The organism is Marilutibacter maris, from assembly GCF_003233695.1.
Classification (GTDB): domain Bacteria; phylum Pseudomonadota; class Gammaproteobacteria; order Xanthomonadales; family Xanthomonadaceae; genus Marilutibacter; species Marilutibacter maris.
This window is the reverse complement of record NZ_CP029843.1, coordinates 1419643-1477313: the sequence shown is the minus strand read 5'-3', so window position 1 is coordinate 1477313 and position 57671 is coordinate 1419643. Positions and strand designations below refer to the sequence as shown.

Below are 57671 nucleotides of genomic sequence, written 5' to 3'. Positions count from 1 at the left end.
TTTCCCATGTCAAAATCGAAGAAGACGGGCTCCACTCGCAACAGGAACGTGAGGTGGAGCGCCCTTGCCATCGCCACCGCCATCGTGGTCGCCCCCGCGGCCTATTCCGGCGGCAAGTTGAATGGCTTCAAGCCGCCGAGTTCGGCCGCGGCGGCCACCGCGACCGCCCGGGCGGCCAGCGAATCGGTGGACCGTTTCATCGTCACCTATCGCCAGGATCCGACCCTGCGGGCATCCACCACCGCCGCATCCCGCGTCCAGGGGTTGGCCACCGCCGCCCGTGACGCCGGCATCGGCATCGAGCCGCTGCGCACGCTGGCGACCGGGGACGCGGTGATCCGCACCGATCGCAAGCTCGACCGTGCGGCCAGCAAGGCGCTGATGATCGCGCTGATGAAGGACCCGAACGTGCTGACGGTCGAGCCCGACCGCAAGCTGACCCGCCAGTTCGTGCCCAACGACCCCGCCTACCCCCAGCAGTGGCACTACCAGTCCGGCAACGGCGGCATCAACGCCGAGGGCGCCTGGGACCTGAGCACCGGCGACGGCGTGGTGGTCGCGGTTCTGGACACCGGCAGCACCCCCCACGTCGACCTGGCCGGCAGCTACGTCGCCGGCTACGACTTCATCGACGACCTCGACACCGCCGTCGACGGCGACGGCCGCGACGCCGACCCGAACGATCCGGGCGACTGGCACAGCGGCGAGTGCAACATCTTCGGCATTCCCGAGGACAGCAGCTGGCACGGCACCCACGTCGCCGGCACCATCGCCGCGGCCACCGACAACGGCATCGGCGTGGCCGGCGTCGCCCACGGTGCCAAGGTGCAGCCGGTGCGCGTGCTCGGCAAGTGCGGCGGCTACATCTCCGACATCGCCGACGCGATCACCTGGGCTTCCGGCGGCACCGTTTCCGGCGTGCCCGACAACGCCACTCCGGCCGAGGTCATCAACCTCAGCCTCGGCGGCGGCGGCGCCTGTTCGGCGGCGATGCAGAGCGCGATCGACGGCGCGGTCGGCCGCGGCACGTCCGTGGTCGTCGCGGCCGGCAACAGCAGCTCCGACGCGTCGGGCTTCACCCCGGCCAACTGCGACAACGTGATCGCGGTGGCGGCCACCGGCCCGGACTACCAGTTCGCCAGCGGCTACTCGAACTTCGGCGACACCGTCGACGTCGCCGCGCCGGGCGGCACCGGCGCCACGCCGGCCGAGGACAACATCCTGTCGACCCTCAACAGCGGTGCGACCACCCAGGAGGACGACGTCTACGCCTGGTATGCCGGCACCTCGATGGCGGCACCGCACGTGGCCGGCACCGTCGCGCTGATGCAGGCGGCGGCACCGATGCCCAAGACCCCGGCCGAGATCGAGGAGATCCTGGTCAACACCGCCTATGCCGCCACCGGCTTCCCGGTCGGCTGCAGCTACAGCAAGAGCTGCGGTTCGGGCGTGATCGACGCCCAGTACGCGGTCTCGGTCGCTTCCGGCGCCGAGCCGCTGCCCGACGCTCCGCCGCCGCCGCCGCCGCCGCCGCCGGCCACCCCGCTGGAGAACGGCGTCACCGTGACCGACATCGAGGTCGAGGCCGACGGCACCGTGCGTTACGAGCTGCAGGTGCCCAACGGCGCTTCCAACCTGCTGTTCGCGATGTACGGCGGCACCGGCGATGCCGACATCTACGTGCGTCACGGCGACGAGCCGACCGATACGGCCTACGACTGCCGCCCGTTCTCGGCCGGCAACAACGAGACCTGCTTCTTCCCGGCGCCGGAAGGCGGCACCTGGTACGTGACGATCAAGGGCTTCAGCAATGCCGCCGGCATCTCGCTGTACCCCAGCTTCGTCGATGCCGGCTGGCCGCGTGCGCTGGAGGCCGAGGCCGCCCAGCTCAACAACCACCGCACCCGCGTGCACCTGCAGTGGACCCACGGCGCCAAGTACGTGGACATCTACCGCAACGGCGCGATCCTGAAGACCGTGCGCAATCGCAGGCTCAGCACCACGGACACCTTCCGGATCATCGGCAGCGGCACGATGAGCTACAAGGTCTGCAACAACGGCACCCAGGAATGCTCCGACCCGGTGTCGATCGACTACGCCTCGCAGAAGCGCAGGTCGAAGCAGTAAGCCGTTCGCGGCACATGCATCGGGGGCCCCGTCCGGGGCTCCCGATCCCGGCGGCCGCTCCCCCGCGGCCGCCTTCCACCGCCACCGACACGGAAACCGCGAATGTCCGCAAGCACGTCCCGCTTTTCTCTCCCCGGCACCCCCTCCCCATTCCACCGGCGACCGGCGCGATGGCTGGCGCTGGTCCCGCTGGCGCTGGCGCTGGCCAGCGGCTGCAGCCGCGAAGCCGCCCCCGTCGCCAACGCGCAGGATGACCCGATGAGCGACGCGGTGTCCGCCGCCGCGCCCGCCGAAGCCGCCTTCGACAGTCGCCTGAGCATCGTCGACAACAACGGCATGCTGCGCTTCGACGGCACCGTCGACAGCGACGCCGCGCGCAAGACCATCACTGAGGCGATCGGCGCCGCCTATGCCTCCGACCGGGTCAGCGGCGGGGTCACCGTCGATGGCAACGCCCGTCCGGCGCCCTGGCTGCACGGCCTGGCGCCGTTCCTGGCCGGGTTCAAGGCGCCTGGCGCGGCGATCAGCTTCCGGGCCGACACGATCGAGCTTTCCGGCCAGGTTTCCGCCGATCAGCGCGGCCGGCTCGAAACCCTGGCCCGCACCCACTTTCCCGGCCTGAGGCTGAGCGGCCTGTTCGCCGGCCAGGACGGCGACGCCGACCCCGCCATTGCCGCGCTGGCGGCCCTGCACCCGCAATCGCCGGCCCACGGCGTCGAATCGGCGCTGAACAAGATGGCGATCGGCTTCGAACAGGGCAGCGCCAAGATCGCCCCGGCCAGCCTCGCGGTGATCGCCCAGGCCGGCCAGACGCTGGCGTCGATGCCGGCCGACCGCCGGGTCGAGATCGCCGGCCACGCCGCGGCCAGCGGCGACCCCGACGCCGACGCATTGCTGTCGCGCCGGCGCGCCGAGGCGGTGAAGGTCCAGCTGATCGTCAATGGCGTCAACCCGGGCATGATCGAGACCCTCGCCAGCGATGGCGGTGCCGCGACCGGCACGCAGGCGGACCAGGTGACATTCAGGGTGCTGAACTGAGCACTCCGGCGCCGCGACACCGGCCGTGCGCCGGTCGGCCGCGGCCGCTTCCCTGCTGACACCGTGCTGGCAGCAGCCGGCCCGCTCTGGCGTGGCCGGTATTTGCCCCCATATCGGGCAACCGATACGCTCGTCGGCTTACCGCCGCGAGCCGCCCCCGTAGTACGGCGGCGAGCCCCCCACGACCAGCGCAGGGCCCCCACCCCACATGGACACCATCCGCATCCGCGGCGCGCGGACGCACAATCTCAAGAACATCGATCTCGACCTGCCGCGCGACAAGCTGATCGTGATCACCGGCCTGTCGGGTTCGGGCAAGTCCTCGCTCGCGTTCGACACCGTCTACGCCGAGGGCCAGCGCCGCTACGTCGAGTCGCTGTCGGCCTATGCGCGGCAGTTCCTGTCGGTGATGGAGAAGCCCGACGTCGACCATATCGAGGGCCTGTCGCCGGCGATCTCGATCGAACAGAAGTCGACCTCGCACAACCCGCGCTCGACCGTCGGCACGATCACCGAGATCTACGACTACCTGCGCCTGCTGTACGCGCGCGTCGGCACCCCGCGCTGCCCCGACCACCACTACCCGCTGGAGGCGCAGACCGTCAGCCAGATGGTCGACCAGGTGATCGCGCTGTCCGCCAGGCCCGACACCGCCGAGCAACGCTACATGCTGCTGGCTCCGGTGATCCGCGAGCGCAAGGGCGAGCACGCCCAGGTGTTCGAACAGCTGCGCGCGCAGGGCTACGTGCGCGTGCGCGTCGACGGCGAGGTCCACGAGATCGACGCGGTGCCGACCCTGGCGCTGCGGCAGAAGCACACCATCGAGGCGGTGGTCGACCGCTTCCGTCCGCGCGAGGACATGAAGCAGCGCCTGGCCGAGTCGTTCGAGACCGCGCTCAAGCTCGGCGACGGCATGGCCTCGGTGATGTCGCTGGACCAGGCCGACGCAGAACCGCTGCTGTTCTCCTCGCGCTACAGCTGCCCGGTCTGCGACTACGCGCTGCCCGAGCTGGAGCCGCGGCTGTTCTCGTTCAACTCGCCGGTCGGCGCCTGCCAGCACTGCGACGGCCTCGGCGTGGCGCAGTTCTTCGACCCGGGGCGGGTGGTGGTGCACCCCGAACTGGCGCTGTCCGCCGGCGCGGTGCGCGGCTGGGACCGCCGCAACGCCTACTACTTCCAGATGATCCAGTCGCTGGCGCGGCACTACGACTTCGACGTCGACACGCCGTGGCAGGCCCTGTCCGAGGACGTGCGCCAGGCGGTGCTGTACGGCAGCGGCGAGGAACAGATCACCTTCACCTACCTGACCGACGGCGGCAGCCGCAACCAGCGCAAGCACCGCTTCGAGGGCATCATTCCCAACCTCGAGCGCCGCTACCGCGAGACCGAGTCGGCGGCGGTGCGCGAGGAGCTGTCCAAGTACATCAGCGAGCGCCCCTGCCCCGAGTGCGGTGGCGCCCGCCTCAACCGCGCCGCCCGCAACGTGTTCGTCGACGAACGGCCACTGCCGGACATCGTGGTGATGCCGGTCGACGAGGCGCTGGCCTTCTTCCAGGCGATGCGCCTGCCGGGCTGGCGAGGCGAGATCGCGGTCAAGATCGTCAAGGAGATCGCCGACCGCCTGCGCTTCCTGGTCGATGTCGGCCTCGACTATCTGACCCTGGAGCGCAAGGCCGACTCGCTGTCCGGCGGCGAGGCCCAGCGCATCCGCCTGGCCAGCCAGATCGGCGCCGGCCTGGTCGGGGTGATGTACGTGCTCGACGAACCCTCCATCGGCCTGCACCAGCGCGACAACGAGCGCCTGCTCGGCACCCTGACCCGACTGCGCGACCTCGGCAACACGGTGATCGTGGTCGAGCACGACGAAGACGCGATCCGCCTGGCCGACCATGTCGTCGACATCGGTCCCGGCGCCGGCGTGCATGGCGGCGAAGTGGTCGCCCAGGGACAACTCGATGACGTGCTCAAGGCGCCACGTTCGCTGACCGGCCAGTACCTGAGCGGACGCAAGCGGATCGAAGTGCCGAGCAAGCGCACCAGACCCAATCCCAAGGCGACCCTGCACCTGCGCGGCGCGCGCGGCAACAACCTCAAGAACGTCGATCTGGACATCCCGGCCGGGCTGCTGACCTGCGTCACCGGCGTGTCCGGCTCCGGCAAGTCGACCCTGATCAACGACACCCTGTACGTGATCGCCGCCAACGAGCTCAACGGCGCCTCGCAGACCGCCGCGCCGTACGCCTCGGTCGACAACATCGACCTGTTCGACAAGGTCGTCGACATCGACCAGTCGCCGATCGGCCGCACCCCGCGCTCCAATCCGGCCACCTACACCGGCCTGTTCACCCCGCTGCGCGAACTGTTCGCGCAGGTGCCGGAGTCGCGGGCGCGCGGCTACGCGGCCGGACGCTTCAGCTTCAACGTCCGCGGCGGCCGCTGCGAGGCCTGCCAGGGCGACGGCCTGATCAAGGTCGAGATGCACTTCCTGCCCGACGTGTACGTGCCCTGCGACGTCTGCGGCGGCAAGCGCTACAACCGCGAGACGCTGGAGATCCTCTACAAGGGCTACTCGATCCACGACGTGCTGGAGATGACCGTCGAGGACGCGCTGGGGCTGTTCGAGAACATCCCGGCGATCGCGCGCAAGCTCGAGACCCTGGTCGACGTCGGCCTGAGCTACATCAAGCTCGGCCAGAGCGCGACCACCCTGTCCGGCGGCGAAGCCCAGCGCGTGAAGCTGTCTAAGGAACTGTCGCGGCGCGATACCGGGCGCACCCTCTACATCCTCGACGAACCGACCACCGGCCTGCATTTCCACGACATCGAGCACCTGCTGAGCGTGCTGCACCGCCTGCGCGACGACGGCAACACGGTGGTGGTGATCGAGCACAACCTCGACGTGATCAAGACCGCCGACTGGATCGTCGACCTCGGCCCCGAGGGCGGCCATCGCGGCGGCACCATACTCGCCACCGGCACGCCCGAGGACATCGCGGCGCTGGAGCATTCGCATACCGGCCGCTTCCTCGCCCCGCTGCTGGGCAAGCCCGCGGCCAGTTCCAAGGGCGGAAAGGCGGGGGCACGCAAGACCGCGCCGCGCAAGACCGCCGCCAAGAAGAGCAAGAAAGCCAACGCATGAGCACCCAGAACAAGGCAGGCGCCGCCAGCGACGCCGACACCGGAAGCGCCGCCTCGCCCGAGGCCGGCGACAGCGCCCGCAAGCCGCGCAAGACCGCCGCGCGCAAGCGCACGACCGCGGCGAAGAAACGCCCGGCGAAGAAGAAGACCGCACCGGCACCAGCACCGGCCCAGGCCGCGGACGGCGGCGATGGCGTCGGCACGGCGGCTCCGGCCGCCGACCCGGCACCGGCGGCACCAGCCGCCACGCCGACGCCTGCGGACAGCCCCGCCGAAACGCTGTTGCTGAACACGCCGATGACCGTGCGCTGGCGCGATCTGGACGCGTTCAACCACGTCAACAATTCCAAGTACCTCAGCTACCTGGAAGAGGCCCGCCTGCGCTGGATGCTCGGCGTACCCGGCCAGGGCCTGGACGACGATGTCGCGCCGGTCGTCGCCGCCGCCCATCTGAACTACAAGCGTCCGATCGAGTGGCCGGCCGAGATCGCGATCGAGCTGTTCGTCGAACGCCTGGGCAACACCAGCGTGAGCATCGGCCACCGCATCGCCGCCGCCGCCGATCGCGACACGCTCTACTGCGACGGCTACGTGGTGATGGTCTGGATCGATCGCGAGACCGGACAGGCCGCGCCGCTGCCGGAGGCGGTCCGCGAGGCCTGCTCTCCCTGAGTCCTGCCCCGGATTTCGCCCTGGATCCGGCGCCGGCCCTGAAGCGCGCCGGCACGATGGCGGCACGACGGTGCCGCATCGGCCTATGATATCGGCAGGTCGAGAACGGAGTCCGCGATGCGTCACCCCCTGTCACTGCTGGCCGCCGCCTGCCTGCTGGCCGCCTGTTCGCCTTCCGGTCCGGCGCAGGACACCGCGCCCCGGCCTTCGGCCGATGCCGACGCACGCGGCGCCGACAACGGCCGCCCCGACGAATCCGAGGCCGCCCAGGGCACCCGCCTCACCGTCTACAGCGGCGACTACGAGGCCTTGCGCAGCGGCGTTCCCAGCGGTCCCGGCATGCCCGGCTACGCCCTGGTCGAGCGCACCCTGCGCTACAACCTGAGCGTCGGCGGCAACGACATCAGCGCGACCCGGATACCGCCGGCGATGGACGTGGAAGCCGCGGTGCTGCGTCCCGAAAGCGACGGCGTGAGCGTGGGCGGGCAGCGCTATGTCGCGCCGCTGTCGGGCACCGGCGACGTGCTGACCCGGGCGATCGGCCAGCGGATCACCGTCGAGCACACCTCCGGCGGTGCCAAGCAGACCGACAGCGGCATCCTGCTCGCGGTCGGCGATGGCCTCAGCCTGGGGCTCGCCGACGGCAGGGTGAAGGTGATCCGCGACTACGACAACTTCAGCATCATCGCCGGCAACGACACCCTGCCGCGCGAGGCCGCCCTGCACTGGGCGGTCGAGGCCGAGAAGGCCGGCGAGACCGCGTTCGCACTGAGCTATCCGATGGGCGGCATGGCCTGGCGCGCCGAGTACCGGGCGACGATTTCTCCCGGCGACGACTGCCGCCTGGCCCTGGACGGCGCCGCCCTGGTGGTCAACCGCTCCGGCGTGGCCTTCGACAGCGCGCGCCTGACCCTGGTCGCCGGCGAACCGGCCCGCACCGGCAATGCCGGCGGCGGGGCCAACCGCTACCGCATGGCCCCGCAGGCCGACATGGCGGAGATATCGGCCGCGCCGCCGGCACCGCGCCGTTCCGGCGAGTACCACGCCTACGAGCTGCCGTCGGCGAGCCGGATCGGCAACGGCGCGGTCGAGCGGCTGCCGCTGTTCGCGCCGCGCGCCGCGGTCGCATGCGAGCGCACCTACGTGGTCGGCGACGACGCGCCCGGTTGGGTTCCGCCGTCGCCGCAGCTGTCTCCCGGCTACGGCGGGCGCAGCGGCGAGCTGCCGGTCACCGCCACCGTATCGTTCGACAACAGCAGCGACGCCGGTCTCGGCCAGCCGCTGCCGGCCGGCCGGATGCGCGTGTTCGACGGCGACGACTTCCTAGGCGAATCCGCGCTCGGACATTCGCCCGAGGGACGCGAGGTACGCCTGCGGGTCGGCACCGCGTTCGACCTCAGCGCCGAGCGCAAGGCGACCTCGCTGGAGGTCGACCGCAACGGCCGCCGCATCACCGAGTCGTTCGAGCTGGTCCTCGGCAATGCCGGCGACGACGCGGTGACGATCCGCGCGATCGAATCGATGATGCGCTGGAGCGACTGGGAAATCGTCGCTTCCAGTGTACCGGTCGCGGACAAGGACGCGCAGTCGGCCGAGTTCGAGGTGCCGGTGCCGGCCAAGGGCGAGACCACGCTCACCTATACCGTCCGTTACCAGTGGCCGGAGGGCATCCGCCTGTGAGCGCGCACGATCTGGTCGAAAGCCGTCGCCACGGCGACATCGTCGAACTGCAACTGGCGCGCGCGCCGGTCAATGCCCTGAATCCGGCCCTGTGCGGCGCCCTGCATGGCGCGATCGCCGCCGCGGTCGCCTCGCAGGCGCGTGGCATCGTCCTCAGCGGCGGCCCCAAGGTGTTCTCCGCCGGCCTGGACGTGCCGCACCTGCTCTCGCTGGGCGAGGACAAGGCCGCGCTGAAGGCGGCCTGGGAAGCGTTCTTCGGCGCCGCCCGCGCCCTGGTCGAGTGCCCGGTGCCGGTGGTCGCGGCGATCGCCGGACACGCGCCGGCCGGCGGCTGCGTGCTGGCGCTGTGCTGCGATTACCGGGTGATGGCCTCGGGCCCGTACCGGATCGGCCTCAACGAGACCCGGGTCGGCCTGGTCGCGCCGGAAGGCATCCAGCGGCTGATGCGGCGGGTGGTCGGTCCGTACCGCGCCGAGCGCCTGCTGGTCGCCGGCGAGATGATCGAATCCGAACAGGCGCTGGCGTTCGGCCTGGTCGACGAGCTGGTCGGTATCGACGAGGTCGCCCAGCGCGCGCGCAGTTGGCTCGAACAACTGCTCGCGCTGCCCACGGAGGCGATGCTGCAGACGCGGGCGATCGCGCGCGCCGACATGGTCGCGGCGATGCAACCGGAGCTGATCCAGCTCGACCGCTTCATCGACGCCTGGTACGACGCCGGCACCCAGCGCGCGCTCAACGCGCTGGTCGCCAGCCTGCGCAAGTAACCGCCGGTCGGTCGGACGGGAGCGGCACCGGCCGGGACCGGGTGTTCCCACGAAGGCCCCGTCGGCCTGCGCCGCTCCTGCGGGGTGCCTGGCGCCAAGGCTCAGGCGCCGATGGCGATCGGGCGCGACGGGGCCTCGATCCAACCGCTCCAGGATCCGGTGAACAGGCGCGCGCCCGGCAGTCCGGCGTGCGCCATCGCCAGCAGGTGATGGCAGGCGCTGACGCCGGAGCCGCACATCGCGACCAGCTCCCGCGGCGCGCGGCCATCGAGCAGGCCCTCGAATTCGGCCGCCAGCTCTGCCGGCGGTTTGGACAGCCCATCGCGCAGGTTGTCGGCGAACGGCCGGTTGACCGCACCGGGGACATGGCCACCGACCCGGTCGATCGGCTCGACATCGCCACGGAAGCGTTCCGGCGCGCGCACGTCGACCAGCAAGCCGCCGGCGCGCAGGTGCGCCTGCACCTGCGGCGCGTCGAGCAACAGACCCGCGTCGAAGTCGCCCGGATACGGTGCCGCCGCGCTCGCCGTCGGCGCCGGCGGTTCGCGATCGATCGGCAGCCCCTGGGCCAACCAGTGTTGCCAGCCGCCATCGAGCACCGCGACCTTCTCGTGTCCGAGCGCGCGCAGCAGGAACCACAGCCGTGCCGCCGCCAGCGCGCCGCCGGCCGCATCGTAGACCGCGACCCGGTGCGCCGGCGTCACTCCCCAGGCCCGCAGACGCACGGCGAATTCCGCCGCACGCGGCCACGGATGACGGCCCTGCCCATGCAGCGCGGCTTCGGCGCCCGACTCCGCCGGCGCGGACAGGTCGCGATCCAGGTGCGCATAACGCGCCCCCGGAATCCGGGCCTGGCGCCAGCCCGCCTCGCCGGCCTCCGGGTCGGCCAGCTCGAAGCGGGCATCGATCACCACCAGGTCGTCGTCGCCCAGCGCGCGGGCCAGCCGTTCGGCGTCGATCCAGGCGTTCCAGGCTGCGGTCAGGGCGGGCGTCTGCATCGTCATCGACCTCGCAAGCGTGCCTGCGCGAGGCGCTCGCGCAGATTGAACAGCATCGAGGCGGTCGCGCCCCAGATGCGCTGCGCGGGGTAGCGGAATTCCAGCACCTCGCGACTGCGGCCACGATAACGCAGGATCCGACGGGTCAGATTGCCCGGGTCCATCAGGTATTCCAGCGGCACCTCGAACACCTCCTCGACCTCCGAGGGATCGGGACGCGGCACGAAGTCGCCGGACACGCTGGCCACCAGCGGGGTGACCCGGAAACCGGTGATCGTCGACAGTGGATCGAGGAAGCCCAGTGGACGTACCGCGGCGCGCTCCAGGCCGACCTCCTCGTGCGCCTCGCGCAGCGCCGCTGCGACGACGTCGACGTCGTCGGGCTCGATCCGGCCACCAGGAAAACTGACCTGGCCGCCGTGCTGGCGCAGGCCTGCATTGCGCCGGGTCAGCAGCACACCGGTGCTCTCGCCGCGCGGCACCAGCCCGACCAGGACCGCGGCCTCGGCCGGTCGCGCGCCCGGCTCCAGCAGGTCGCGGATCTCGTCGGCGTTCCAGCCGGGCCCGAGCGGCGGATCGGCCAACGGATGCAGCGCACAGGCCAGCTCCGGCCAGTCGACGGGCCAGGGCCCGGGCGCGCCGCCGCTCACCGGCGGCCCGATTCCCGCTCGGGCAGCACGGTTTCCATCATCCTCAGCCGTTCGTCATCGTTCATCTGCGACCAGCGTGCGATCTCGGCGGAAGTCCGGTGGCAGCCTTCGCAGTAACCGTTCTCATCGAGGCTGCAGACGCCGATGCAGGGGCTGAGTACGGCGCGGAAGGGGTAGTTCATCTCGGTGTTGCTCGGACCTGGACGGCAGCGGCACGGCGCATTGTCTCGCCGCACCGGGCCCGCTGCCGGGAAGCACTGCGCAATTCGCGGCCCGCGAACCGGTTGCCGGCACCGACGAGGCCGGAATGCGGCACAGCGCTGTGCCGGCGCGATCCGCCGGCCGGCTCCCGCACGGGCCCCGGAAAAAGAAGGCGGCCGCTTCGAGCGGCCGCCTGCGGTATTACTTGACGCTGACCAGCTTGATCTCGAACTGCACGGCGACGTTCGGCGGGAACGGCGTGCGCGGATCGGCGCCGTAGGCCTTCTCCGGCGGCAGGGTGACTTCCCACTTGGCGCCGGCCGGCATCTGCAGCAGGACCTCGCGCATCGCCGGCATCTCGATCTCGCTGACCTTGATCTCCGGGATGTCCTGCGCGGCGCGCGCCGGCTGCGGACGCTCGCCCCAGGCGAACGGACCGGCGACCTGCAACGCGACGGTGCTGCCCTGGGTGGGCTTGCCGCCGTTGCCGGCCTCGATCACGCGGTACTGGATACCGCCGGCCAGCGCCTGAACGCCCGGCTTGGCGCGATTCTGGGCGAGGAAGGTGTCGCTCTTGGACTTGTTGGTCGCGGCGGCGCGGTCCCAGTCGGCCTTGGCCTTCTCGGCCTGGCGCTTCTGCATGTTCTGGACCGCGGTGCGCAGCTCTTCGACCGCGACGGCCGGCTGCTGCTTCGCGTAGCCGTCCTGCAGACCCTTGATGATGGTGTTCAGGTCGACGGCTTCACCGCTCTCGATCGCATTGCGGCCCAGGTCGTAGCCCAGCGCGTAGCTCAGCTTGCCCTTCTCGGAAGACATGTCCTGGGCGGCGACGCTGCCGGCGGCCAGAACACCAGTGGCCAGGACCAGGGCGGTCGTCGCGACCGCGAGAAAACGCAACTTCATTCGGTAAAACCTCCGGTGTGTGGCACGGAACCGGGCGGGTCGTCGCAATTCGCATGACGACCGCTCAAGTACCGGTCATGGGGCCCTCGAGGCCGCACAGGGCCCGTTCGGACGCGCTAGGATACCGGCGCAACGGCTTAACCGCCACTGACGCCATCGGCTGTGACCAGACAAGGCCGATCAAGTTCCCGGCCGAATCCGGAATATTGCCCGGATCGCGTACCCGGGCCGCTTCGGCGAGGATCGGAGCACTGGCGTCCGCCACCCACTCCACATCCATACGAGACACCTGTCCATATGTCCGACTCCCCATTGCTGAGCCGCCGCGAGGGCGACGTCCTCGTGATCACCGTCAACCGACCGGACAAGCTGAACGCGCTCAATGCCGCGACCCTGGACGCGCTGGACGCGGCCTTCGCCGAGGCCGCCGGCGACGACGGAGTCCGCGCGGTGATCCTGACCGGCGCCGGCCCCAAGGCTTTCGTCGCCGGTGCCGACATCGCCGAGATGAACACCCTGAGCCCGGTCCAGGGGCGCGACTTCTCCCTGCGCGGGCAACGGATGATGCGCCGGGTCGAGAAGATGCCCAAGCCGGTGATCGCGATGATCAACGGCTTCGCGCTCGGCGGTGGCCTGGAGCTGGCGATGTGCTGCCATCTGCGCATCGCCGCCGACACCGCCAAGGTCGGGCAGCCGGAGATCAATCTCGGCCTGATTCCCGGATTCGGCGGTACCCAGCGCCTGCTGCGGCTGGCCGGTCGCGCCGCGACCCTGGAGCTGTGCATGGTCGGCGCCCCGATCGATGCGACCCGGGCGGCGGCCCTGGGCATCGTCAACCGGGTGGTCGCGGCGGCCGAACTGGAGGCCGAAACGCTGAAGCTGGCGACCCAGCTGGCCGGGGCGGCACCCCTGGCGCTGCGCGGCGTCATCGACTGCGTCAACGTCGGCGGCGAGTGCGGCATCGAGGAAGGGCTGGAGTACGAGACCGCGCAGTTCGGCCTGATGTTCTCCACCGACGACATGCGTGAGGGCACCACCGCCTTCCTGGAGCGCCGCAAGCCGGCGTTCAAGGGCTCATGAGCGGGCCCTGCCGCCTGTGCGGCTGCAAGGACGCCAGTGGCGCGAAACAGCACGCGATGCTGGACGCGCTGGCCGCCGACGACGTCGATCGCGCGATCGATCTCGGCCTGATGGCGGCAGAACCCTGCCCCTGCTGCAAGCCCACCTGCCACCTGCCCCTGGTCCAGGCCCGGGCCGCGCTCAAGCACGCTCACGACGCCCGCGACCGCTATCGCGAGCGAATGGCCCGTCTGCAGCGCCTGGCCGATGAGCGCGAGGCCGCCCGCGCGACCACGCAGGAAGCGACCGCGGTCAATCCCGACGGCGGCGACCACCTGCGCCCGGCCCTGCCCGACGCGGCGGCGGCGGCGCTGGCGCGGGCCAAGGCACGCGCCGCCGGACGCCAGCGTTGATGGCGGCTTCGTCGCGCGGACCGGCGCCGGGCAAGCCCCGCGCGACCGCCAAGGCCCCGGCGCGCAAGAAACGCGCGCGGCGCCCGTCCAGGCTCAAGCCCGACGAGGTGGTCGAACTGTTCGAGCGCTTGAAGTGGCTGAATCCGAAGCCGACCACCGAGCTGGAGTTCGGCTCGCCCTATGAACTGCTGGTCGCGGTGACGCTTTCGGCACAGGCCACCGATGTCGGGGTCAACAAGGCGACCCGGCGATTGTTTCCGGTCGCCAACACGCCACAGGCGATCGCCGCACTGGGCGTGGACGGGCTGAAGCCCTATATCTCGACCATCGGTCTCTACAACACCAAGGCCGCCAACGTGGTGGCGATGGCACAGCAACTGATCGAGCACCACGACGGCGAGGTGCCGCGCGAGCGCGCCGCGCTCGAGGCCCTGCCCGGGGTCGGCCGCAAGACCGCGAACGTGGTGCTCAACACCGCGTTCGGCGAACCGACGATGGCGGTGGACACGCACATCTTCCGGGTCTCCAACCGTACCGGCCTGGCCCCGGGCAAGACCGTGCGCGCGGTCGAGGACGCCCTGTTGCAGGTGGTGCCGGCCGCGTATCTGCAGGACGCGCACCACTGGCTGATCCTGCACGGGCGCTATGTCTGCAAGGCCCGCAAGCCCGACTGCCCGCAGTGCGCGATCCGCGACATCTGCCGCTATCCCGACAAGACCGAGGGCGCGCCGGAACACTGAAGGCGGACCGCTCCACCGCGTCCGCCCCCCCTCACGAACCGTCATCCGGACGCGACACCCGCGGCCGGATCGCATCGACGCGCGTCGCATCGCCGCCGCACCACTGTCACCCGGGCGACATCAGTCGTGCGCGCGCTCGCGCAACCATTTCGTGGCGACCCATTTCTCGCCGGCGGTGACCGGCGCGCCGCCGTGCAGACTGAGGGTCATCGGATGCGGACGGTCGTAGCTGAAGAAGACCGCGTTGCCCTTGACCGCGGCCGCCTCGAAACCGACCTCGGGAAAGGTCGTGGCGCCGCCGCCGCGCGGTGTATTGAGATACATCACCAGCGATGCGACCCGCTGCCCGCCGCGTTGCAGGATCTTCGCCGTGCCCGGACGGTCGGGATCGAAGTAGTCGTAGTGCGGTTTGTACTCGGCGCCGGGCCCGTAGCGCAGTACCTGCAGGCCTTCGCCGCGATCCACCGGCCAGTCCAGCAGTCTGGCGATGCGCGCCTCGATCCTCCGGCACAACGCGTCGGCGCCGCGCTCGAAGCTCATGCCCTGGCTGGTGCGTCCCTCGTGGACGATGTCGCCGCCGGTCTCCAGATCGACGGTCGCCGAACGCGACAGCCGCGAACGGGCGAACGCCACCATCCGCTCGCACTCCTCGTCCGACAGCAGGCCGCCGAACACGATCACCCGCGGATGGCGCACGCTGGCCAGCACCTGCACTTCGCGATCGCCGGCATCGACGACCGAAGGCCCGTTGAGTCCGATCGGCGCCGGCACCCGGCTCGGCGCGGGCAGGCCATTCTCGCGCGCGTGGGCTTCGAGGAAGCCGCGGGTGGCGGTCTCGATCGCGTCGATCGCCGCCTGCTGTTCCCAGCCGCTTTCCAGTAGCGGTTCCAGCACCGCTTCCGGCGGCTGTCCGGCGCGGACCTGGTCGAGTATCCACTGCTCCAGTTCGGCGGTGAGTTGGCTGGTTTCGGTCATGTTCCCGGACCCTGCGTGTTCGTCGAAGCGCCGGGGCGCGTGTTCTTCGTTGCGGTCGTATGTCATTGCGATTCCGTCGATGCGATCTCGCATGAGCGCGCGCAAAGCGTCGCGTTTGACGCCGCCGCCATATTCCGGATCGACGGTCGTCGAAGCACGGATCGCCGCGGGACATTCGATCCCGATTTCATCCGCGCCGCCCCCGGAACCTGCGCGGACATTCCACTTTGGTCATTTTCTATGACCGCAACGTTTCATTTTTCACATGACGTTTTTGTGGCGTTTTCGTTGGTTAAATCCACGTTATCACTGAAAAGAACCTGTCACAGGACAGGCCTATAACTTTTCGCCGACTCGTCCGCACCGCAGCGCGCCCGCAGCACGGACCAATTCGATTACGGCCGCAAACCCCGTTCTCGAAAAAGCACATCGACGGATGGTTCGGGCGCGAACACCAGGCACGGGACAACGGGCACGAGCGCGCGATCGATTCGACGCGCGAACGGACAGGGGACGGAGCGGGACCGGTCGTTGCGATCGCGACAGGACGCGTGATCGGCGAGCGGTTCTGGCCGGGCTCGAACGTGTTTGAACCAACCCAAACGATCGGAGAGCAAGAGAATGACTTCTCGCAACAACTGCAGGACCCTGCTGATGACCTTCGGCGCGGTCCTCGCACTCACCGCTTGCGGCGGCGGCGCCGACCGCGTTGCGTCGCCGGGCGAAGGCGCATTCCCGCCCCCGCCGGTGACCCCGCCGCCCCCGCCGCCGCCGGCTCCGCCGCCGCCGCCGCCGACCGGCGCGAGCTGCCCGAGCGGCACCACCGACGTGGGTGAGGTTGCGGGCATGACCAACTGCGAGCTGCCGGCCCGCATCATCGGCAACATGACGCTGCCGCAGATCGACGGCGTGGCCTACTCGCTCAACGGCCGCACCGATGTCGGCGAGGACATGGGCGGCGACGCCGCCAACCCGTATCCGAACGCGCGCCAGGGCGTGCTGACCATCGAACCGGGCGTGACCCTGTTCGGCTCCAGCGGTTCCGACTTCCTGATGGTCAACCGCGGCTCGCAGATCATGGCCGAAGGCACCGCCAGCGCGCCGATCGTGATGACCAGCCGGCAGAGCGTCGAAGGCACCACCGGCATCGACTCGATCGGCCAGTGGGGCGGCCTGGTGCTGCTCGGCCGCGCCGCCATCAGCACCTGCCCCGGCACCGCCCAGCCCGGTACCGCCACCTGCGAGGCGCAGGTCGAAGGCGCCAACGGCTTCTACGGCGGCAACGACGACGCCGACAACAGCGGCGTGCTGAAGTACGTCCGGGTGATGCATTCCGGCTTCGAAGTGCTGCCCGACGTCGAGCTCAACGGCATCACCATGGCCGGCCTGGGCAGCGGCACCGAGGTCGACTACGTGCAGGTGCACAACAGCTCCGACGACGGCATCGAATGGTTCGGCGGCAAGGTCAACGCCAAGCATCTGGTGATGACCGGCATCGACGACGACAGCTTCGACACCGACTCCGGCTACCGCGGCGCGATCCAGTTCGGCCTGATCGTCCAGCGCGACGGCGGCGGCGACCGCGTCAACGAGATGAGCTCGCAGGACCTGCCGTACCGCTCCAATCCGGTCATCGCCAACGTGACCTACGTCAGCAAGGGTCACGACAATGTCGTGGTGCTCAACCAGGGCACCCTGGTGAACTACTACAACGCGGTCTTCACCGGCGGCAATCCGGCGTGCATCGAGTTCCAGTCGGCCACCACCGAGGGCACGTTCGACTCGACCTACGTGTCCTGCGACACCCCGTTCGCCGGCGGCGCTTCCGGCGCCGAAGCCACCGCGTTCAACGCCGGCACCAACAACTCGACCGGCGCGTCGAGCCTGAGCGGCACCTTCATCAACGGCGCCAACGAGTCCGCGGTGCCGGCCTTCGCCGGCCTTTCGACGGTCAATCCGTTCTTCGAGGACGTCGACTACATCGGCGCGGTCAAGGACTCGGCCGATACCTGGTGGGAAGGCTGGACCTGCGGCCTGACCAGCAGCGATCCCTGCTGATGGCCAGACCCGTGGCCGCAGGGGGCGGTCGCGGGTGGAGCGGGGCCAAAAGTCCGTGGCCCCGCCCCCTCTCCGATGCCGCGGCGAAACCGCGGCATCGGCTTATCGGACGTACAGGACCCTAAGAAAGGCTGCCACTCATGAAGCTCAATATCGCCCGTACGGGCCCTCATACCGGGATCTTCCTGGCGATCACGGCCCTGCTCGCGCCGCACGGCGCGCTGGCCCAGGACGCCGGAACCGAACCGTCCGCCAATCCGCCCGCAGCCACCGAGCAGGCCACCGAGCTCGATGCGATCGAGGTGCGCGGCGAGTTCATTCCGCAGCCGATGCTGACCAGCTCGGCGGTGATGACCCACGTGTCCAAGGAAGACCTGGAGCGCCAGGGCGACAGCACCGTGGCCGATGCCCTGGTCCGGGTCGCCGGCCTGAGCGTCAACCAGGGCAAGTACGTGTACGTGCGCGGCCTGAACGAGCGCTACTCCTCGGCGCTGCTGAACAACTCGCCGCTGCCCAGTCCCGAGCCGCTCAAGCGCGTCGTGCCGCTGGACCTGTTCCCGACCAACGTCCTCGACACCGTCGAGGTGCAGAAGACCTATTCGGTGCGCTTCCCGGGCGAGTTCGGCGGCGGCACCATCAACATCTCCAGCGCGGTGGTGCCCGAGCAGCCGTTCCTCAAGTTCAAGGCGGCGATCGGTGGCAACAGCGAGACGACCTTCCAGCCCGGCCTGACCCACTACGGCGGCGGCGACTCGGACTTCTTCGGCTACGACGACGGCACCCGCAAGATGCCGCAGGAGCTGCAGGACGCCCTCGCCACCGGCAACCGGATCACCCCCGGCCCCGACTTCACCGCGGACCAGGTCAAGCGGATCGCGCGCAGCTTCACCAACGCGCCACTGAACCTGATCCAGACCACCGACAACGTCAATCCGGACTACGAGTACGAGATCAGCGGCGGCACCTCGTTCGACATGGGCGACTCCTCGCGCCTGGGCGTGGTCGCCACCGCGGCGCTGAAGAACAAGTGGAAGACCCAGGTCGGCGTCCAGCAGGACGGTGCGGTCGAGAGCGGCAAGATGGCGGTGCAGTCCGACTACGACTTCCTGTCGACCACCAACAACGCCACCGTCAACGGCCTGCTCGGCGTGACCATGGACTGGGAAGACCACAAGGTCGGCCTGATGACCATGTACGTGCACGACACCGACAAGGAAACGCGCAGCACCGAGGGCTACAGCCTGCTGACCGGCGACAACGTCCGCGACGACACCACCCACTGGTTCGAGCGCGAGCTGATCAATACCCAGCTGACCGGCGAGCACATGTTCGGCGAGTTCCGCGACCTGACCGTCGATTGGCGCGTCGGCCATTCGCGCGCCAGCCTGGACGCGCCGTACGAGAAGGGCTTCCGCTATCGCGAGGATGCCGACGGCTTCTGGTTCCACGACGCTTCGCAGGCGCAGAACTACACCCGCTTCAGCCAGGTCAACGAGCGCGTGGATTCGGCCGGCGTCGACGCCGCGTGGCGACTGCCGATCGAGATGGACCTGTACCTGAACTTCGGCGCCGCCTGGTCGGACACCGAGCGCGACGCGGTCACCCGCGAGTTCCGACTGCTGTCGCTGGGCAATCTGCCGTTCTACTACCGCTATCTGCGTCCGGACTTCCTGTTGTCCGACTACGCGATCAGCCAGGGCTACCTGACCCTGCGCGAGACCACCGGCGGCACCGGCGCAGCGGCCTACGACGGCTCGCTGGAAACCCGCGCCCTGTACGTTGAAGCGGAGTCGCAGCTGACCGGCACGGTGCGCGCCACCGTCGGCGTCCGCTACGAGGACGCGACCCAGGAGGTGCAGCCGATCGACCTGTTCGGCGCCGGTCAGCCGCTGCCGACCGCGGCGCCGCTGGAGAACGACTACTTCCTGCCCGCGGCGACGGTCACCTGGAACTTCGCCGACAACCAGCAGCTGCGGGTCGGCCTGTCCAAGACCATCGCCCGTCCGCAGTTCCGCGAACTGGCGCCGCAGCAGTACCTCGACCTCGACAGCGATCGCCTGGTGATCGGCAACCCCTTCCTGGTCGACAGCGAACTGCTCAACTTCGACGCCCGCTACGAGTGGTACTTCGATCGCGGCGAGTACCTCAGTGCCGGCGTGTTCTACAAGGACATCGACAAGCCGGTCGAGGTCGTGCTCAACGGCCGCTCGGGCTCGGCCTGGCAGCAGAGCTTCATCAATGCGCCGAAGGCGGTGGTCTACGGACTGGAACTGGATTTCCGCAAGTACTACGACAGCCCGTGGGACTGGACCGGTGCCGACAGCCGCTTCTTCGTCGCCGCCAACTACACCTACTCCGACTCCGAGGTCCAGGTCGACGGCGACGACGTCGCCTACACCCTGGCCGGCAACGGCCGTCCGCAACCGGCGTCCGAGCTGGTGGTCGACGGCAGCCGCCTGCAGGGCCAGTCCGAGCATCTGGCCAACGTCCAGCTGGGACTCGAACACCCGGCCTCCGGCAGCCAGGCGACCCTGCTGATCGGCTACGCCAGCGAGCGCATCAACGCCCGCGGCATCATCGGCGCGGACGGCGCCGGCGGCACCACCGTGGTCCAGCCCGACTACGTGCAGGACCCGGGCACCACGGTCGACCTGGTGCTGAAGAAGGGCTTCACCCTGTGGAACACCCGGATGGAGCTGGGCTTCGAGGCCCGCAACCTGTTCAACCAGGAGTTCCACGAGTATCAGGAGTTCGGCGGCGGCCGCGCCGACGTGATGCGTTACGACCTGGGTACCAGCTACACCCTCAGCCTGTCGGCGTCGTTCTAGCCGTGGTTGAAACATGCACACCCCGTGCATGGCCCGAATTGCGGGTCCGGCCTCGTCCGGACCCGCTTGCGGCACGTCGCTGATCCGCACGATCGCGTCGTCGAAGCGGCCGTCGCCGGCCGTGCGGATGGACTGCCTCGCACCAGTCCGCCAATGGGGAAAGACGCCCTCCCGGGGAGGACGGGCCCAGAAGCCAGGCTTCCGGGTCTTTTTGTTTCCGCTCACCCCGTTCCGGGCCGACCCGCGCCCCCGCACGAATGCCGAGACCCTCGAATCCATGTGTCAGTTGCAGTCATATGGTCACAAATCCGTCTCATCCTGTTCGCGCCGCTGAAACCCGAGATGTGGACCGCTGCGCCCGTGCCTGCCCTTGCCGCCATCCGCGATATCTCCGCGTCCGATCTGCGCGAAAGGATCGGCCGACGGCTCCCCGCCGCGCTCGAGGTCGCACTGGTGATCCTGCTTGCCCTGCAGGCAGCGCGGCTGATCTGGCTGGCGGTGGTTCCACCCGCCCCCTTCGGCGAGGTCGCCCCGCCGGAGGCTTCCGCCGCGGCCGACGCCTTCGCGATCGACGCCGACCTGTTCTACCGGCGCGATGCGGTTTCCGAAGCCGCCGGTGCCGAACAGGCGCTGGGCTATCGCCTGTTCGGGCTGCGCGCGGCGTCGGCCGACGGCGGCATGCCCGCTTCGGCGATCCTCGCCGGCAAGGACGGCGCGCAGCGCGCCTATCGCGACGGCGAAGCGATCGCCGACGGCATCACCCTGGTCCGGGTCGGCGAGGATCACGTCGTGCTGCGCGCGGGCGGCAGCGAACACCGCATCGACCTGGCGACTCCGGCGTCGCCGCCCATGCCTGCGTCGACCGCCAGGACGCGTCCGCTCGCCAGCCCGGGCACCACGTCCGCGGCGACCCGTGCGGATCCGGCCAGCGGAAGCACCGGCGCGATTGCGCCCTCCCAGCTGTTGGCCAGCACCGGGCTGCGCGCCAACCTCGACGGCGGGTACACCCTGACGCCACGCGGCGACGGCGTCCTGTTCCGCCGCGCGGGCCTGGCCCCCGGCGACGTGCTGATGGCGGTCGACGGCCGTCCGCTCGATCGCGAGCGGCTCGGCGAACTGGCGGGCGAACTCAAGAACCGTTCCGAAGTGGTGCTGACCGTCGAGCGCGGCGGCCAGTCCCGGACGATCACTCTGCAGGCCGAGCAACCTTGAACCGACACCTTCTCTCCAGCGTGCTGATCGCCAGCCTGGTGCTGCAGCCGTTCTCCGCGGTCGGCGCCGACCCGGACCGCGCCGGCACCCGCAGCGGCAACCCGGCACCGACCGCTCAGTCGCTCAACATCCAGAACGCCGACATCCGCGCGTTCATCCAGGACGTGGCACAGGCGACCGGCACCACCTTCGTCGTCGACCCGCGGGTACAGGGCACGGTCAACGTCAATCGCGGCGAACCCATGTCCGAGCAGGAACTGCTCGGCGTGCTGCTGGCGGTACTGCGCGCGAACGGCCTGGTCGCGGTGCCCGCCGGCGCCGGCGCCTACCGCGTCGTTCCCGACGATACCGCCGCCCAGCAGCCCGGCTCGGCGGGAGGCGACGGCAGCGGTTTCGCGACCCAGGTGCTGCCGTTGCGCACGGTCGACGCGCGGATCGCGGCGGAAACGCTCAAGCCGCTGGTCGGGCGCGGCGGCGTGGTGCTGCCGATGCCGCACAGCAACAGCCTGCTGGTCGCCGACTACGCCGACAACCTGCGCCGGATCCGTGCGCTGATCGCCCAGGTCGACAGCGACCGCGCCACCATCGATACCGTGACCCTGCGCAACAGCTCCGCGCAGGAGATCGCCGCCACCGTGACCCGCCTGTTCGGCGGCGGCGCCGACGGCGTCAACCCGGCGCTGTCGATCCTGCCGGTGGAGAGCAGCAACTCGATCGTGGTGCGCGGCGACGCCCAGCTGATCCAGCGGGTCGTGCAGATGATCCTCGAACTCGACCGCCGCGCCGAGAGCAGCGGCGACGTGCGTGTGGTCAAGCTACGCCATGCCAATGCCGAGCAGCTGTTGCCGGTGCTGCAGCAACTGGTCGGCCAGGCGCCCGACGCCGCCTACGGGGCCGACGCGCCGGCCTCCAGCGCGGTGTCGACCGCCGCGCCGACCGGCACCCAGGTCATCGCCGGCGTGCCGGGCAAGCGTCCGACCATCGTCCGCTACCCGGGCTCTAACTCGCTGATCATCAACGCCGACCCCGAGACCCAGCGCACCCTGCTCGATGTGATCAACCAGCTCGACACCCGCCGCGAACAGGTGCTGGTCGAAGCGATCGTGGTGGAGATCTCCGACGAGGCGGCCAAGGAACTCGGCGTGCAGTTCCTGCTCGGCGGCAAGGACGGCAACATTCCGTTCCTCGCCACCCAGTACCCCAGCTCCAAGACCGGGATCATGCCGATCGCCGCCGGCGTGGCCGCCGGCCAGCCGGGCGACGACGATGACGACGGCGTGCTGGACCTGGCCCGCCGCGCCGCGGTGCAGTCGCTGCTGGGCCTGTCCGGCGGACTGGCGGGACTGGCCGGCAGCAGCAGCGACGCGGTGTTCGGAATGATCATCAACGCGGTCAAGTCCGACACCGGCTCCAACCTGCTGTCGACACCGTCGATCATGACCCTCGACAACGAGGAGGCCCGCATCCTGGTCGGCCAGGAAATACCGATCACCACCGGCGAGGTGCTGGGCGACTCCAACAGCAACCCGTTCCGCACCATCCAGCGCCAGGATGTCGGCGTGCAGCTGGAGGTCAAGCCGCAGATCAACGCCGGCGGCGGCATCACCCTGTTCCTGCGCCAGGAAGTGTCCTCGATCGCCGGTCCGGTCAGCGCCGACTTCAACGAGCTGGTGCTGAACAAGCGCGAGATCGAGACCAAGGTCCAGGTCGACGACGGCGCGATCGTCGTGCTCGGCGGACTGCTCGACCAGACCGACCGGGTGACCGTCGACAAGATTCCCGGACTCGGCGACCTGCCCCTGATCGGCGGCCTGTTCCGCAGCACCGCGCGCGAGAACGACAAGCGCAACCTGATGGTGTTCATCCGTCCGACGGTGATCCGCGACGCCGCCGACGCGCAGCGCGAGACCGCCTACCGCTACGGCTACATCCGCGATCGCCAGTTGGAAGCGCAACAGGCGGAGCAGCAGCGCGCCGCGCTCGATGCCCTGGTCCAGGAATACCTGCGGATGAGTCCGCCGGTGCCTCCAGCTCCCGTCCCGGCGGCGACCGGAGCAAGCGACGAGGCCGCGCCGGCGCGATGACGCCGTCCGCGCCCGCACCGGCCGCCCTGCCCTACGCCTTCGCCAAGGCGCACGGCGTCGTGCTGCTCGGCGGCGACGGGACCCAGGCCCATGTCGGCCTGCGCGAGGGCGCCGACGCCCGTGCCCTGCTCGAGGTGCGCCGCGCCCTGGCCCGTCCGCTCAGGGTCGAGCGGCTCGAGCGCGGCGCCTTCGACCGGCGCCTGTCCGAAGCCTACGCCGATGCCGGCCTCGGCAGCGCCGCCGAGGCCGGCGCCCTCGACGCCCACGGCAGCCTCGACGCCCTGGTCGACGACATTCCGGCCACCGCCGACCTGCTGGAAAGCCAGGACGATGCGCCGATCATCCGCCTGATCAACGGGCTGCTCGCCGAGGCCGCCCGCCTGGGCGCCTCCGACGTCCACGTCGAGCCGTTCGAAACCGCGCTGCGGGTGCGTTTCCGCGTCGACGGGGTGATGCGGGAGATGCTCAGCCTGCCCGCCCGCATCGCTCCGCTGCTGGTCTCGCGGGTAAAGGTGATGGCGCGGCTGGACATCGCCGAGAAGCGGGTGCCTCAGGACGGACGGATCTCGGTCGCGATGGGCGCGCGCGCACTCGACGTGCGCGTGTCCACCCTGCCCGCGCGCGGCGGCGAGCGGGTGGTGATGCGACTGCTCGACAAGGACCAGGGCACCCTGTCGCTGCCGCAGCTGGGCATGCCGGCACCGGTGCTGCGCAGCTTCCGGCAGGCATTGGCGGTGCCCAACGGCATCGTCCTGGTCACCGGCCCGACCGGCTCCGGCAAGACCACCACGCTGTACGCCGGGCTCGCCCGGCTCAACGACGGCAGTCGCACCATCCTCACCGTCGAGGACCCGGTCGAATACGCGATCGACGGGGTCGGCCAGACCCAGGTCAACAACAAGGTCGGCATGACCTTCGCCGCTGGCCTGCGTGCGATCCTGCGCCAGGATCCCGACACCGTGATGGTCGGCGAGATCCGCGACCCGGAAACCGCGCAGATCGCGGTACAGGCCAGCCTGACCGGTCACCTGGTGCTGTCGACCGTGCACACCAACGACGCGATCGGCGCGATCACCCGCCTGCGCGACATGGGCATCGAGCCGTTCCTGCTCGCCTCGACCCTGCGCCTGATCGTCGCCCAGCGGCTGGTGCGGCGGCTGTGTCCGCACTGTCGCGTCGAGCGCGAACCCGACACGCTGAGCCGGCAGCTGATGGGCGATGACCGCGACACGGTCCTGTACCGCGCAGTCGGTTGCGCGCAATGCAGTCACACCGGATTCCGTGGCCGCGTCGGCGTCTACGAGGCGGTCCCGGTCGACGAGGCGCTGCGACAGCTGATCGGCGCCAATGCCGACGAGGACAGCATCGCCCGGCTGGCCTTCTCCGGCGGCGGCCGGTTGTCGCAGGCGGCACGCGAATGCGTCGCCCGCGGCGACACCACCGTCGAGGAAGCCATGCGGGTCGCCCGCCAGGAGCTGGACGACGATGGCGACGTTTGACTACGCCGCGCTCGATCTGCGCGGCCGGACCCGCACCGGGACGGTGTCGGCGGCCAGCGCTGGCGAGGCGCGCGAACGGCTGGAAAAGCGCAGGCTGCTGCCGGTCAAGCTGGCGCCGGCCACGACCGCGTCCGGCAAGGTTTCGGACCGGCGCTCGCTGCTGGATCGCTTCACCCGCAAGGACGTCACCCTGGTCACCCGACAGCTGGCGACGCTGATCACCGCCGCACCGCTGGAAGAGGCCCTGCGCACGATCGGCGGGCAGGCCGAGAAGCCGGCGGTGCGGCGCACCCTGATGGCAACCCACGCGCTGGTGCTGGAAGGCTTCCGTCTGTCCGACGCGATGGCGCGCCAGGGCGACGCGTTCCCGCCGCTGTACCGGGCGATGGTCGCCGCCGGCGAGAGTTCGGGCGCGCTGCCGGACATCCTCGAACGGCTGGCCGATCTGCTCGAACGCGAACAGCAGGTGCGTTCCAAGCTGTTCACCGCCCTGGTCTACCCGGCCGCGCTGGCGCTGACCGCCGTCGCGGTGGTGATCGCTCTGATGACCTTCGTGGTGCCGAAGGTGGTCGAACAGTTCGACTCGATGGGGCGCGAGCTGCCGACGCTGACCCGGGTGGTCATCGCGATCTCCGACTTCATCGCCGGCTGGGGGCTGCCGCTGCTGGTCCTGTCGATCCTGGCGGCGGCCGGTTTCCGGCTGATGCTCGCGCGGCCGGGCTTTCGACTGCGCTTCGACGCGCTGGTGCTGCGCATGCCGCTGCTGGGCCGCCTGATCCGCGATATCCATGCCGCGCGGATGGCGCGGACGCTGTCGATCATGGTCAACAGCGGCCTGCCGATCCTGGAAGGACTGACGATCACCGCCCGCACCGTGCATAACCGGGTGCTGCGCCAGGCCACCGAGACGATGGTCGCATCGATCCGCGAGGGCGGCAGCCTGTCCTCGGCGATGAAGCGCGCCGCAGTGTTCCCGCCGACCCTGATCTACATGGCCACCAGCGGCGAGAACAGCGGCCGCCTGGCGCCGATGCTGGAGCGCGCAGCCGACTACCTGGAGCGCGAGTTCAACACCTTCACCTCGGCCGCGATGAGCCTGCTGGAGCCGATGATCATCGTCGCGCTGGGCGGCGTGGTCGCGGTCATCGTCCTGTCCATCCTGCTGCCGATCCTGCAGTTCAATTCGCTGGCTTTCTAGAGGACCCCCGTCATGTCGGCCCTTCACCGCCTCCCGTGTTCCGCAGCGCACGCCCGCAACCATGCCCGCGCACCGCAACCGCGCGTCCGGCCGTTCCCCGTGCTTGCGCGCGGTCGGGCCGGCAAGGCCCGCGGCTTCACCCTGGTCGAGCTGATGGTGGTCATCGTCATCATCGGCCTGCTCGCGACCGTGGTGATGATCAACGTGATGCCCAGCCAGGACCGTGCGATGGCCGAGAAGACCCATGCCGACATCTCGGTGCTGGAACAGGCGCTGGAAACCTATCGTCTGGACAACCTCGCCTACCCGAGCACCGGGCAGGGCCTGGAGGCGCTGCTGCAGGCGCCGGCAGGCCTCGCCCGTCCCGAACGCTACCGTCGCGGCGGCTATATCCGTCGCCTGCCGGACGACCCCTGGGGCAACCCCTACCAGTACCGCGCGCCGGGTCGCCAGGGCGCCTTCGAGGTCTATTCCTTCGGTGCCGATGGCGCCGAGGGCGGCGAAGGCGACAACGCCGACATCGGCAACTGGCGCTGATGCCGTGACCCGCACCCCCGCCCGTCACCGCGCAACGCTCCCGGCTGCGCACCGCGCCGCCCGGTCGCGCGGTTTCACCCTGGTCGAGCTGATGGTGGTGCTGTTCATCCTCGGCATCGCCGGCGCCGCGGTGGTGATGACCGCGCCGGCGGACAACTCGCTCGACGACCAGGCCGACGCCTTCGCCGCCGGCCTGGTCCGCGCGCACGAGGAGGCCATCCTCGGTACCCGCGCGATCGAGGTCACCGTCACCGACCAGGGCTATGGGTTCACCCGCCAGCATTTCGGCGACTGGCAGCCATTGCGCGACCGGCCGTTCGGCAACCGCTTGTGGGACGACGGCATACGGCCGCAATTGCCGCGCGGACGCGATCAGGTCAGCTTCCGCTTCGACCCCACCGGCGCCGCCGTGCCGGCCTCGCTGACCCTGGTCCGCGATCGCGCCTCGGTCGACGTCCGGGTCGACGCCGCCGGCAAGGTACGGATGGATGCCCGGCGCTGAGCTCCAGAGCGTGCATCGCGATCGACCGTGGCGGTCGCGGCATCGGTGCCGGCGCGGCTTCTCGCTGATCGAGATGCTGGTCGCGCTGGCGGTGTTCGGACTCGCCGTGCTCGGACTGCTCAACCTCGCCGGCGAAAGTACCCGCAGCGCGGTGGCGATCGAGGAACGCGTGCTCGCCGGGGTGGTCGCCGACAACCTCGCGGTGGAAGCGATGGTGGCCGACGCCGACGAACTCTCGGCGATGGGGGTCGCTGGTCAGGGACGCGAGTCGGCCGGCGACCGTCCGTGGCGCTGGAAGCGGACCCTGGCGCCCACCGACGACAGCGGTCTGTTGCGCATCGAAGTGCTGGTGATGCCCGTCGACGAGGAGCGGATCGCCGCCGAACGCGTCGTGTTCCGGGAGGCGCCATGAACACGCGCGGTTTCACCCTGATCGAAATGCTGGTCGCACTGGCCATCTTCGCCATGATCTCGGCCGCGGCTGTCGCGGTGATGGCCTATGCCGCCGACAACCAGGGCGTGGTGCGTGCGCGCATGGAGCGGCTGGGCGAGTTCCAGCGCGCGCGCAGCCTGCTGCGCACCGATCTGGGTCAGGCCGCGACGCGACGCGTGCGCAACGGCGACGGTTCGCCGGCGCGGCGCGCATTCGTGGCCGGGCAGCCCGGTCACGGGCCGCTGCTGGGCTTCGTCCGCCGCGGCTGGGCCAACCCCGACGCCGACCCGCGCGCGTCGATGCGGTACGTCGAGTACCGGCTCGCCGACGGACGCCTGGAACGCAGCAGCCGGCCCGCCCTGGACGGCGCAGGCACGGATGCCCCGCAACAGCTGCTGTCCGGCATCCGCGCGGCCTCCATCCGTTATCGCTATCGCGGCCGGTGGCTCAGCGGTTGGCCGGGCGGCGGCGGCGACCTGCCGGAGGCGATCGAGCTGGACCTGGACATCGAGGCGCTGGGACGGATCCGCCAGACCTTCCTGCTGCCGGGGGGAGAGGCATGAAGCGGCCGCTGCCCGGTCGCGTGCGCCAACGCGGCGTCGCCCTGCTGACCGTGCTGTTGCTGGTCGCGGTGATGACCGTGCTGATCGTCGGCATCCTCGACGACATCCGCTTCGGCCTGCGCCGCGCCGGCAACGCCCAGGCCGTGGCCCAGGCGCAGTGGTACGCACTGGGCACCGAGGCGATCGCCCGCCGACGGATCGACGCGCTGACCCGGCGCTCGCCCGGCATCACCACCCTCGACGGCGACTGGAACGGTCGCGCGTTCCCGTTCCCGATCGATGCCGGCGAGGGCGGCATGGCCAACGCGCGCGTGTTCGACGCCGCCACCTGTTTCAACCTCAACAGCGTGGTCGAGGGCGCGCCCGAACAATGGCAGCGCCGTGAACTGGGCGTGCGCCAGTATCTCGCCCTGCTGGAGGCGATCGACTTCGACGCCTATCGGGCGCAGGCGCTTGCCGACACCCTGGTCGACTGGATCGACACCGACGCGGAACGCTCGCCGATGGGCGCCGAGGACGGCAGCTACGCGACATTGCAGCCCGCGTACCGGACCGCCGGTGCGCTGCTGGCCGAGGTCAGCGAGCTGCGGGCGCTGAACGGCTACGACGCGGCGGTGTACGCGCGCCTGCGTCCGCATGTATGCGCGCTGCCGACCGCCGACCTGTCGCCGCTCAACGTCAACACACTGCGGACGCGGGACGCACCGTTGCTGACGATGCTGACCCTGGGCGCGCTCGACCCGGCCCAGGCCAGACGCGTGATCGCGGCCCGGCCCGACGGCGGCTGGCGCGACCACGCCGCGTTCTGGAGCCAGCCGGCGCTGGCCGCCGCCGATGTGCCCAATCCGGTGCTCGAGCAGACCGGGCTGCGTACCCGCTACTTCGGCCTGCATGCCGAAGTCGAGTACGGCGATGCCCAGGTCGTACTCAGCGACCTGTTCGAACACAGGCGCGATGGCGCAATCGCGCTGGTCGCCCGCCGCTGGACTGCCGAAGAATGAAACACCCGCCCTCCGTTCCCGCTTCCCTCCTGCTGTTGCCATCGGCGCAGGACGACACCCTGCAATGCCTGTGGATCGATGCCGACGGCTCGATCAGCGCGCGCGGCCCGCTGGCCGCGGACGCCGCGCCGGCATCCGGTCGATCGTCCGGGGTCCGCTGCATCCTGGCGATACCCGGCCACCAGGTCGGCAGCCAGTGGCTGGAACTGAAGGCCCGCAACGAAGCCCAGGCACTGGCCGCGGCGAGGCTGCTGCTCGAAGAGCGTCTCGCCGGCGGTGGCGACGATCTGCACGTGGTGCTCGCTGCACCGCCCGACGCGGGTACGCGCCGGCAAGTGCTGTACCTCGCCCCGGCGGTGCTGCGGCATCACCTCGACCGCGCCCGGACGCTCGGTTTCGAACCGGACATGGCGATCCCCGACTACATGCTGCTGCCGGCACCGCAGGCGCCGGACCGGGACGAGGCCCGCACGGCGGCCGCGACCGTGTTCGAGCGCGACGGCCAATGGCTGGTACGCGCCCCGGAACTGGCATTCGGCTGCGAAGCCGGGCTGGCCGAAACGGTGCTTGCCGGTGCTCCACCGACGACGCCGGTCGCCGACACCGGCCAGGTCGAGGCGGTTCTGGCCCGGGGCGCGGTGGCAGTGTCGGTCGACCTGCTCCAGGGCCGCTTCACGCGCGCCGAGGCGCAACCTTCGGACCTGCCCCGCTGGCGTCGGGTCGCACTGCTGGCGGGGCTGCTCGCGTTGTCCCCCCTGCTGCTCGTCGCGGTCGGGGCGGCCCGCTACGGCATCGCCGCATCGGCATTGCGGAGCGAGACCGCGGCCACCGTCCAGGACCTCGGCGCCGCCGTCGGCGGCGACCCGATCACCTCGCTCCAGGACGCCTTGATCTCGACCGCGGCCGGCGACCGCTTCGCCCGCCTCAACGCCGCGCTGCATGGCGCGATCTCGACGATCCCGACGCTGCAACTGGAGCGTCTGGATTACCGTCGCGACAAGGCCCTGGAGGCCGTCGTCGCCCACCCGGCCCGCGGCGACCTCGATGAACTGCGCAGGCGCCTGTCGGATGCCGGCTTGCGGCTGGAGGTGGGCGGCACCCGCGATGGCGGCGGCGGTCTGTCCACCACGATCCGGATCGACGAGCGACCGCCCCGCAGCGACGCGCCGATGGAGGCCAGGCCATGAACGGACAACCGCGGCGGATCGCGGAGTGGTGGCGCGCGCGCGACGACCGCGAACGGACGATGGTCGCGACAATGCTGGTGATGCTCGCCGCCTTCGCCTACTGGTACGCGCTGTTGACCCCGTTGCGGTACCTGCGCGACGCGGCGCGGGCCGGCTACGACCGCGCCGCCGCCGATGCCACGGCGGTGCGCGGACTGGCCTCGGAACTGCGTCTTGTCCGGGAGCGGGACGACCGCGGCCGTCCCGGCACCCGGGCTCTGCTCGACAGCGCCGCCGATGCCGGGATCGCGGTCAGCCGTCGCCGCCGCGACGAGCACGGCGCACTGGTGCTGGGCATCGACAGGGTCCAGTCGGAGCCGTTGTTCGCCTGGCTGGCCGGTCTGCGGCACGACCACGGGATCGGACCGGACACGCTGCACGTGGAAAGACGCGACGGCGCGTTGCGGGTCGAGGTCGGCTTCGACACCTTGGAAGCCGCCGCGTCGACAGGCGCAGACGCGGGGGACGGCGCATGAGCCGGCGCCTGCGACTGCTGGCGGTGTTCGCGGCCGCCTGCATCGCGATGCTGGTGCTGCTGTTGCCGCTGCGCATCGCCCTGGACGCGTTCGCCGGCGACGGCCCCCTGCAGGCGCGGGAGGTGTCCGGCAGCCTGTGGTCCGGCCAGCTGCGCGGCGCCCGCTGGGGCGCGATCGCACTGGATACGCTGGACCTTCGGCTGCGGGTGCTGCCGCTGCTGTACGGACAGCAGCACTGGGCGCTGGCCAGCCCGCATTTGCGTGCGACCGTGGTACGCGGCCGTGCGCGGGGACTGCGCGACGCTCATGGCGAACTCGGGCTGAGCGCGCGCGCATGGCCCGGCGCCGACCTGCGCCTGAACCTGGACGGCGCCACCGCGCTGTTCCGCGACGGTCGCTGCGAGAACGCCGGCGGCCGGATCGGTCTCGACCTGCAACTGGACGCCGACGCCGGCGGCGATCCGGGCCCGGCGTTCCGGCTCGACGGACGCGCGGTGTGCGCCGGGCCCGTCGCCCGCATCGAACTCGCACCCACCGGCAGCCTCCCGCCCGGCATCGAGGCGGCCACGATCGCGATCGACATCGATGCGAACGGCGGATACGACGCCCGCACCACGATACGCAGCGACCTGCCGGGCATCGCCCTCGGACTGCAGGCGCAGGGTTTCGAACCGGGCGCGGCCGGGCTGGAACGCAGCGACCGGGGACGCTTGCCGTACTGACCGGCACCCGCGCCCGGATCTGAAACAACACCGCCACAAAGCCGGCAACCGCCTCGACAGCAGTCGCACCCAGGCTCCGCGGTGACCGGATGGATTTCAGCGAAATTACAGAAAACCCAACTCAAGTTATTGAAATACAAGAAATAACCGACAAGCACTCACGAACATGTCACATGACGCCCCGAGGACAGCAAGAAGACATGGTTGTCATACGAGCGTCATCATCACTACATACGCTGCGCCCACTCTTCCCATGCCCCAAGGGCCAGCCCAATGAAACTCATCCCCGCCCCTCTCGCTCTCGCCATCCTCGCCTGCGTCGCGCCGGCCGCCCACGCGGAAGTCGCCATCGACGTGATCGGCGGCTCCGAAGTGAGCTTCGAGGGGCTGCTGCAGACCGACGGTTACTGGTACGACAATGACGTCGCCAATCTCGATGCCGACGGCAGCGATGGCGACGACACCGACTTCGGCCTGCGCCGCGCCGAGCTGGTGCTCAAGGGCAAGGGCCCGGGCAACATCGACTGGGTGCTGGGCTACGACGCTTCCGGCGACGGCAAGTTCCTCGACGCCAACGTCAAGTACAAGATCGGCGGCGACAAGAAGCACTACGTGCAGGTCGGCCAGTTCAAGCAGCCCAACAGCATGGAAGAGCTGTCTTCGACCAAGAACAACGACTTCATCTCCAAGGCGATGATCACCAACACCTTCGCGGTGGGTCGTCGCCTGGGTGCCAGCTACAACATCGGCAGCGACGACTGGCAGGTCAGCGCCAGCTACTTCGGCCGCGAGCTGACCCGCAACCGCGCGCACGGCAGCGGCTTCGGCCTGCGCGGCGGCTGGGCACCGATCAACGAGAAGGGCAACGTCTTCTACATCGGCGCCTCCTACGCCAACTACGACGTCGACGGCGACACCATCCGCTGGCGCGCCCGTCCCGACGCCGACCTGTCCAACCGCCTGATCGACACCGGCAGCAGCGGCATCCTCAACGCCGACCGCACCTCGACGATCGGCCTCGAGTCGTTCTGGGTGCATGGCCCGTTCAAGCTGCAGGCCGAGTACATGATGAACTCGGTCGACCGCTACGACACCGGCTTCGCCAGCCAGCCCGGCAGCGACTTCGACAGCAGCGGCGGCTACATCAGCGGCGTGTGGAACGTCACCGGCGAGACCTGGACCAACAAGGGCGGCGTCCCCGGCACCTCCGGCGCCGAGAACCCGGCCAGCGGCATGTGGCAGCTGGGCCTGCGCTACGACACCCTGGATCTGGACGACGGCATCGTCCAGGGCGGCCAGATGGATACCTGGACCGTCGGCGTGAACTACTACTGGCGCTCGAACTTCAAGTTCATGGTCGACTACGTGAAGGTCGACAGCGAGCGTCGCGGCGTCGACGACAGCCCGAACATCATCGAAGCCCGCGCACAGTTCTTCTGGTAAGCCCCTCCTCTCTCTCCCATTGGGCTACTCCGAGGCGCGGTTCCCCGACCGCGCCTCTTTTTTCCCTGGCTGCCGCGTCGACCGCCGCCGCAGGGGTACCCGCAGCCTCCCGCACCTCCTGACCACCCTTACAGGAATCCCACCGTGATCCACGCCTCCCGAACCGCGCTGGCCGCGCTCGCGCTCGCCGCCGGCCTCAGCTTCAATGCCTCCGCCTCGGACGTGACCGGCGCCGGCGCCTCGTTCGTCTATCCCGTCATGAGCAAGTGGTCGGCCGACTACGCCGAAGCCACCGGCAAGCGCGTCAACTACCAATCGATCGGCTCCGGCGGCGGCATCGCCCAGATCAAGGCCGGCACCGTCGACTTCGGTTCCTCCGACAAGCCGCTGCCGCCGCAGGAGCTGGCCGAGCATGGCCTGGCCCAGTTCCCGTCGGTGATCGGCGGCGTGGTGCCGATCATCAACATCCCCGGCGTCGCCTCCGGCGCGATGAAGCTCGACGGCGATCTGCTGGCCGACATCTTCCTCGGCAACGTGACCCACTGGAACGATCCGCGCATCGCCGCGCTCAACAGCGGCATCGCGCTGCCGGACACCAAGATCACCGTGATCCACCGCTCCGACGGCTCCGGCACCACCTTCAACTTCGTCAACTATCTGTCCAAGGTCAGCCCGGCATGGAAGGACTCGGTCGGCGAGGGCACCTCGGTCAAGTGGCCGCTGGGCATCGGCGGCAAGGGCAACGAGGGCGTCGCCGCCTACGTCAAGCAGATCCGCGGCGCGATCGGCTACGTCGAGATGTCCTATGCGCTGCAGAACCGCCTGGCCTACTCGCGCCTGAAGAACGCCGCCGGCAACTACATCCTGCCCAGCGACGACAGCTTCCAGGCCGCCGCCGCCAGCGCGGACTGGACCCGGGCCGAGCACTTCTACCTGGTCATGACCAATGCCCCCGGCGAGCAGGCCTGGCCGATCACCGCCACCAACTTCATCCTGATGCGCAAGCAGCCGCAGGACGTCGACGGCGCACGCCAGGCCCGCGAGTTCTTCCGCTGGGTCTACGCCAACGGCGACGCCCAGGCCAAGGCACTGGACTACGTGGCCCTGCCGGACTCGCTGACCGAGCAGATCGAGGCCTACTGGACCCGCGAAATCGGCTACTGAGGCCGATCCAACCCCTGAACGGATGTAACAAAGCCCGGTTCGAATGTACCCGAACCGGGCTTTTTCCAGCCCCTGCGCGCCCTGCCGGAAACATGAATTTGTCCATATTTTTCATGGACTTGAGTCATAGACCCGACAGGTGTAACAGGGGTGTAACAAAAACATCATTTCATAGTCCCGCCCGCCGGCCCCGCGCCGGCCTCTCTCTCATGGAGTCATACATGAAATCCTCGCCGGCCCGTATCGCCGTCCTCGCCCTCGCCACCACCCTGGCCCTGGCCGCCTGCAAGCCGTCGTCGGAAGCCCCGGCCACGGGCGAAGGCGGCAACGCCCCGGCCGCCGCGGAGGCGGCTTCGGACAAGGTCGCCGCCGAGATCACCGGCGCCGGCGCCACCTTCATCTTCCCGCTGATCTCCAAGTGGTCGGCCGACTACAACGCCCAGACCGGCGCCAAGGTGAACTACCAGTCGATCGGCTCCGGCGGCGGCATCGCCCAGATCAAGGCCGGCACCGTCGACTTCGGCTCCTCCGACGCCCCGCTGAGCCCCGAAGAGCTGGCCGAGGCCGGCCTGGGCCAGTTCCCGTCGGCGATCGGCGGCGTGGTCCCGGTGCTGAACGTCGAGGGCATCGAGGCCGGCAAGCTGCGCCTGACCGGCGAGCTGCTCGCCGACATCTACCTGGGCAAGGTCGAGAAGTGGAACGACGCGGCGATCGCCGCGGCCAACCCGGACGTCGCCCTGCCCGACCTGAAGATCAACCTGGTCCACCGCTCCGACGGCTCCGGCACCACCTTCAACTTCACCAACTACCTGAGCAAGGTCAGCAGCGCCTGGAAGGACCAGGTCGGTGAAGGCAAGTCGGTGAAGTGGATCACCGGCGTCGGCGGCAAGGGCAACGAGGGCGTCGCCTCCTACGTCCAGCAGATCAAGGGTTCGATCGGCTACGTCGAGCTGGCCTACGCGATCCAGAACAACATGGCCTACGCGACCCTGCAGAACGCCGCCGGCAACTGGGTGGCCCCGAGCGCCGAGAGCTTCCAGGCCGCCGCCGCGACCGCCGACTGGGCGAACACCAAGGACTTCCACCTGGTGATCACCAACGCGCCGGGCGCCGATGCCTGGCCGATCACCGCGACCAACTTCATCCTGATGTACAAGCAGCCCAAGGACGCCAAGCGCAGCGCCGATGCGATGGCCTTCTTCAAGTGGGCGTTCGAGAACGGCCAGGCCCAGGCTTCGGAGCTGCACTACGTGCCGCTGCCGCCGGAGCTGGTGCAGCAGGTCGAGTCCTACTGGGCTGCCGAGTTCAAGTAATGCAGCCGGGCGCCCGGGGCATTGTCCGGGCGCCCTCGTCGTTTCCTCGTCCCGCTGAGGCGGGGATCCAGCACCGGTGCCGGATCCCTGGTCTCTCTCCCAGGTCCCGGACATCGGCCCTGGATCCCTGCCAACGCGTGGATGAGCAGGCGGCAAGGCCGCCCACTTCCGGCTGCGACCGGATGACGGCCCTTTTTCCAGACCCCGGACGCACTTCGCTCCGCATCGACGGCCCCGCATGAACGCGACCACCCTTCCCGCCAGCGCCCCCAAGTCCCGCGACGTCAAGGACGCCCGCAACGACCGCTGGTTCCGTTATGTCCTGGTGGCCACCGTCGCCCTGGTGCTGGTCGCACTGGCCGGCGCCGCCCTGTCGATGCTGTGGGGCGGCCGCCACGTGCTGGCCGCCAGCGGACTGGACTTCTTCACCACCACCGAATGGAACCCGGTGGAGGACAAGTACGGCGCACTGGTGCCCATCTACGGCACCATCGTCACCGCGATCGTCGCGATGCTGATCGCGGTTCCGGTCAGCTTCGGCATCGCCTTCTTCCTGACCGAGGTCGCGCCGCGCTGGGCGCGCGGACCGATCGGCACCGCGATCGAGCTGCTGGCCGGCATCCCCTCGATCATCTACGGCATGTGGGGCCTGTTCGTGCTGGTCCCGGTGATGACCGAGCACGTGACCCCGTGGCTCAACGACAACCTCGGCACCCTGCCGGTGATCGGCGCGGTGTTCCAGGGGCCACCGCTGGGCATCGGCATGCTGACCGCGGGCATCGTGCTGTCGATCATGGTGATCCCGTTCATCTCCTCGGTGATGCGCGAAGTGTTCCTGACCGTGCCGACCCGGCTGAAGGAGTCCGCCTACGCGCTGGGCTCGACCAAGTGGGAGGTGACCTGGGACATCGTGCTGCCGTACACCCGCTCGGCGGTGATCGGCGGCGTGTTCCTCGGCCTCGGCCGCGCGCTCGGCGAGACCATGGCGGTCGCCTTCGTGGTCGGCAACAGCGTGCGCTTCTCGCCGTCGCTGCTGGAGCCGGGCACCACCATTGCCGCGCTGATCGCCAACGACTTCGGCGAGGCCACCGAGACCTACCGCTCGGCCCTGCTGCTGCTCGGCTTCGTCCTGTTCGTGGTCACCTTCGTGGTGTTGGCGATCGCCCGCATCATGCTCCACAAGCTGTCCAAGAAGGAGGGCAACTGATGGCCACCGCCGTGAGGGATGCCGCCCAGCTGAAGGCCGCCGACGCGCTGTACCGCCGGCGCCGCGTGATCAACGCCCTGGCGCTCGTGTTGGCCTGCGCCGCCGCGGTGTTCGGACTGTTCTTCCTCGGCTGGATCCTGTGGACCCTGGCCGCCAAGGCGATCGGCGGCATCGATTGGGCGCTGTTCACCCAGGACACCCCGCCGCCGCTGCAGGAGGGCGGCCTGCGCAACGCCTTCTTCGGCAGCGCGGTGATGTGCCTGCTGGCGATCCTGATCGGCACCCCGCTGGGCATCGCCGCCGGCACCTGGCTGGCCGAGTACGGCAACGCGCGCAAGCTCGGCACCGTGGTCCGCTTCGTCAACGACATCCTGCTGTCGGCCCCGTCGATCGTGCTCGGCCTGTTCGTCTACACCCTGGTGGTGGCGCAGAGCGGCGGCAACTTCTCGGCACTCGCCGGCGCCATCGCCCTGGCCTTCATCGTGCTGCCGGTGGTGGTCCGCACCACCGACGAAATGCTGCGGCTGGTACCGGCGCAGATGCGCGAGGCCGCGCTGTCGCTGGGCATCCCGCAGTGGAAGGTGATCGTGCAGGTGCTGTACCGCAGCGCCTCGGCCGGTATCGTCACCGGTATCCTGCTGGCGCTGGCGCGTATTTCCGGCGAGACCGCGCCGCTGCTGTTCACCGCCTTCGGCAACCAGTACTGGAGCACCGACGTGCTGCAACCGATGGCCAGCGTGCCGGTGGTGATGTACCAGTTCGCCGGCAGTCCCTACGAGTCCTGGCAGAGCATCGCCTGGGCCGGCGCGCTGGTCCTGGCCATGTTCGTACTATGCGTCAGCCTGATCGCCCGCGCCCTGCTGCTGCGCAACAGGATCTCCCATGACTGACCTCAGCCAAGCCCCCACCCAGAACGTCCCTCCCGTTGCCCGGACCCCGGTCATGAACGACGCCCGCATCACCATCGCCACGCCCCAGCGCGACTCCGCCACGGCCGAAGCCGCGCCGGTCAAGCTGTCGGTGCGTGGGCTCGACTTCCACTACGACCGCTTCCATGCGCTCAAGGGAATCAACCTGGACATTCCCGAGAAGCGGGTGACGGCGTTGATCGGCCCTTCCGGCTGCGGCAAGTCGACCCTGCTGCGGGTGTTCAACCGCATCTATGCGCTGTACCCCAAGCTCAGCGCCAGCGGCCAGGTGCTGCTGGACGGCGAGAACATCCTCGACCCGCGCTATCCGATGAACCGGCTGCGCAGCAAGGTCGGCATGGTGTTCCAGAAGCCGGTGCCGTTCCCGATGACGATCTTCGAGAACGTCGCCTACGGCATCCGCCACCACGAGAAGCTGTCGAAGTCGGAAATGAACGACCGGGTCGAGCAGGCGCTGCGCCAGGGCGCGCTGTGGGACGAGGTCAAGGACAAGCTGGGCCAGAGCGCGCTCGGCCTGTCCGGCGGCCAGCAGCAGCGCCTGTGCATCGCGCGCGCGGTCGCCCTGCGTCCGGACGTGCTGCTGCTCGACGAGCCGACCTCGGCGCTGGACCCGATCTCGACCAGCCGCATCGAACAGCTGGTCGAGGAGCTGAAGCTCGATTACACCATCGCGATCGTCACCCACAACATGCAACAGGCGGCGCGCGTGTCCGACTTCACCGCCTTCATGTACCTGGGCGACCTGATCGAACACGGCTCCACCGACCAGATATTCTCGGCGCCGACCAAGCAGCAGACCGAGGACTACATCACCGGCAGGTTCGGCTGAGGCACGCTGCCCGCGCGGCCTGTCGAACGCCCGGCGACGGATGGCCGGGCCGGACGACCCGAAGTCGAAACGGTAATGCCACGGACGACCACCGCCTCCTGGCCAGAACGATCCGATTCTCCAGGACACCACTCAGATGAGCACCGACATGCACGATCACATCGTCAAGAGCTACGACGAAGAGCAGAAGCGTCTGCTCGACGAAACCCTGCGCATGGGCGAGATGGCCGCCTCCCAGCTCGAGGCCGCGCTCGACGTGGTCGAGCGTCGCGACGACAAGGCCGCCGAGCGGATCATCGCCAACGACGAGGCGATCGACGCGCTCGAGCAGGAGATCAGTCATGACGTGATGAAGCTCGCGCTGCGCGGCCCGCTGGCCCGCGACCTGCGCGAGATCCTCGCCGCGATCCGGATCGCCTCCGACATCGAGCGGGTCGGCGACTACGCCGCCAACGTCGCCAAGCGTTCCACCGCGCTGAACATGATGCCGGCGCTGCCGCACGTGGCCGGCCTGCACGCGCTCGGCACCCTGGCGGTCAAGCAGGTCCGCGACGTGCTCGCCGCCTACCGCGACAACGACATCGAGGCGGCCAAGCGGATCCGCGCGCGCGATGCCGAGATCGATGTCGCCTACACCGGCCTGTTCCGCGAACTGCTGACCTACATGATGGAGGACGCGCGCAGCATCACCGCCTGCACCCACCTCCTGTTCATGGCCAAGAACATCGAACGGATCGGCGACCACGCCACCAACATCGCCGAGAACATCTGGTTCCTGGTCAAGGGCGACGACGAGCTGCCGCCGCGCGAGAAGCGCGACGACTCCAACACCACCACCGCGCCCTGAGCGCTGGCGCGACCGGCTCGCGCCGGTGCGGGTTTCCGACGGGCGGCTTCGGCCGCCCGTTTTCGTTGCGCGGCCGGTCACGCTTCGTCGCGCCTGGATGAATCGTCGATAAACGCCACCGGGTCCGCGCCCGGCCCGTGGCATGGTCCTAACACCGGCCGTGTAACCCTCCGACACCTGACTGCGTAACAGCACAGTGTCCGGCGGCCCAGCGGCCGCGTGACTCGACCGGCGCGGATGACCCGCGCCATTCACTGGAGAGAGGAACCAAGACATGAGCAACAGCAAAAAACCGGTCGCACTCGCGGTGGGCGCCGTCCTGATCGGCGGCATGGCGATGTCCACGTCGGCGTTCGCGATGAACGATCTCGCCGGCGGCTACCTGCTCGGCGCCACCGTCGCCGAAGGCAACTGCGGTGCCGACAAGGCCGCCGAGGGCAAGTGCGGCGAAGGCAAGTGCGGTGTCGAGAAGATGGACACCGACCAGGACGGCATGGTCTCGCAGGCCGAGTTCGGCGCCGCCCACGACGGCGACACCAGCCGCTTCGCCAGCTACGACAGCAACAGCGACGGCCAGATCAGCGCCGACGAGCTGAAGGCCGGCCACGAAGGCTCCTGCGGCGCCGACAAGGGTGCCGAAGGCAGCTGCGGCGGCGACAAGGGCGCCGAGGGCAAGTGCGGCGAAGGCAAGTGCGGCGGCATGGCCTGATGCCAGCCCACCGCATGGCCCCGCACCTCCATGTGCTGACCCTGCAGTGAGAACCGTCGCATGACCGGCCACCCACCCCTTCGCTCCGACGCCGTCGGCCTCGGCCTGCGGCGGGCCCTGTTGGACCCGCTGCGGACCGCGTCCGCGGATGCCTTCGACTTCCTCGAATGCGCTCCTGAAAACTGGATCGGGGTGGGTGGCCTTCTTGGCGAGGCGCTGGAAACGCTCAGCGCCCGCCACCCGCTGACCTGCCATGGGCTGTCGCTGTCGCTGGGCGGCTGCGCGCCGCTGGACGAGACCTTCCTCGGCCGCGTCCGCCGCTTCCTCGACCGCCACCGGGTACCGCTGTACAGCGAGCACCTGAGCTACTGCAGCGACGACGGACAGCTCTACGACCTGCTGCCGATCCCGTTCACCGACGAAGCGGTGCATCACGTCGCCGCGCGCATCCGCCAGACCCAGGACATCCTCGGTCGCCGGATCGCGGTCGAGAACGTGTCCTACTACGCCGCCCCGCACCAGGGCATGGACGAGGCCGCCTTCATCAACGCGGTGCTGGACGAGGCCGACTGCGACCTGCTGCTGGACGTCAACAACATCTACGTCAACGCGATCAACCACCGCTACGACGCCAGCGCCTTCCTCGCCGCGATGCCCGGCGAGCGGATCGCCTGCCTCCATGTCGCCGGCCACTTCGACGAAGCCGACGACCTCAAGGTCGACACCCACGGCGCGGCGGTCAAGGACGCGGTCTGGTCGCTGCTGGGCGAGGCCTGCCGCCGTTTCGGCCCGCGCCCGACCCTGCTGGAGCGCGACTTCAATTTTCCTCCGTTCGCCGAGCTGCTCGGCGAGCTGGACACGGTGCGGGGCATTCTCGCGACCAACCGCGATGTCCGGCCCAGGCACGCCCATGCCTGACGCGCACACCTCCCCCAGTCCCGCGCCGCCGCGCCTGCGCGCGCAGCAGTTCGAGCTGACCCGCTACCTGCGCGACCCGGACGGCCAGCCGGCGCCGGACATCGAGCCGCGCCGGCTCGCGGTCTACCGCGAACTGCTGTTCAACAATATCGAGAGCCTGCTGGCCGGCAACTTCCCGGTGATCCGCAGGATCTTCGGCGACGAATGGCCGGCGCTGGTGCGTCGGTTCTATCGCGACCACCGCTGCCAGACCCCGCTGTTCCCGGAGGTCGCGCGCGAGTTCCTGCGCTTTGTCGAGGCGCAGCCCGGACTGGGGCCGGACTGGCTGGCCGAACTGGCCCACTACGAATGGGTCGAGCTGGCGCTGCAGATCTCCGAGGCCCGCATCGAGGATGTCGACGCCGATCCGGATGGCGACCTGCTCGAGGCCTGCCCGGTGCTGTCGCCGCTGGCCTGGCCACTGGCCTACCAGTGGCCGGTGCACCGGCTCGGTCCCGACCATCTGCCGCGACAGGCGCCCCAGACGCCGACCCTGCTGATGCTGCGGCGCGAGCCCGACGGCCGGGTCCGCTTCTCCGAACTGAGCCCGCTGGCCTACCGCCTGATCGAGCGCGTGGGCGAGGCCGCCGACGCCTCGCCCCGCCCCAGCGGCCGCCTCCTGCTGCAGGCGCTCGCCGACGAGGCCGGTGTCGCGGCCGACCCGCCGTTCATCGCCCAGGGCCTGGCCCTGCTGCAACAGATGCGCGCCAGCTCGGTGCTGCTGGGCACGATGCCGGCCGGCTGAGCGCCGCCGACGCGCGGATCACAGGATCCGACAGGCCCGCACCCGCGTGGAGGCCCGGCTCAGGGCCGCAGCTCCGTGCCGCCATGGGCGACGATCAGGTCGGCGATTTCCAGATTGCCGTTGGCCCGGGCCCGGACCAGGGCGGAATAGCCTTCGAAGTCGCGCGCGTCGACCTCCACACCGTGGGCCAGCAGATACTTCGCGACCCCGACGTTGTTGACCATGCCGGCCAGATGCAGGGGCGTGAAACCGCCCAGCCTCGCATTGACCAGATCCGGTCGCGCCTCCAGCAGATGGATCGCCTGCTCAGCCTTTCCGTTCCAGATCAGGGCTTCGAGATCGGGCTCGGCGGCCGTCGAAGCGCCGGCCAGGAAGAAAGCCATCAGGACCGCCGCAAGAATCCTCACCAATCGCTCCGTACCGCATGCATCCGGGGCCGACACCCTGCCAGAGCGCGCGCGGAACGGCCAGCCTTCGCCGGACCGCCGGCCTTCGCGATCCAGAGTGTCGGCGCCACCCTCGCACCTCCCGCCCGCGGTCGGTTCCGGCATACGGGTCTGCTACGCTTTCTCCATGCATATCCCCCGCGAAATCGCCGCCGCGGTGCGCCCCACCGGCGCCAAGGCAGCCGCCCTCTCGCCCTTGTCCACGCGCTTCCGCGGCTACCTGCCGGTGATCGTCGATGTCGAGACCGGCGGCTTCGACTGGAACCGCCACGCCCTGCTGGAAATCGCGGTCGCACCGGTCGACGTCGACGACGACGGCCAGCTGTGCGTGGGCGAGGTGACCGGCAGCCATGTGGTTCCGGCCGCCGGCACCGAGATCGACCCCAAGTCGCTGGAAGTGACCGGGATCGACATCGACCATCCGTTCCGCGACGCCCTGCCCGAGCGACCGGCGCTGGAGCGGGTGTTCGCGCCGGTACGCGCCGCGGTCAAGAAGCACGGCTGCCAGCGCGCGATCCTGGTCGGCCACAACGCCCACTTCGACCTGAACTTCCTCAACGCCGCGGTCGCGCGCTGCAACCACAAGCGCAATCCGTTCCACCCTTTCAGCGTGTTCGACACCGTGACCCTGGCCGGCGTCGCCTATGGCCAGACCGTGCTGGCGCGGGCGGTGCAGGCGGCCGGGCTGGACTGGAACAGCGACGAGGCGCACTCGGCGGTCTACGACACCGAGCGCACCGCGCAGCTGTTCTGCAAGATCGTCAACGCCTGGCCTCAGGCGCCGCGCTGAGGGCCGAAGCCGCGGGCGACCGCCGCTCAGGGCGTCGCCAGCTTCAGCCCGACCAGACCGGCGACGATCAACAGCACGCTGGCCGCGCGCAACAGGTTCAACGGCTCGTCGAACAGCACGATGCCGAGAATGACGGTGCCGACCGCGCCAACGCCGACCCAGACCGCATAGGCGGTGCCGACCGGCAACGACTTCATCGCCACGCCGAGCAGGCCGACGCTGATCGCCATCGCGGCGACCGTGCCGACCGACGGCCACAGGCGGGTGAACCCTTCGGTGTACTTCAGACCGATCGCCCAGCCGATCTCGAACAGGCCGGCGACGATGAGGATGATCCAGGACATGACGGAGACTCCCATGAGAGGGGCCGTCCCCGGATGATCGTGGAGAGGCGGGGTCGTCCCCGCGTCCATCCGCGGCGGAAGCCGCGAACGGCAGCATTTTCCCACGCGGCCGCGGCCCTGGCTTGCCGCGGGATGAACGTTCAGCCCGCGGTCGGGAGCGTGCCAACCGCAAGCGCGGACAGGCGCCTCAGCCCTGACGCTGGCGCACCGCCTCGAACAGGGCGACGCCGCTGGCCACCGACACGTTCAGGCTCTCCACCCCGCCCTCGGCATTGGCGCCGGGCATCGGGATGTTGACCAGCTGGTCGCAGTTCTCGCGGGTCAGCCGACGCAGGCCGTCGCCCTCGCCGCCCATCACCAGGCCGACGTTGCCGCGCAGGTCGAGCTGGTAGAGCGAGGAGTCGGCCTCGCCGGCCAGGCCGTACAGCCACACGCCGAGCTTCTGCAGCTCGCGCATCGTCCGCGCCAGGTTGGTCACCGTCACCACCGGGATGCGGTCGGCGGCGCCGGCCGAGGTCTTGCGCACGGTCGCGTTGACCTGCACCGCCTTGTCCTTGGGAATCACCACCGCGGTCGCGCCGGCGGCGGCGGCGCTGCGCAGGCAGGCGCCGAGATTGTGCGGGTCCTGCACGCCGTCGAGCAGCAGCAGCAGCGCGCGACCTTCGGCGGCTTCGACCAGCCCCACCAGCTCGCTCTCGCTCCAGCTGCGCGCGGCGGCGTAGCGGGCGACCGCGCCCTGGTGGCGCAGGCCGCCGGCGACGCCGTCTAAGGCCTGCTGGGCGACCCGGCGCACGTCGATGCCCTTGCGGCGGGCGTTGGCCTCGATCTCGGCCAGGCGCGGGTTCTTGGCGCCGGCCTCGATCAGCACCTCGCGTACGTGTTCGGCGTCGTGTTCGATCGCGGCCGACACCGCATTGATGCCGGCGACCCACTGGTTCTGCTTGCTCATTCTGGATCCGTGACTGGGACGGGAGCCATTATCGCGCCAGCGCGCGGGCCCGGGCTTGCGTTCAGTACTTCTGCTTCCGTCGCCGCGCCGGCTTGCCGCGCGGCGGTGGCGGCCTGACTCCGGACGCGTGGGCGTCGCCGTTCTCGTCGCCGCGACCCTCGACCAGCCTGAAATCGATCTTGCGGTCCTCGACGCTGGCCTTCATCACCACGATATCGACCCGGTCGCCAAGACGGAACTCGCGGCTGGAGCGCTCGCCGGTCAGGGTCTTGCGGATCGGATCGAAGTGGTAATAGTCGTTCGGTAGCTGGGTCACGTGGACCAGGCCGTTGACCTTCGACTCGTCCAGCTCGACGAACAGACCGAAGCTGGTGACCCCGCTGATCACGCCGCTGAACTCGCCGCCGACATGCTGCTCCATCCACGCGGCGCGGTAACGCTCGTCGACTTCGCGCTGGGCCTCGTCGGCGCGGCGCGAACGCTCCGAGCACTGCAACGACAACGCCGCCATCTGGCTCGGCGAATAGACGAACTTCTCCGCCTTCGCGCCCGACAGCACGTGCTTGATCGCACGGTGCACCATCAGGTCCGGGTAGCGCCGGATCGGCGAGGTGAAGTGCGCATAGGCGTCCAGCGCCAGTCCGAAGTGGCCGCTGTTGTCCGGCGCGTACACCGCCAGACTCTGGCTGCGCAACAGCACCGACTCGATCAGCGCCGCGTCCGGACGCTCGCGGACCTTCTTCAACAGGTGGGTGAAGTCGCGCGGCTGCACCTTCGCCCACGGCGGCAGGCGCAGCTTGAACTCCTTCAGGAACTCCTCCAGATCGGCGTACTTCTGCTCCGGCGGACGCTCGTGGACGCGGTACGGCGCCGGCACCTCGCGGGCAAGCAGGAAGCGCGCCGCCTCGACGTTGGCCGCGATCATGCATTCCTCGATCAGCTTGTGCGCGTCGTTGCGCTGGAGCATGCCGGCCTGGACCACCTCGCCGGTGTTGTCCAGCACGAAGCGGACCTCGCCGCTCTCGAACTCGATCGCGCCGCGGCGCTCGCGCGCCTTCGCCAGGATCCGGTACAGCTGGTGCAGGCGCTGCACCTGCGGCAACAGCTCGCCGACCGCCGCCAGGGCGTCGGCACGGTCGTCCTCCGGAATGCCCTCGCCGACCGCGTTCCAGACCTGGGTATAGGTCAGGCGCGCATGCGAATGCATCACCGCCTCGTAGAAGCGCGACTCGACGACCTCGCCGTCGCGGTTCACCTGCATGTCGCAGACGAAGCACAGCCGGTCGACCTTGGGCTTGAGCGAACAGATGCCGTTGGACAGCGTCTCCGGCAGCATCGGCACCACGAAGCCGGGGAAGTAGACCGAGGTCGCGCGCAGCTGCGCCTCCTCGTCCAGCGGCGTGCCCGGACGCACGTAGTGGGAAACGTCGGCGATCGCGACCAGCAACCGGAACCCGTCGCGGTTGGGTTCGCACCACACCGCGTCGTCGAAGTCCTTGGCATCCTCGCCGTCGATCGTCACCAGCGGCAGGTCGCGGATGTCCTCGCGCCTGGCGGCGACCTGCGGGTCGACCTCCAGCGGCACGTTCGCCGCCTCGTCGAGCGCCGCCTGCGGGAACTCGTGCGGAATCTCGTGCGCATGCAGCGCCGCCTGCACCGCCAGCGAGGCGGTCAGGCGCTCGCCGAGCACGGTCAGGATGCGCCCGATCGGCGGGCGTCGCGCGTCGGCCGGCTGGGTGATCTCGGCCACCACCAACTGGCCCGGCCGGGCGTCGCCGCGGGCGTCGGACGGGATCATCACGTTGCGCTGGATGCGCGGATCGTCCGGCACCACGTAGGTGATGCCGACTTCCTCGGTGAAGCGGCCGATCAGCCGGTTGAGCCGACGCTCGAGCACCTCGACGATGGCGCCTTCGCGGCGACCGCGCCGGTCCATGCCGGTTACGCTGGCCATCACCCGGTCGCCGTGCATCGCCTTGCGCATCTCGAACGGCGGCAGGAACAGGTCGTCGCCGCCCGCATCCGGGCGCAGGAAGCCGAAGCCGTCGGGATTGGCGATCACCACGCCCGGCACCAGGTCCATCTGCTCGGCCGGCGCATAGGCGCCCTTGCGGTTCTGCAGCAGCTGGCCGTCGCGGACCATTGCCCGCAGCCGCGCGGTGAGCGCGTCGAAGCGCTCCTCGTCGGTCAGCGACAGGCGCTCGGCCACTGCCTCGATGGTCATTGGGCCGTCGGCGGCGACCAACAGGCCGAGAATCATCTCGCGGCTGGCGATCGGGTTGGCGTAGCGCGCGGCCTCGCGCTCGGCATGCGGATCGCGGCCGCTGTGGACCTGGTCCGGGGCGACCGCGCGCCCGGGGCGCTGCGGGCGCGAGCCGCGCGGAGGCGGTTCCGGCATCCACGCCGGCGTCTTCTTGCCGCCGTGCCTGGAGGCCTTGCCCGACTTGGCGCCGGCGCTGTGTGTGTTGCGGCCCGCCGACGTCTTCGCCGACGGCGCCTTCTTGTTCTTCTTGGATTTGCCGCGGGATGCGGATTTCTTGCTCATAGGGGAATGATGACAGACCGGCGCCTGGCCGGTGAAAGTGGGCGGGCTCGCGGAGGAGCCCGGGGATGTCAGGACCTGCCCGGAGCAGGCACGGCGCCGGCCCGGTCAATCGCGCAGTTGCAGGCCGTGGTTCTCGTTGATGGAACCGTCGGCTTCGAGCACCACGCAGCGCGTCCTGCCCCGGTCGAACACGACCGGAACCGGATCGCGGAACAGCGGCCGGCGGACGAATTCCAGGACCCAGCCGAAGGTTTCCAGGGTTTCCAGCGTGGCCAGTTGCGCCGGCGTCAGTCCGGCGCGCAACCGGTGCGGGGACGGCATGAGGTCGGGCGCGCGTCTTTCCTTGTCGCTCACCGGACTCTCCCCGGGTTCGATGATGATTGGCACCGAGTCTGGCGCCATCCCTATCGAGTGGGTGTGAATCCGCTGAACGGGGAGCAACCGGCGGGAGTCCGGCCGTGTCGCGATGACAGACGGAGCGGTGTCAGGAACCGGGCTCAGAACGGCATCGCTGTGGGGCTGGAACACGCGTCGCCGCGAGGCAGGAGAGCCGGGCCGGCGAAAGGCCGGCCCCGGTTGGCGCTTCGCCCCAGCGGTCGCAATCCGCCGCTGAGGCCACGGGCCAATCGCGGCAATGGTAACCGAAGCCGCGACCGCGCAGCTGAACGCCGCCCCGCCGATGCCGGCTGCACGTAGCATGTCGGCGACCGCCATCGGGTACATGCGCCCGCACGGCCGCGATCACGACGACGGACACGCCTATGGCCCCCGGCAAGGGCGAGCATTTCGCCACCCGCGACATCTACATCGACTACGACTTCGAAGAGGTCACCTATCGCTGGGACCACCGGCTGCGCAGGATCTACGTGCGCTTCTACGGCGAGATCGAGAGTCCCGGGGCGGTCCCGCACGACAACCGACCGTTCACCGACGCACTGCGCTTCGGGCGCGAGATCACCCGCGGGGACTACGAGCGCGGCTTCCCCCGCGGCTGAGAACCCCGCAGTCGGGATCGGGCGGGCCCGCACTCGGGCAACAAAAAACCCCGCACTCGGCGGGGTCCTTGTCGCGACGGCGATGCCGCCGCTTTGTGTATGGTGCCCAGGAGAGGACTCGAACCTCCACGGTTTTACCCGCTAGTACCTGAAACTAGTGCGTCTACCAATTCCGCCACCTGGGCAAGTCGCGCCGCAGTGCTGCGCGAGCCGCATATGTTGCGGCGCGATGAATACCTTGTCAATGCCCCGTCGAAGATTTCTTTCATCCGCCCGTCATCCGCCCATTGCGGCAAGGCCGGGGCCGCCTTCGACGCTTGCCGCCCGGTCCGGTCGGGACTATGGTCCGCAGACATCGACCGAACCGCGGGCGGCGTCCTCCAGGGCGCCGCCCGCATTGCCATGGAGACCCCGGTATGACCCGTCCGATCCCCCCGCCCATCGTCATCTCCCACCTCGATGCCCAACGCATCGAAGCCCTGCTCGACAGCCCCCAGGCCGACGTCCTGGACACCCGCGCGCTGGAGGCCGAACTCGACCGTGCCGAGCGGGTGGCACCGGCGGCGATGCCGGCCGACGTTGTCAGCATGAACTCCACCGTCCGCATCCGCGACGAGAACAACGGCAACACCCGCGACATCACCCTGGTCTACCCGCGCGAAGCCAACGGCGACCCCGGCAGGGTCTCGGTCCTGGCCCCGATCGGCAGCGCCCTGCTGGGCCTGCGCGTCGGCGCCACCATCGACTGGCCGCTGCCAGGCGGCCGCAGCACCCGCCTGACCGTGGTCGCGCTGGACTACCAGCCCGAGGCCGCCGGCGACCTGCACCGCTGATCCCGCCCCACGCGGCCCGACACGCGCTGGCGCGGCGGGCCGCAGGCGGCCGGGCGACGGTCGCAATGACGGCAACAGGCCCTAGAATGCCCGGACCGCAGTCCGCACCCCGAGTCACGCATGACCGAAACCGTACGACCGGCGTTCCATGGCTTCGAGCAGATTCCGCTGAAGGAGTACGCCGAGCGCGCCTATCTCGACTATTCGATGTACGTGGTGCTCGACCGCGCCCTGCCGTTCCTCGGCGACGGCCTGAAGCCGGTGCAGCGCCGCATCGTCTACGCGATGAGCGAGCTGGGCCTGAACGCCGCGGCCAAGCCGAAGAAATCCGCGCGCACGGTCGGCGACGTGATCGGCAAGTACCATCCGCATGGCGACAGCGCCTGCTACGAGGCGATGGTGCTGATGGCGCAGCCGTTCTCGTACCGCTATCCGCTGATCGAAGGCCAGGGCAACTTCGGCTCCAGCGACGATCCCAAGTCGTTCGCGGCGATGCGCTACACCGAGGCCAAGCTGACCCCGATCGCCGAGGTGCTGCTGGGCGAACTCGGCCAGGGCACGGTCGACTGGACGCCGAACTTCGACGGCACCCTGGAGGAACCGACCTGGCTGCCGGCGCGACTGCCGCACCTGCTGCTCAATGGCACCACCGGGATCGCGGTCGGCATGGCCACCGACGTGCCGCCGCACAACCTCAACGAGGTCGTCAGCGCCGCGGTGCGCCTGCTCGAGGACCCCGACGCGACCACCCGCGACCTGTGCGAGCACGTGCGCGGCCCGGACTACCCGACCGAGGCTGAGATCATCACCCCGCGCGCCGACCTGCTGTCGATGTACGAGACCGGCCTGGGCAGCGTCCGCGCCCGCGCCGTGTACATCAAGGAAGGCACCAACATCGTCGTCACCGCCCTGCCCTACCAGGCCTCGCCGGGCAAGGTGATCGAGCAGATCGCGGCCCAGATGCGGGCCAAGAAGCTGCCGTGGCTGGAGGACCTGCGCGACGAGTCCGACCACGCGACCCCGACCCGGATCGTGCTGGTGCCGCGCAGCAACCGCGTCGACATCGAACAGCTGATGGGCCACCTGTTCGCGACCACCGACCTGGAAAAGAGCTACCGGGTCAACTTCAACGTGATCGGCCTGGACGGCCGCCCGCAGGTCAAGGGCCTGAAGGCGTTCCTGTCGGAGTGGCTGAGCTTCCGCGCCGACACCGTCACCCGCCGCCTGAAGCACCGCCTCGACAAGGTCGAGCGCCGCCTGCACCTGTTGGCCGGCCTGTTGATCGCCTTCCTCAATCTCGACGAGGTGATCCGCATCATCCGCAGCGAGGACGAGCCCAAGCCGGTACTGATCAAGCGCTTCGAGCTCAGCGAGGACCAGGCGGACTACATCCTGGAAACCAAGCTGCGCCAGTTGGCGCGGCTGGAGGAGATGAAGATCCGCGGCGAGGAGTCGGAGCTGCTCGCCGAGCGCGACCGCCTCACCGCCATCCTCGGCAGCAAGGCCAGGCTGCGCAAGCTGGTCAAGGACGAACTGCTCGCCGACGCCAAGAAGTTCGGCGACGCGCGCCGCTCGCCGCTGGTCGCGCGCGACGCCGCCCAGGCGATGTCGGAAACCGAGCTGGTGCCCAGCGAGCCGATGACCGTGGTGATCAGCGAGAAGGGCTGGGTCCGCGCCGCCAAGGGCCACGACATCGACCCGGCCGCACTGAGCTATCGCGAGGGCGACGCCCTGCTGGCGGCGGCCCGCAGCCGCAGCACCCAGCAGGTCGCCTTCCTCGATTCGACCGGCCGCTCGTACTCGACGATCGTGCATTCGCTGCCGTCGGCGCGCGGCAACGGCGAACCGCTCACCGGGCGCTTCTCGCCGGCCGCCGGCGCCGCGTTCCAGACCGTGGCCAGCGGCGACAACGACAGCCGCTTCGTGCTCGCCTCCAGCCACGGCTACGGCTTCGTCACCCGCTTCGAGAACCTGACCAGCCGCAACAAGGCCGGCAAGGCGATGCTGTCGCTGACCCAAGGCGCCAAGGTGATCCAGCCGGCGCCGGTCGCCGACCCGGGCCAGGACCGTCTGGTGGTCGTGACCACCGCCGGCCACCTGCTGGCGTTCCCGGTCGCCGAACTGCCCGAGCTCGACAAGGGCAAGGGCAACAAGCTGATCGACATTCCCAAGGCCAAGCTGGGCACCGAGCGGGTCGTCGCGATCGCGGTGGTCCCGGTCGGCGGCACCCTCAGCGTGAAGTCCGGCGCGCGCACGATGACCCTGTCGTGGAAGGACCTGGACGGCTACATCGGCAGCCGCGCCAGCCGCGGCGGACTGCTGCCGCGCGGCTGGCAGAAGGTCGAAGGGCTGGCGGTCGAATAGCCACGACCGCCCCGGGCGCGCTTCGCCTGCCCGGACGACGGAGCGAGGAGAGAACATGCAGCCGGATTTCTGGCATCAGCGCTGGCGCGAGGGCCGCATCGGCTTCCATCAGGACAGGCCGACGCCGCTGCTGGTCGAGCACTGGCCGCGGCTCGAGCTCGGCGAGGGTCGCCGGGCCGCGGACAGCCGGGTGTTCGTGCCACTGGCCGGAAAATCGCTGGACATGGTCTGGCTCGCCTCGCGCGGCCACCGCGTGCTGGGCGTCGAACTGTCGGAACTGGCGGTGACCGGGTTCTTCGATGAGCACGGACTGGAACCGCAGGTCTCGGAATCGTCCTCCGGGCGTCACTACCGCGCCGGCGGCATCGAGTTGATCCGCGGCGACGTGTTCGCGCTCGACCCGGCCCTGCTCGCCGGCTGCGATGCGGTGTTCGACCGCGCCGCCCTGATCGCCTTGCCGCCGGACCTGCGCGAGCGCTATGTCGACGAGGTGTATGCGCGCCTGCCCGGCGCCTGCCGCGGCCTTGTGATCACCCTGGAGTATCCCCAGCACGAAAAGCCGGGGCCGCCCTTCAGCGTCGGCGCCGACGAAGTGCACGCGCGCTTCGACCGCGACTGGCGGGTCGAGACCCTGCAACGGCGCGACATCCTCGCCACCCAGCCCGGCTTCGTCGCCGAGGGCGTGACCGCGCTGGAGACGGCGGTCTACCGCCTCCAGCGCCGCTGACCCGGGCCACGCGGACGGCGCTCAGGCCGCCGCGTGCACCCCCGCGACCGCGCGTCCGGACGGATCGGCGGCATCGGCGAACGCGGCATCCCAGGCGATCGCCGCCGGCGACGAGCAGGCGATCGACTTGCCGCCGGGCACCGTCGCCGCGCAGGCCGGACCGGGGAAGAGCTGCTCGAAGATGTGCCGGTACAGGAAGGCCTCCTTGCTCTGCGGCGGGTTGACCGGAAAACGACTGGCCGCGGCGGCGAACACCCGGTCGCTGATCGTCGCTTCGGCATGCGCCTTCAGGCCGTCGATCCATCCATAGCCGACGCCGTCGCTGAACTGCTCCTTCTGCCGCCACAGGATCGAGTCCGGCAGATAGCCGTCGAACGCCTCGCGCAGCACCGCCTTCTCGATCCGGCGACGGCCGTCGACGCCGCTGCCGACCATCTTGTGGCGGGCGTCCATCGACATCGCGGTGTCGAGGAAGTCGACGTCCAGGAACGGCACCCGCGCCTCGACGCCCCAGGCCATCATCGACTTGTTCGCGCGCAGGCAGTCGTAGTTGTGGAGGGCATCGAGCTTGCGCACGGTCTCGTCGTGGAACTCGCGCGCATCCGGCGCCTTGTGGAAGTACAGGTAGCCGCCGAACACCTCGTCGCTGCCTTCGCCGGAAAGCACCATCTTCACCCCCATCGCCTTGATCCTGCGCGCGAGCAGGAACATCGGCGTCGACGCGCGGATCGTGGTGACGTCGTAGGTTTCGATATGGCGGATCACCTCCGGCAGCGCATCCAGGCCTTCCTCGAAACTGTAGGTGAAGCCGTGATGGACGGTGCCCAGCGCCTCGGCCGCGACCGCCGCCGCGGCCAGGTCGGGCGAGCCCTCCAGTCCGATCGCGAACGAGTGCAGGCGCGGCCACCAGGCCTCGGAGGCGTCGTCCTCCTCGATCCGGCGACGGGCGAAACGCGCGGCGACCGCGGCGACCAGCGACGAATCCAGCCCGCCCGAGAGCAGCACACCGTAGGGCACGTCGCACATCAGCTGGCGATGCACGGCGGCCTCGAACGCCTCCCGCAGCGCCTGCGCGGTGACCTCGACGCCGGCGGTCGAGCCGTGGTCGCGCCAGGCCCGGGTGTAGTAGCGGACGAGCTCGCCGCGGTCGCTGTCGTAGTAGTGACCGGGCGGAAACTGGGCGACGTCGGCGCAGGTATCGGCGAGCGCCTTCATCTCCGAGGCGACGCACAGCCGGCCATCGCCATCGTGCCCCCAGTACAGCGGACAGACGCCGATCGGATCGCGTGCGATCAGGCAACGACCGCGCTCGCTATCCCACAACGCGAACGCGAATATCCCGTTGAGCCGGTCCAGCCAGGCAGCGACGTCGCCACCGCCATCGACACCCTGCCTGTACAGCGCGTTGATCACCTCGCAATCGGAGCCGCTCTGGAAGGCGTATGACTGCCGCAGCGCCGGTTCCAGCTCGCGGTGATTGTAGATCTCGCCGTTGACCGCCAGCACCAGCCGGCCGTCGCCGGAGCGGATCGGCTGGGCACCACCGGCCGGGTCGACGATCGCCAGGCGCTCGTGGACCAGGATCGCGCCGTCGTCGACATATACGCCGCTCCAGTCGGGGCCGCGATGGCGCTGACGCTGCGACTGGCCGATGGCCTGCCGGCGCAGGGCGGCGACATCGTCGCCGGGTTGCAGGCCGAATATTCCGAGGATCGAACACATGCGATGGACTCCGTAGGCAGTAAAGCGGGTGGGAACTCAGAGGGGGCGGATGGATTTCAGAAGCCGGAAAACAAAAAGGCCCGCACTTCGCAGTGCAGGCCGGGGAGAGTGATGAACTCTGGGTGCTAGGAACTAGTCACCGGCCTGTGGCGGGCGGGCGTTGTTATTCCGGTTATTGTTGGCAGCCACGCGCGGACCGCCCTGGCGGGCAGTCGGGAAACCGGTGGTGGCGCGGTGGCGATGCATGGGCCGATCCTGACCCAGTCCGCGCACGCATGCAAGCGACGCTTTCATGTGTAACGACCTGGACCGTCGCCCACGCCCGTGGCGCGAAAACGGGACGCCGGCACCGCCCCATGCCCCCGCCCGGCCCGCGGCGGCGGTAACCTGCAAGGATCGAACCACACGAAACCGGACTTCACGGGGGAAGGCATGAAGCGTTGGCTGCTGCGGGGAGCGTTGTTGTTGTTGCTGGGTGCGTTGCTGCTGTTCGTGGCGGCCTGGATGCTGATGGCCGGCAGCCTGCCGGGACTGGACGGCGAGAAGGCGCTTCGTGGCCTGTCCGCCCCGGTCACCATCGAGCGCGACGCACTCGGCGTGGCGACCATCTCCGCATCGAACCGGCTCGACGCGATGCGCGCGCTCGGCCACCTGCACGCGCAAGAGCGCTATTTCGAGATGGACCTGATGCGACGCACCTCCGCCGGCGAACTGGCGGCGCTGTTCGGAGCCGTTGCGATCGACGTCGACAAGCGCCACCGCGTCCATCGGATGCGGGCGCGGGTGCAACGGCAGATGGCGTCGATCGCCGGCGACCGGCGGAAGCTGCTGGAGGCCTATGTCGAAGGCGTCAACACCGGCCTGGCCGACCTGAAGGTACGCCCCTGGCCGTACCTGCTGCTGCGCCAGACACCCGAGCCCTGGCGTGCGGAAGACTCGGCGCTGGCCGCGTATGCGATGTACTTCGACCTGCAGGACGCGAGCAACGCCGACGAACTGGCCCTGTGGGAACTCAAGCCGCATCTGCCGGCGCCGTTGTTCGACCTGCTCACCCACGCCGGCAGCCGTTGGGATGCGCCGATCGTCGGCGCGCCGCTGGGCGATGCGAGCCTGCCGGGACCGGAGCAGGTCGATCTGCGGCAGCTGTCGGCTCCGGCCGGGGCGACCGCCGCGATAGCGCCCCTGAACGACGCGCCGGTCAAGGGCAGCAACAACTTCGCCGTTGCCGGTGCGCTGACCGACGACGGACGCGCGATCGTCGCCGACGACATGCACCTGGGCCTGCGCGCCCCGAACATCTGGTTCCGCGCCCGGCTGCGCTACCCCGACCGCGACGCGGCCGGCGGCCAGGTCGACGCCACCGGTTTCACCCTGCCCGGACTGCCGGCGCTGGTGGTGGGGAGCAACGGCCACATCGCCTGGGCCTTCACCAACAGCTACGGCGACTGGCTGGACTGGCGGCGGTTGCCGCCCTGCCCGGCCGATGCGGCCGCCTCGGCGGGATGCATGCCCGGCACCACGGTGGTCGAACGGATCGAAGTGGCGGGGGGCGACGCGGTCGACTTCGAGGTCGAGGAAACGCCCTGGGGCCCGGTGATGCATCGCGAGGACGACGGCGACCGGCTCGCGCTGCGCTGGGTCGCCCATCTGCCCGGCTCGCTGAACCTGCAACTGGCCGGCTTCCTCGAGGCCGGCTCGGTCGACGCCGCGCTGCGGATCGCCGACCGCACCGCGATTCCGGCGCAGAACCTGCTGGTCGGCGACGCCGACGGACGCATCGCCTGGCGCCTGCTCGGCCCGCTGCCCGAGCGTGGCGATGGCTGCGTCGCCTCGCCCAGCGCCGCCGCCACCGCAATCCCCGGCGAGTACGCCGCATGCGCGCCCTGGCCCCTCGGCGCATCGACCGCGTTGAGCGTTTCCGGCGCGGACCACCCGCGACTGTGGACCGCCAATTCGCGCGTGGTCGACGACGGCATGCTGACCCTGATCGGCGACGGCGGCTACGCGCTGGGCGCGCGTGCCGGCCAGATCCGCGATGCGCTGCAGGAGCGCCAACGCTTCGACGAGAAAGCCCTGCTCGAGGTGCAGCTCGACGACCGCGCCCTGTTCCTGCAGCGTTGGCACGACCTGCTGCAGCGCCAGGCCGCCAGGGCCGGCACACCGGCGCTGCGCGAGCTGGCCGCGGCGGGCCAGGACTGGTCCGGGCGCGCCAGCATCGACTCGGCCGGCTACCGGATCGCGCGCGGCTGGCGCAACAAGGTGCTGGAACGGATCGCCGACGGCCTGGTCGCACCGGCCCGAGACCGGCTCGACGACGGGTTCCGGATGCCGGCACTGCGTCAGCTCGAGGGCGTGGCCTGGCCACTGGTGCAGCAACAACCGATGCACCTGCTGTCGACGCGCTACGAATCCTGGCCGGCGCTGTTCGAGGACGCCGCGGTCGAGCTGCGCGACGAACTGGCCGCCGGCGGTCCGCTGGCGGAGCGCAGTTGGGGCGAATACAACACCGCGCGGATCTGCCACCCGCTCTCGCGCGCACTGCCTGAGGCGATCAGGCCGCTGCTGTGCATGCCGGCCGAGCCGCTGGCCGGCGACAGCAACATGCCACGGGTACAGGGACCGGACTTCGGCGCCTCCGAACGGATGGTGGTCGCGCCCGGGCGCGAAGCCGACGGCATCGCGCACATGCCCGGCGGACAGAGCGGGCACCCGCTGTCGCCGTACTGGGGCGCCGGCCACGACGACTGGGTGCATGGGCGGCCGACCCCGTTCCTGCCCGGTCCGGCGCGGCACACCCTGACCCTGGCGCCGGCGAACGACTGATCAGATGGCGGCATGACCCGCGATGGCCCTCCCGGGGCGCCGCTCCCGCGGGACCCCGCCGCGAGGCCCCGAGTCCCGATGTGCTAGCGGGCAAAGCCGCTCCCACGGCAACGATCGTAGGAGCGGCGCAAGCCGCGAAAGCCTTCATCGCAAGACCCGATCGCGGCCTGCCCCGGCAACGCGGCCGCGCACCTAGCCCAGCAGGCGCTCCAGCATCGCCAGATACAACTCCGGCAAGGCCTCCAGGTCGGCGACGCTGACATGTTCGTCGACCTTGTGGATGCTGGCGTTGACCGGCCCGACTTCGATGCAGTGGGCGCCCAGCGGCGCGATGAAGCGCGCATCCGAGGTACCGCCGCCGGTGCTTTCCTCCGGCGTCTGGCCGGCGAAGCGCGCCAGCACCTCGCGCGCGGCCGCGCGCAGTTCGCCCTCGGGGGTGTAGAACGGCTCGCCGCTGCGATGCCAGGCCAGTGCGAAGTCGAGGCCGTGCGCGTCGAGGATCGCGACGCAGGCCTCGATCAGCCTTTCGGCGTTCCAGTGCGGGTTGTAGCGCAGGTTGAACAGCACCTCCAGCTCGCCGGGGATCACGTTGTTGGCGCCGGTGCCGGCGTGGATGTTGCTGATCTGCAGACTGGTCGGCGGGAAGCTCTCGTAGCCGTCGTCCCAACGTCGGGAGACCAGAGCGTCGAGCGCCTTCAGCGCCTGATGAACCGGATTGCGCGCCTTGTCCGGATAGGCGACATGGCCCTGCACGCCGTACACGGTGAGCGTCGCCGACAGACTGCCGCGACGTCCGACCCGCAACAGGTCGCCCAGGCGCGCCTTCGACGAGGGTTCACCGGTGATGCACCAGTCGATCCGTTCGCCGCGCTCGCGGAAGATCGTCGCGACCCGGCGCACGCCGTCGATCGCGTCGCCCTCCTCGTCCGAGGTCAACAGCAACGCCAGGCGTCCGCGATGGTCGGGATGCGCGGCGACGAAGCGCTCGGCCGCGACCACGAAGGCGGCGACGCTGCCCTTCATGTCGGCGGCGCCCCGTCCGTACAGCACGCCATCGCGGATCGTCGGCTCGAACGGATCGCTGCTCCAGGCCTCGCGCGGCCCCGGCGGCACCACGTCGGTATGCCCGAGCAGGACCAGGGTCGGGCCGTCGTCGCCGCCGTGGGTCGCCCACAGGTTGTCGACCTCGCCCAGTCGCAGGTGCTCGCAGGCGAAGCCCGCCGCCCGCAGCCGCGAGGCGATCAGCGCCTGGCAGCCGCCGTCCTCGGGGGTCACCGAGGCGCGCGCGATCAG

50 protein-coding genes, 1 tRNA gene and 1 pseudogene (1 of these 52 running past the window's edge) are annotated in these 57671 nt (G+C 69.9%); 40 read left to right on the top strand and 12 right to left on the bottom strand.

Going from position 1 to position 57671, the window contains the following annotated elements:
* The first annotated feature begins 48 nt into the window (after window positions 1-48).
* From C9I47_RS06465 to C9I47_RS17875, 6 genes are all read left to right on the top strand, one after another.
* Window positions 49-2127, top strand: a complete 2079-nt coding sequence (locus C9I47_RS06465; protein WP_223250309.1) for a S8 family peptidase — start codon at window positions 49-51, stop codon at window positions 2125-2127.
* Window positions 2128-2229: 102 nt separating this feature from the next.
* A complete protein-coding gene (locus C9I47_RS06460) occupies window positions 2230-3165 on the top strand; it encodes an OmpA family protein (RefSeq protein WP_145985437.1) in 936 nt (311 codons plus the stop codon).
* A 208-nt stretch (window positions 3166-3373) separates the two neighbouring features.
* Window positions 3374-6304: an excinuclease ABC subunit UvrA gene (gene uvrA, locus C9I47_RS06455; RefSeq protein WP_111266018.1), complete on the top strand. Its 2931-nt coding sequence runs from the start codon at window positions 3374-3376 to the stop codon at window positions 6302-6304.
* 296 nt (window positions 6305-6600) lie between these two features.
* A complete protein-coding gene (locus C9I47_RS06450) occupies window positions 6601-6975 on the top strand; it encodes an acyl-CoA thioesterase (RefSeq protein ID WP_111268001.1) in 375 nt (124 codons plus the stop codon).
* 117 nt (window positions 6976-7092) lie between these two features.
* On the top strand, window positions 7093-8655 hold the full coding sequence (locus C9I47_RS17880; RefSeq protein ID WP_223250308.1) for a DUF4139 domain-containing protein: 1563 nt from the start codon (window positions 7093-7095) through the stop codon (window positions 8653-8655).
* A gap of 11 nt (window positions 8656-8666) precedes the next feature.
* Window positions 8667-9419 carry an enoyl-CoA hydratase/isomerase family protein gene (locus tag C9I47_RS17875; RefSeq protein ID WP_223250349.1) on the top strand — a complete coding sequence of 251 codons (753 nt, stop codon included), beginning with the start codon at window positions 8667-8669 and terminating at the stop codon, window positions 9417-9419.
* A gap of 101 nt (window positions 9420-9520) precedes the next feature.
* On the opposite strand, the gene C9I47_RS06440 is transcribed toward C9I47_RS17875, so the two are convergent.
* From C9I47_RS06440 to C9I47_RS06430, 3 genes and pseudogenes are all read right to left on the bottom strand, one after another.
* Window positions 9521-10417, bottom strand: coding sequence for a sulfurtransferase (locus C9I47_RS06440; protein ID WP_407067505.1), 897 nt, complete (start codon window positions 10415-10417; stop codon window positions 9521-9523).
* A 2-nt stretch (window positions 10418-10419) separates the two neighbouring features.
* A pseudogene (locus tag C9I47_RS06435) lies at window positions 10420-11249 on the bottom strand (CoA pyrophosphatase).
* Window positions 11250-11469: 220 nt separating this feature from the next.
* The gene (locus tag C9I47_RS06430) at window positions 11470-12171 is read right to left on the bottom strand and encodes an FKBP-type peptidyl-prolyl cis-trans isomerase N-terminal domain-containing protein (RefSeq protein WP_111266016.1); all 702 of its coding nucleotides are present in this window, start codon (window positions 12169-12171) and stop codon (window positions 11470-11472) included.
* 297 nt (window positions 12172-12468) lie between these two features.
* On the opposite strand from C9I47_RS06430, the gene C9I47_RS06425 reads away from it, so the two are divergent.
* From C9I47_RS06425 to nth, 3 genes are read left to right on the top strand one after another with little or no spacing between them, the layout of a single operon-like run.
* Complete coding sequence (locus C9I47_RS06425) at window positions 12469-13251, top strand: enoyl-CoA hydratase/isomerase family protein (RefSeq protein ID WP_111266015.1); 783 nt, start codon at window positions 12469-12471, stop codon at window positions 13249-13251.
* Entirely contained in the window at window positions 13248-13643 is a 396-nt protein-coding gene (locus C9I47_RS06420) for a hypothetical protein (protein ID WP_223250307.1), read from the top strand. Before C9I47_RS06425 ends, C9I47_RS06420 begins: the two co-directional genes overlap by 4 nt.
* On the top strand, window positions 13643-14383 hold the full coding sequence (nth, locus tag C9I47_RS06415) for an endonuclease III (RefSeq protein WP_111266014.1): 741 nt from the start codon (window positions 13643-13645) through the stop codon (window positions 14381-14383). Before C9I47_RS06420 ends, nth begins: the two co-directional genes overlap by 1 nt.
* 120 nt (window positions 14384-14503) lie before the next feature.
* On the opposite strand, the gene C9I47_RS06410 is transcribed toward nth, so the two are convergent.
* The gene (locus C9I47_RS06410; RefSeq protein ID WP_111267998.1) at window positions 14504-15358 is read right to left on the bottom strand and encodes a 2OG-Fe(II) oxygenase; all 855 of its coding nucleotides are present in this window, start codon (window positions 15356-15358) and stop codon (window positions 14504-14506) included.
* A 15-nt stretch (window positions 15359-15373) separates the two neighbouring features.
* Between C9I47_RS06410 and C9I47_RS17460 the strand changes: the two genes are divergently transcribed.
* From C9I47_RS17460 to C9I47_RS06290, 25 genes are all read left to right on the top strand, one after another.
* The gene (locus tag C9I47_RS17460; RefSeq protein WP_145985436.1) at window positions 15374-15700 is read left to right on the top strand and encodes a hypothetical protein; all 327 of its coding nucleotides are present in this window, start codon (window positions 15374-15376) and stop codon (window positions 15698-15700) included.
* 279 nt (window positions 15701-15979) lie between these two features.
* Window positions 15980-17416: a hypothetical protein gene (locus C9I47_RS06405; RefSeq protein ID WP_111266013.1), complete on the top strand. Its 1437-nt coding sequence runs from the start codon at window positions 15980-15982 to the stop codon at window positions 17414-17416.
* A gap of 140 nt (window positions 17417-17556) precedes the next feature.
* Window positions 17557-20244: a TonB-dependent receptor domain-containing protein gene (locus C9I47_RS06400; protein WP_111266012.1), complete on the top strand. Its 2688-nt coding sequence runs from the start codon at window positions 17557-17559 to the stop codon at window positions 20242-20244.
* A gap of 360 nt (window positions 20245-20604) precedes the next feature.
* Window positions 20605-21456, top strand: a complete 852-nt coding sequence (locus tag C9I47_RS06395; RefSeq protein WP_190238624.1) for a type II secretion system protein N — start codon at window positions 20605-20607, stop codon at window positions 21454-21456.
* On the top strand, window positions 21453-23540 hold the full coding sequence (gene gspD, locus C9I47_RS06390) for a type II secretion system secretin GspD (RefSeq protein ID WP_111266010.1): 2088 nt from the start codon (window positions 21453-21455) through the stop codon (window positions 23538-23540). The genes C9I47_RS06395 and gspD overlap by 4 nt, the downstream gene beginning before the upstream one ends.
* Window positions 23537-25039, top strand: coding sequence for a type II secretion system ATPase GspE (gene gspE / locus C9I47_RS06385; protein ID WP_111266009.1), 1503 nt, complete (start codon window positions 23537-23539; stop codon window positions 25037-25039). The genes gspD and gspE overlap by 4 nt, the downstream gene beginning before the upstream one ends.
* The gene (gspF, locus tag C9I47_RS06380) at window positions 25026-26237 is read left to right on the top strand and encodes a type II secretion system inner membrane protein GspF (RefSeq protein WP_111266008.1); all 1212 of its coding nucleotides are present in this window, start codon (window positions 25026-25028) and stop codon (window positions 26235-26237) included. Before gspE ends, gspF begins: the two co-directional genes overlap by 14 nt.
* 99 nt (window positions 26238-26336) lie before the next feature.
* Window positions 26337-26774: a type II secretion system major pseudopilin GspG gene (gene gspG, locus C9I47_RS06375; protein ID WP_223250306.1), complete on the top strand. Its 438-nt coding sequence runs from the start codon at window positions 26337-26339 to the stop codon at window positions 26772-26774.
* 4 nt (window positions 26775-26778) lie between these two features.
* Window positions 26779-27276: a GspH/FimT family pseudopilin gene (locus tag C9I47_RS06370; protein WP_223250305.1), complete on the top strand. Its 498-nt coding sequence runs from the start codon at window positions 26779-26781 to the stop codon at window positions 27274-27276.
* Window positions 27263-27688 carry a type II secretion system minor pseudopilin GspI gene (gene gspI / locus C9I47_RS06365; protein ID WP_111266005.1) on the top strand — a complete coding sequence of 142 codons (426 nt, stop codon included), beginning with the start codon at window positions 27263-27265 and terminating at the stop codon, window positions 27686-27688. Before C9I47_RS06370 ends, gspI begins: the two co-directional genes overlap by 14 nt.
* On the top strand, window positions 27685-28272 hold the full coding sequence (gene gspJ, locus C9I47_RS06360; RefSeq protein ID WP_111266004.1) for a type II secretion system minor pseudopilin GspJ: 588 nt from the start codon (window positions 27685-27687) through the stop codon (window positions 28270-28272). Before gspI ends, gspJ begins: the two co-directional genes overlap by 4 nt.
* Window positions 28269-29273: a type II secretion system minor pseudopilin GspK gene (gene gspK, locus C9I47_RS06355; protein WP_111266003.1), complete on the top strand. Its 1005-nt coding sequence runs from the start codon at window positions 28269-28271 to the stop codon at window positions 29271-29273. The genes gspJ and gspK overlap by 4 nt, the downstream gene beginning before the upstream one ends.
* On the top strand, window positions 29270-30460 hold the full coding sequence (gspL, locus tag C9I47_RS06350; RefSeq protein ID WP_111266002.1) for a type II secretion system protein GspL: 1191 nt from the start codon (window positions 29270-29272) through the stop codon (window positions 30458-30460). The genes gspK and gspL overlap by 4 nt, the downstream gene beginning before the upstream one ends.
* Window positions 30457-30975, top strand: a complete 519-nt coding sequence (gspM, locus tag C9I47_RS06345) for a type II secretion system protein GspM (RefSeq protein ID WP_111266001.1) — start codon at window positions 30457-30459, stop codon at window positions 30973-30975. Before gspL ends, gspM begins: the two co-directional genes overlap by 4 nt.
* Window positions 30972-31697: a type II secretion system protein N gene (gene gspN / locus C9I47_RS06340; RefSeq protein WP_111266000.1), complete on the top strand. Its 726-nt coding sequence runs from the start codon at window positions 30972-30974 to the stop codon at window positions 31695-31697. Before gspM ends, gspN begins: the two co-directional genes overlap by 4 nt.
* A 273-nt stretch (window positions 31698-31970) precedes the next feature.
* Complete coding sequence (locus C9I47_RS06335) at window positions 31971-33140, top strand: OprO/OprP family phosphate-selective porin (RefSeq protein ID WP_111265999.1); 1170 nt, start codon at window positions 31971-31973, stop codon at window positions 33138-33140.
* A gap of 144 nt (window positions 33141-33284) precedes the next feature.
* Window positions 33285-34304 carry a phosphate ABC transporter substrate-binding protein PstS gene (gene pstS, locus C9I47_RS06330; protein ID WP_111265998.1) on the top strand — a complete coding sequence of 340 codons (1020 nt, stop codon included), beginning with the start codon at window positions 33285-33287 and terminating at the stop codon, window positions 34302-34304.
* Window positions 34305-34525: 221 nt separating this feature from the next.
* A complete protein-coding gene (gene pstS, locus C9I47_RS06325) occupies window positions 34526-35617 on the top strand; it encodes a phosphate ABC transporter substrate-binding protein PstS (RefSeq protein ID WP_111265997.1) in 1092 nt (363 codons plus the stop codon).
* A 238-nt stretch (window positions 35618-35855) separates the two neighbouring features.
* Window positions 35856-36824 (top strand): phosphate ABC transporter permease subunit PstC, encoded by a 969-nt coding sequence (gene pstC / locus C9I47_RS06320; RefSeq protein ID WP_111265996.1) that lies wholly within the window; start codon window positions 35856-35858, stop codon window positions 36822-36824.
* On the top strand, window positions 36824-37714 hold the full coding sequence (gene pstA, locus C9I47_RS06315) for a phosphate ABC transporter permease PstA (RefSeq protein ID WP_111265995.1): 891 nt from the start codon (window positions 36824-36826) through the stop codon (window positions 37712-37714). The genes pstC and pstA overlap by 1 nt, the downstream gene beginning before the upstream one ends.
* Before the next feature lie 52 nt (window positions 37715-37766).
* On the top strand, window positions 37767-38582 hold the full coding sequence (gene pstB / locus C9I47_RS06310; RefSeq protein WP_111265994.1) for a phosphate ABC transporter ATP-binding protein PstB: 816 nt from the start codon (window positions 37767-37769) through the stop codon (window positions 38580-38582).
* A gap of 136 nt (window positions 38583-38718) precedes the next feature.
* Window positions 38719-39429, top strand: a complete 711-nt coding sequence (phoU, locus tag C9I47_RS06305) for a phosphate signaling complex protein PhoU (protein ID WP_111265993.1) — start codon at window positions 38719-38721, stop codon at window positions 39427-39429.
* 274 nt (window positions 39430-39703) lie between these two features.
* Window positions 39704-40138: an HvfA family oxazolone/thioamide-modified RiPP metallophore gene (locus tag C9I47_RS06300; RefSeq protein WP_111265992.1), complete on the top strand. Its 435-nt coding sequence runs from the start codon at window positions 39704-39706 to the stop codon at window positions 40136-40138.
* A gap of 60 nt (window positions 40139-40198) precedes the next feature.
* Window positions 40199-41056: an HvfB family MNIO-type RiPP peptide maturase gene (locus C9I47_RS06295; RefSeq protein ID WP_111265991.1), complete on the top strand. Its 858-nt coding sequence runs from the start codon at window positions 40199-40201 to the stop codon at window positions 41054-41056.
* On the top strand, window positions 41049-41840 hold the full coding sequence (locus C9I47_RS06290) for an HvfC family RiPP maturation protein (protein ID WP_111265990.1): 792 nt from the start codon (window positions 41049-41051) through the stop codon (window positions 41838-41840). The genes C9I47_RS06295 and C9I47_RS06290 overlap by 8 nt, the downstream gene beginning before the upstream one ends.
* 59 nt (window positions 41841-41899) lie before the next feature.
* Here the strand turns inward: C9I47_RS06290 and C9I47_RS06285 are convergent, their stop codons facing one another.
* Window positions 41900-42391 (bottom strand): ankyrin repeat domain-containing protein, encoded by a 492-nt coding sequence (locus C9I47_RS06285; RefSeq protein WP_111265989.1) that lies wholly within the window; start codon window positions 42389-42391, stop codon window positions 41900-41902.
* A gap of 22 nt (window positions 42392-42413) precedes the next feature.
* Between C9I47_RS06285 and rnt the strand changes: the two genes are divergently transcribed.
* Window positions 42414-43076 (top strand): ribonuclease T, encoded by a 663-nt coding sequence (gene rnt / locus C9I47_RS06280; protein ID WP_111265988.1) that lies wholly within the window; start codon window positions 42414-42416, stop codon window positions 43074-43076.
* Window positions 43077-43102: 26 nt separating this feature from the next.
* Here the strand turns inward: rnt and sugE are convergent, their stop codons facing one another.
* The 4 genes from sugE to C9I47_RS06260 form a co-directional block, all read right to left on the bottom strand.
* Complete coding sequence (gene sugE / locus C9I47_RS06275; protein WP_111265987.1) at window positions 43103-43420, bottom strand: quaternary ammonium compound efflux SMR transporter SugE; 318 nt, start codon at window positions 43418-43420, stop codon at window positions 43103-43105.
* A gap of 187 nt (window positions 43421-43607) precedes the next feature.
* Window positions 43608-44369, bottom strand: coding sequence for a 23S rRNA (guanosine(2251)-2'-O)-methyltransferase RlmB (gene rlmB, locus C9I47_RS06270; protein ID WP_111265986.1), 762 nt, complete (start codon window positions 44367-44369; stop codon window positions 43608-43610).
* A gap of 61 nt (window positions 44370-44430) precedes the next feature.
* Window positions 44431-46914: a ribonuclease R gene (rnr, locus tag C9I47_RS06265; protein ID WP_111265985.1), complete on the bottom strand. Its 2484-nt coding sequence runs from the start codon at window positions 46912-46914 to the stop codon at window positions 44431-44433.
* A gap of 105 nt (window positions 46915-47019) precedes the next feature.
* Window positions 47020-47268, bottom strand: a complete 249-nt coding sequence (locus C9I47_RS06260; protein ID WP_111267997.1) for a hypothetical protein — start codon at window positions 47266-47268, stop codon at window positions 47020-47022.
* 407 nt (window positions 47269-47675) lie between these two features.
* On the opposite strand from C9I47_RS06260, the gene C9I47_RS06255 reads away from it, so the two are divergent.
* On the top strand, window positions 47676-47909 hold the full coding sequence (locus C9I47_RS06255) for a hypothetical protein (protein ID WP_111265984.1): 234 nt from the start codon (window positions 47676-47678) through the stop codon (window positions 47907-47909).
* 100 nt (window positions 47910-48009) lie between these two features.
* Here C9I47_RS06255 and C9I47_RS06250 read toward each other — a convergent pair.
* A tRNA-Leu gene (locus tag C9I47_RS06250) sits at window positions 48010-48094 on the bottom strand.
* A gap of 231 nt (window positions 48095-48325) precedes the next feature.
* Here C9I47_RS06250 and rnk point away from each other — a divergent pair.
* The 3 genes from rnk to C9I47_RS06235 all read left to right on the top strand — a co-directional run bounded on the left by rnk (window position 48326) and on the right by C9I47_RS06235 (window position 51833).
* Window positions 48326-48742 carry a nucleoside diphosphate kinase regulator gene (rnk, locus tag C9I47_RS06245; RefSeq protein ID WP_111265983.1) on the top strand — a complete coding sequence of 139 codons (417 nt, stop codon included), beginning with the start codon at window positions 48326-48328 and terminating at the stop codon, window positions 48740-48742.
* Window positions 48743-48862: 120 nt separating this feature from the next.
* Window positions 48863-51106: a DNA topoisomerase IV subunit A gene (parC, locus tag C9I47_RS06240; RefSeq protein WP_111265982.1), complete on the top strand. Its 2244-nt coding sequence runs from the start codon at window positions 48863-48865 to the stop codon at window positions 51104-51106.
* Window positions 51107-51161: 55 nt separating this feature from the next.
* Window positions 51162-51833: a thiopurine S-methyltransferase gene (locus C9I47_RS06235; RefSeq protein WP_111265981.1), complete on the top strand. Its 672-nt coding sequence runs from the start codon at window positions 51162-51164 to the stop codon at window positions 51831-51833.
* A gap of 21 nt (window positions 51834-51854) precedes the next feature.
* Here the strand turns inward: C9I47_RS06235 and asnB are convergent, their stop codons facing one another.
* A complete protein-coding gene (gene asnB, locus C9I47_RS06230; protein WP_111265980.1) occupies window positions 51855-53555 on the bottom strand; it encodes an asparagine synthase B in 1701 nt (566 codons plus the stop codon).
* A 432-nt stretch (window positions 53556-53987) separates the two neighbouring features.
* Between asnB and C9I47_RS06225 the strand changes: the two genes are divergently transcribed.
* Window positions 53988-56378 (top strand): penicillin acylase family protein, encoded by a 2391-nt coding sequence (locus C9I47_RS06225; protein WP_111265979.1) that lies wholly within the window; start codon window positions 53988-53990, stop codon window positions 56376-56378.
* A 192-nt stretch (window positions 56379-56570) separates the two neighbouring features.
* Here the strand turns inward: C9I47_RS06225 and dapE are convergent, their stop codons facing one another.
* A protein-coding gene (dapE, locus tag C9I47_RS06220) for a succinyl-diaminopimelate desuccinylase (RefSeq protein WP_111265978.1) crosses the window boundary here: on the bottom strand, window positions 56571-57671 show its 3' portion. Its footprint extends 30 nt past the window's final position; only the last 1101 of its 1131 coding nucleotides appear in the window; the start codon falls outside the window, past its right edge; it ends in the stop codon at window positions 56571-56573.

Excerpts from the sequence above, each read along its gene's own strand:
- C9I47_RS06460 (WP_145985437.1), top strand. The coding sequence starts at position 2,230 with ATGTCCGCAAGCACGTCCCGCTTTTCTCTCCCCGGCACCCCCTCCCCA.
- uvrA (WP_111266018.1), top strand. The coding sequence starts at position 3,374 with ATGGACACCATCCGCATCCGCGGCGCGCGGACGCACAATCTCAAGAAC.
- C9I47_RS06450 (WP_111268001.1), top strand. The coding sequence starts at position 6,601 with ATGACCGTGCGCTGGCGCGATCTGGACGCGTTCAACCACGTCAACAAT.
- C9I47_RS17880 (WP_223250308.1), top strand. The coding sequence starts at position 7,093 with ATGCGTCACCCCCTGTCACTGCTGGCCGCCGCCTGCCTGCTGGCCGCC.
- C9I47_RS06440 (WP_407067505.1), bottom strand. The coding sequence starts at position 10,417 with ATGCAGACGCCCGCCCTGACCGCAGCCTGGAACGCCTGGATCGACGCC.
- C9I47_RS06430 (WP_111266016.1), bottom strand. The coding sequence starts at position 12,171 with ATGAAGTTGCGTTTTCTCGCGGTCGCGACGACCGCCCTGGTCCTGGCC.
- C9I47_RS06425 (WP_111266015.1), top strand. The coding sequence starts at position 12,469 with ATGTCCGACTCCCCATTGCTGAGCCGCCGCGAGGGCGACGTCCTCGTG.
- C9I47_RS06420 (WP_223250307.1), top strand. The coding sequence starts at position 13,248 with ATGAGCGGGCCCTGCCGCCTGTGCGGCTGCAAGGACGCCAGTGGCGCG.
- nth (WP_111266014.1), top strand. The coding sequence starts at position 13,643 with ATGGCGGCTTCGTCGCGCGGACCGGCGCCGGGCAAGCCCCGCGCGACC.
- C9I47_RS06410 (WP_111267998.1), bottom strand. The coding sequence starts at position 15,358 with ATGACCGAAACCAGCCAACTCACCGCCGAACTGGAGCAGTGGATACTC.
- C9I47_RS06405 (WP_111266013.1), top strand. The coding sequence starts at position 15,980 with ATGACTTCTCGCAACAACTGCAGGACCCTGCTGATGACCTTCGGCGCG.
- C9I47_RS06400 (WP_111266012.1), top strand. The coding sequence starts at position 17,557 with ATGAAGCTCAATATCGCCCGTACGGGCCCTCATACCGGGATCTTCCTG.
- gspE (WP_111266009.1), top strand. The coding sequence starts at position 23,537 with ATGACGCCGTCCGCGCCCGCACCGGCCGCCCTGCCCTACGCCTTCGCC.
- gspF (WP_111266008.1), top strand. The coding sequence starts at position 25,026 with ATGGCGACGTTTGACTACGCCGCGCTCGATCTGCGCGGCCGGACCCGC.
- gspI (WP_111266005.1), top strand. The coding sequence starts at position 27,263 with ATGCCCGGCGCTGAGCTCCAGAGCGTGCATCGCGATCGACCGTGGCGG.
- gspJ (WP_111266004.1), top strand. The coding sequence starts at position 27,685 with ATGAACACGCGCGGTTTCACCCTGATCGAAATGCTGGTCGCACTGGCC.
- gspK (WP_111266003.1), top strand. The coding sequence starts at position 28,269 with ATGAAGCGGCCGCTGCCCGGTCGCGTGCGCCAACGCGGCGTCGCCCTG.
- gspL (WP_111266002.1), top strand. The coding sequence starts at position 29,270 with ATGAAACACCCGCCCTCCGTTCCCGCTTCCCTCCTGCTGTTGCCATCG.
- gspM (WP_111266001.1), top strand. The coding sequence starts at position 30,457 with ATGAACGGACAACCGCGGCGGATCGCGGAGTGGTGGCGCGCGCGCGAC.
- gspN (WP_111266000.1), top strand. The coding sequence starts at position 30,972 with ATGAGCCGGCGCCTGCGACTGCTGGCGGTGTTCGCGGCCGCCTGCATC.
- C9I47_RS06335 (WP_111265999.1), top strand. The coding sequence starts at position 31,971 with ATGAAACTCATCCCCGCCCCTCTCGCTCTCGCCATCCTCGCCTGCGTC.
- pstS (WP_111265997.1), top strand. The coding sequence starts at position 34,526 with ATGAAATCCTCGCCGGCCCGTATCGCCGTCCTCGCCCTCGCCACCACC.
- pstC (WP_111265996.1), top strand. The coding sequence starts at position 35,856 with ATGAACGCGACCACCCTTCCCGCCAGCGCCCCCAAGTCCCGCGACGTC.
- pstA (WP_111265995.1), top strand. The coding sequence starts at position 36,824 with ATGGCCACCGCCGTGAGGGATGCCGCCCAGCTGAAGGCCGCCGACGCG.
- pstB (WP_111265994.1), top strand. The coding sequence starts at position 37,767 with ATGAACGACGCCCGCATCACCATCGCCACGCCCCAGCGCGACTCCGCC.
- phoU (WP_111265993.1), top strand. The coding sequence starts at position 38,719 with ATGAGCACCGACATGCACGATCACATCGTCAAGAGCTACGACGAAGAG.
- C9I47_RS06300 (WP_111265992.1), top strand. The coding sequence starts at position 39,704 with ATGAGCAACAGCAAAAAACCGGTCGCACTCGCGGTGGGCGCCGTCCTG.
- C9I47_RS06295 (WP_111265991.1), top strand. The coding sequence starts at position 40,199 with ATGACCGGCCACCCACCCCTTCGCTCCGACGCCGTCGGCCTCGGCCTG.
- C9I47_RS06290 (WP_111265990.1), top strand. The coding sequence starts at position 41,049 with ATGCCTGACGCGCACACCTCCCCCAGTCCCGCGCCGCCGCGCCTGCGC.
- C9I47_RS06285 (WP_111265989.1), bottom strand. The coding sequence starts at position 42,391 with ATGCCGGAACCGACCGCGGGCGGGAGGTGCGAGGGTGGCGCCGACACT.
- rnt (WP_111265988.1), top strand. The coding sequence starts at position 42,414 with ATGCATATCCCCCGCGAAATCGCCGCCGCGGTGCGCCCCACCGGCGCC.
- sugE (WP_111265987.1), bottom strand. The coding sequence starts at position 43,420 with ATGTCCTGGATCATCCTCATCGTCGCCGGCCTGTTCGAGATCGGCTGG.
- rlmB (WP_111265986.1), bottom strand. The coding sequence starts at position 44,369 with ATGAGCAAGCAGAACCAGTGGGTCGCCGGCATCAATGCGGTGTCGGCC.
- rnr (WP_111265985.1), bottom strand. The coding sequence starts at position 46,914 with ATGAGCAAGAAATCCGCATCCCGCGGCAAATCCAAGAAGAACAAGAAG.
- C9I47_RS06255 (WP_111265984.1), top strand. The coding sequence starts at position 47,676 with ATGGCCCCCGGCAAGGGCGAGCATTTCGCCACCCGCGACATCTACATC.
- rnk (WP_111265983.1), top strand. The coding sequence starts at position 48,326 with ATGACCCGTCCGATCCCCCCGCCCATCGTCATCTCCCACCTCGATGCC.
- parC (WP_111265982.1), top strand. The coding sequence starts at position 48,863 with ATGACCGAAACCGTACGACCGGCGTTCCATGGCTTCGAGCAGATTCCG.
- C9I47_RS06235 (WP_111265981.1), top strand. The coding sequence starts at position 51,162 with ATGCAGCCGGATTTCTGGCATCAGCGCTGGCGCGAGGGCCGCATCGGC.
- asnB (WP_111265980.1), bottom strand. The coding sequence starts at position 53,555 with ATGTGTTCGATCCTCGGAATATTCGGCCTGCAACCCGGCGACGATGTC.
- C9I47_RS06225 (WP_111265979.1), top strand. The coding sequence starts at position 53,988 with ATGAAGCGTTGGCTGCTGCGGGGAGCGTTGTTGTTGTTGCTGGGTGCG.